The sequence below is a fragment of the Alicyclobacillus hesperidum genome (assembly GCF_900107035.1).
Taxonomy (GTDB): domain Bacteria; phylum Bacillota; class Bacilli; order Alicyclobacillales; family Alicyclobacillaceae; genus Alicyclobacillus; species Alicyclobacillus hesperidum.
Genome location: NZ_FNOJ01000008.1, coordinates 1 through 56923, shown reverse-complemented (window position 1 = coordinate 56923; position 56923 = coordinate 1). Strand labels below are relative to the sequence as shown.

The following is a 56923-nucleotide window of genomic DNA, read 5'->3' as shown; positions in this document are numbered from 1 at the left end:
TTGCGGCGATCTCGCTGTCCATCCTCTACCTCGTCGACCGTTGCGGCATGGCACCGGACGAGCCGGTCGCCGTATGCCCGGTTGATCACTTCGTCGATGACCACTACTTTCAGGAGATTCAGCGCCTTGGTACGATACTCAAGGAAAGCGGTGCAGACATGGCTTTGATGGGCGTACAGCCCACGGAGCCCACGAGCAAGTTTGGCTATATCGTGCCTTTGGCAACGAGTGCTAATGGTCTCTTGCGGGTGCGCCGTTTCGTCGAAAAGCCGGCGCTCGAGGCTGCAGAGCGATTGATTCAGGAGGGTGCCCTTTGGAACTGCGGCGTCTTCTGCTTCTTGCCACAAACCCTGCTTGCACTGCTAAAAGCGCGTGGCCTGCCCACGACTTATGAGCACGCCTGCGAGGATTTTCATGCCTTTCCGAAACGCAGTTTCGATTACGAAGTCGTCGAGCAGTTGCAGTCGATTGTCGTCCATCCGTACCGCGGTATGTGGTCTGATCTCGGCACGTGGTCATCGCTGTCTGAACAAATGGAAAGTGAAGGTGTCGGTCAGGCTATTTTAGCCCAATGCGAAGGGACGCACGTGGTCAATGAACTCGGCATTCCTGTGGTCGCACTCGGTTTGCGAGACATGGTGGTCGTCGCGACACCCGACGGGATACTCGCGGCGGACAAGCAGATGTCCGCGTCGCTTAAAGAGGTCGTGGGGCCGATTCAGAATCGGCCGATGTTTGAAGAACGGTTGTGGGGGACTTACCGCGTGATCGACTATCAGAAGCTGGCCGATCATACGGAAGTCCTGACCAAGTGTATCGATCTTCACGCGGGGCGCAACCTGAGTTATCATCGCCACGCCTGGCGCGAAGAGATTTGGACCGTGATTCAAGGCGAGGGCGAGGTCATCCTCGATGGGCGCTGGCACCGGGTTCGCGCGGGCGATGTCGTTCGCGTCGACCAGGGCACGTGGCATGCGATTCGGACGCGTTCGGGCATGCAGTTCATCGAGGTGCAAAGAGGGAGTCAATTGGTGGAAGAGGATATCGAACGCAAGTACCTGACGTGGCACGAGATGGTGGCAGCCATGCCGGGGATTCCGCTGTCGTAAGCCGTCGGGGAGGCGCGCACGGCATCGGCCTAGGGGCGTGTATCGCTGCCGAGAAAGTGCGCAATCCGTTCTACCAATTCGGCGACGCCGGAGAACGCGTATTGGACGCTCGCCACTTTTCCTTGGGCCAAATAGACAAGGGCGGGAACGCTGGAGATCTGCCAGGCTTGTAGCGTGTCGGGGACGAAGTTGGCGTCGACTTCAAAGATGGGGATGTCGCGTTGCAGGGCGGCGACTACTTCAAGCATGCGCCGCGCGACTTTGCAGGTGCCGCACAGAGGAGTGTGTAGAAACACGAGACTCTGTGGCGGAAGCTTAGACAACTGTGTGTCATCGAGAGAGATGAGTTGTGTGAACACGGTGGATCCTCCTCCAGTTCGGCTGACGGCTGTCCATCTAGACATTTGCCCGCACGATGATGCCTCCTTTCAGCATTGTATGGCAGTGTGCCGCAGCGCACAAACAAGTTTCAGGAGGGAGCACATATGTACGGCGTATTTGGTGGGTACACGCGTTGGGCAGTGGTGTTTCTGATCATCTTCGTCCTGTTCTTCTTGCTTGTCCCTGCATATACGACGACCTGCACGACAACGCCTGTCGTCTGAGTCAGTTCAATAAAGAGAAGTCGCAAAGGGGCAAGTCGAAGCCGCCTCGGCCACGGGGCGGCTTTGTCGTGGATATCAAAGATCCGTTTGACGCTCCAAAAAATAAGCGGCAAGACAGGTGAGCAAGGCGGCTAGGATCCAACTTGCAACCAAGTCGATAACCAGATGTACCATCTGCTCGGTCGTCATGAAGCCATGCCCAAGACCGATGAGTCTCCCCATGTGCCAATGTGGGTGATGGCTGCTCCAAACCACCCAACCCATCACCCAGGCTATCCAGACGACGGGCAAAGCGGGGCGCCAGCGGGATTGCCGGATGGTGCCGAACACGAGCCCTAATGAGGATGTGAGTGGACAGAGACAAAGTACAAACAGGGTCCATCTGAAGCCGTCTACCAGAAACGACAGTGCACTCGGCCAATCGAGGCTGCGTGTGCTTAGGAAACTGGTATAAAAGCCGAGAATGGTAACTGCTACAAACGTCCACGAACTGACACGGGCAGCCTTTCCGACTGCAGCCAAGCATTTGGCCAGGGCCAATTGGATTCTAGGAAGTGGCAAGGTCAGCCACCAACCGACCGTGTTTTGACGCCACTCGTTCAGCACAAGTGACATGGCAAAGCCAAACGAAATGATGGGAATGTAATACGAGATGGCCCATACGGGACCGATAGTGGATAATGTAATGGTGTGCTGTGTACTCTCGTAGGTTGCCAGAACTATCAATGCCAAAACGACCGCAACTCCGTATCCCATTTGCCACCGACGACCTGGTTTACCAGCGTTGGTTAAGCGGCGCATGTCGCGAGCGACGAGTAAAGCAAAACCTGTTTCGGATGACAACGCAATTCCCCCTATGAAATGCGCAATCGTAGTGATTGTGTAACGGCAAACGAAGGGCTTTACGTGTACAAGGACCGCATCATTCGCTCCAGCGAGCCGTGCTGCGCCCGCAAGTCGTCTGCATTGCCACTTAGAAGCAGTTCACCTCGATTTAAAAACACGGCATGATCAAACAACGGTTCAGCCTCATGCAACTCGTGTGTACTGACGAGCATGGTCACCTCGCGCCGGCTCATTTGATGGATCAGACATTCGATAATTCGCTCGCGCGACAGCAGGTCAATGCCGGAAAATGGCTCGTCGAGAATCATGAGTGGTACATCGCGGGCAACGCAGACCATGATCATGAGTCGAGCCTCTTGCCCGCGCGACATACCAGCCACCTTCATACCCAGAGGAATTTCCATGATATCAGCGAGATTGAGGGCGACGTCCCGGGAAAAGCCCGGTAGCAGCCGCTCGGCATAGCGAAATGCATCGCGAACCGTATCTCCGCCGTACCAGCGAGCGCGATCAGGCAGGTATGCGATGTGGCGGTTTGTTTGCCAACTCGGCTTTCTTCCAAGTACCGCGAGGTGTCCACTATCTGGTTGGGTGAGGCCCATCAGTAGGCGAAACAACGTCGATTTACCGGAACCGTTAGGCCCAAGAATCCCGATGGAACACCCTTGTGGCAGGGATAACGAGAGGTTGTGCAGGGCTTGTGACTGTCCGTACCGTTTGCTGACCTGGCGGCATTCCACTGCAAAGGTGGTTTCGTGGTGCAGGGCTGGTGTCAAAGGCTCTCATCCCTTTCTTCGTCTTGTATGAGCCGAAAGATTTCCTGTCCTGAATACCCTAAATCGTTCATTTTCTGAAGGAATTCCCGGACGGCAACAGCGGCGAGTTTGCTGCGCAACTGTTCAATCTGTTCTTGCGACGATGTGATAAACGTACCCTGACCTCTTCTGGTTTCGGTAAGGCCACTGCGTTCCATTTCTTGATACGCGTGCATGACGGTGTTTGGCGTGACATGCAAGGCCTGTGCCAATTCCCGAACTGACGGTATCTTGGCGCCGCGTTCAATTTCGCCTTTGACGACGGAACTCTGAAATTGTTGAACAATCTGCTCGTAAATTGGCTGACTGAAGTCGATGCGAAAACGCAGGGAGCCCACTCGTCGCTCTTCCAAAACGTCATCACTCCCTGGAACGCGAAGTGTATCATGTGATATGGGTGTATCATAACATGTGATACACTTGTGTCAAGTGATGCACTGCGACTGTCCGCATGGGTACAGGCGTGCCGCGCATACACTGGCGTAAGATGTGCATCGATAGGAGGTCGCCTATGCCTTCGTTTATCGCGTTTGGCATGATCAATCAAAACACGCCACAGCAAAATGCCGGAATCTTTGTCGGTGAAGGGAATATCGGTGGCTGGGACGCCAACATGAAGCTGGCACAAGGGCATGGCGGTACCTATGGGGCATTCAATGCGTATCCGATCCAGCTGAATGTACTGTTTGACAACTTTGAAGGGATTGACGGGGCGATTAACGATCCCGATGTAAAGCCGGAACTGTCCGCAAACGCATAGTCGTTAGGAGGCCTAAGGAATGCCATCGGTCATTTTGGTTGGCGTGTTTAACACGAATACGCCTCAGCAGAACGCCGGCAGTTTTTTTGGGGAATATAACGTAGGCGGCTGGGACGCCAACATGAAGCTCTGTCAAGGCCACGGTGGATTATACGGATTTTTTAACTGGCATCCAGCTCAGGTAAACATAAACTTTGATAATTTCGAGCTGATCGATGGTGCCATCAACGACGCGGATCTGAAACCTTCGGCTTCTGCCAATGTGTAATGGCGAAAGAGGAATGGCTGCAGGCAGGACGTTCGTTCCTGGTCTGCAGCCAACTCTCCATTAAAACATGAACGGCCATCTGGTTGCGGGCATAGCTCCCTGAGGGGCTTGCTGCATATAGCCGGGGTTGAGTGCGTAGGGCGACATGTAGCTGGGATAACCGTAACCGGGCGTCATGCGGCCGCCCATAGGCGGATCGACAACACCTGCTCGCCCTGGTTGACCGCCCCAGCCGCCATTGCGCGAAAAACCCCGTGCCGCGCCAAGACCGCCAAAGATGAGAAACAACGGAAGAAAGCAGTGCTCTGCATCAACAGCGTTCCGATGGGCCATCAAGAGTCCTCCTTTTTGTACATCGTATGCCGCACGTGCGAATACGGCTGGACGATTCTCCATGAATGGCCGGCTGTCGAGAGATTCCGAACGTGCTATGATGAGGGTGGCACCACGGTTTGCAGTTGGCTTGAGTGTTTGCAGATGGAAGGAAGTTGAACACGATGCGTACACCGGCGACTTCGCGCAAAGTGATCATTGTGGAAGGCAAGACGGATAGATCAAGGATTCTCAAGGTCCTTCGAGAAGAAGTCGAGGTGGTATGCACGAAGGGCACACTCAGTTACGAGCAGGTTGAAAACGAGATTGTGCCGCTACAGCAAGACGAGGTCTATATTTTGGTAGATGCCGACTCAGCTGGGAACCGCTTGCGCAAACAGCTTAAACGCGAATTGCCAAATGCCGTGGATCTGTACACGCGCAAGTCTTACCGAGAGGTTGCGCGGACGCCTCTTGAGCATTTGGCGAAGATTTTATCCGATGCCCATTTTGCCATAGACGAAAGCCTTTTACAGACAGGCCCTTGGAAAGGGGAACACATCGCAAGGTGATAACCCAGTTTTCACCGCAACGCCGGGACAGCCCTTGCCGAGGCTGTCCCGGCGCGCTTGAAAGAGTCTGTCATTCTGCCTGTTCTGTGATGATTTCGGGACCGTGTTCACTCATGACCAGAGTGTGCTCGTATTGTGCGCTCCATTTGCCATCTTCGGTGCGCGCTGTCCAACCGTCGTCATCCAGTTTGCAGGCATATGTGCCGACGTTGACCATCGGCTCAATGGTAAATGCCATGCCTTTACGAATGCGCGCGCCTCTGTGCGGTGGTCCGAAATGGAGCACTTCTGGGCTCTCATGCATCTGGCGGCCGATGCCATGTCCGATGTAGTCGCGAACGACAGAAAACCCTTGCGCTTCCACATAGGTCTGAATCGCGTGGCCAATGTCCGAAATGTGATTGTCGATCTGCGCCGCTTCGATCCCGACATATAAAGCCCGTTTCGTCACATCGAGCAAACGGCGAGCTTCTTCGCTAATTTCACCCACCGCATAACTCCATGCCGAGTCGGCGTGCAACCCTTTGTGGAGGGCAACCATATCGACGGTGACAATATCGCCCTCTTGAAGTACATAGTCACTCGGGAAGCCGTGGCAAACAACGTCGTTGACCGATGTACAGGCGGCAAACGGATAACCGCGATAGCCCTTTTGAGCAGGCTCCATGTTGTGTTTCCGAATGAATGATTCCACAAAGGCGTCGATTTCCAGCGTCGTGACTCCCGGTTTCACTTTTGCGCGAAGGGCCTCATGGCACGCGGCGACGACTTTCCCGGCCTCTTTCATCAACGCAATTTCATGTCTGCTTTTAAGCACGATCACGCCTTGCATCTCCTATCTCAGTTGTCCATCGACGCTACCTTGCAGGTTTCGCGTAAGCAAAGGACGTTATAAACCCGTTGTCGGGGCGTAAATCCCATCGGTCGAGATGAAGATAACACCAATCACGATACCAAGGACGAAGTAACCAATCATTTTGGGCTTCGTCATCGGCTTTGCACCGGGGCGAATTTTCATCAAGTAGACGAATAAACACCCAATGAACAGGACAAATACCGCTTCGATTGCGTGGTGCACCGAACTTCCGCCCTCTCTGTCGACATATCCCGATTATTGTGCCACAAAACGCGGCCGATTTCACCTGGTATGACGAACAAGCCCAGAGCACGACGCCGGGTGTATAATGGCACAGGGGTGATTTTCCTGTGATTATCGGTCTTGGCACCGATTTAGTTGAAATCCACCGCGTTCGCCAGGCGCTTCGGCGCAACCGCGAACCGTTTCTACAACGCGTGCTATCCGCAGCGGAATTGCAAATCGCCGCTCAGTTCGCCGATGAAGCGCGACTTGCCGAGTTTGTCGCCGGACGCTTTGCGGCGAAGGAGGCCATCGCGAAAGCCACAGGGCTCGGGCTCGGCAGGCTTGGCATGTCGACGGTCAGTATTCGCGTCGGCGAAACCGGCCTTGTCACGGAATGGTCGGACGCGTCCGGACTTGTCGAAGTTGCCGGGTACGTGCAAAAGCCTTCTGCAAAGCTCCACGTTTCGCTCTCCCATGCAGCAGGTGTCGCTTACGCCGTCGCCATTCTGGAGCAATTGGCACAAGCTCCCCGCTTGTCATGATTGTACATATTGTTGGGACAGTGCGAATATCCATATACCAATCCTCGGGGAGGGTACTTTGTGTATCTCGTCACGAGTGAACAAATGCGGAGTTTCGATCACGACACCATCGAAACATACCAGGTTCCGGCCATCGTACTCATGGATCATGCCGGACGGGCCGTCGCCGATGCCGTGTTGTCGCATTTGCCAAAGGCGGCCGTCGTCGTCTGCGGAAAAGGTAACAACGGCGCGGATGGTTGGCTTTGCGCTCGTTGGTTGAAGCGAGCAGGCATTGCGGTTTCCGTCGTGACGCTTGTCGATCCCGCCACATTACAAGCGGATGCGCGGCTCGCACACTCGATTGCCGATGCGGCAGGGGTTCGCTGGCAACTGTACGAGCCGGGCGTTGTCCGCGAAACGGTGGCACTCGCGCAAGCGACCGGGAAAGTGGCAATTGTCGACGCCATTCTTGGCACGGGCGTATCCCGCCCTCTAACTGGTGAGTTTGCGCTGGTGGTCGACGAGATCAACCAGGTGCAGGCGGCCGTGGTGGCCATTGACGTGCCAACCGGCGTCAACGCATCCACTGGAGAGGTCCATGGCAGAGCCGTGCAGGCGACAACGACCGTTGCCATGGCTGCGGAGAAATTGGGGACGGCTGTCACGCCGGGGGCGCTTTATGCAGGGCAGGTTCGCGTCGCAGACATCGGGATCGAAATGCGGCTCGACGATGCGATCGCGATGTATACACACCCCGCTTTGTTTCGCGGCCAGTATGGCGATCGCGATGAGCTCACGCATAAGGGCAGCTTTGGCCGGGTCGGCATCGCAGTAGGGACCATGATCGGGGCGGCGCGCCTCGCCGCATTGGCGGCGGCCAAAGCGGGCGTCGGCATGGTCGTCGTCGGCGGCGAAGGAGCTAAGGGTGGCGAGTGGGCGCCGGACATCGTCGTGCGGTCGCAAACGGACGTACCTGCCGCGTTTGCGGATTGTCAGGCGGTGGTGATTGGTCCCGGCCTTGGCGATCGCGCTCATCGCGCACAGGCATGGCTCCGCCAACTGGCCGATTGCGGCGTGCGACGCGGCGCGATCGACGCGGATGCCTTGGCCTTTGTGGCACAGGATGGGCGGTTCACGCCGGTAGCGGGCGAGTACGTGCTGACGCCGCATCCGAAAGAGGCGGCGCGCATGCTCGGCTGGGATGTGTCCGCGGTGCAGGCCAGGCGGATTGAAGCGGCTCGCGAGATTGCGATGCGCTCAGGGGCAGTTGCCTTGCTTAAAGGCTATCGGACCATCATCGCAACGCCAGACGGGCGACTGCGGGTCAATCCGACAGGTGACGCGTCGCTTGCCGTCGCGGGCACAGGCGATGTGCTTGCAGGCGTTGTCGGCAGCCTGCTTGCACAGGGACTGGATGCCTTTGCCGCCGCGAGCCTTGGCGCATGGCTCCATGGTCGCGCGGGGGAACTGGCGGGGCAGGCACTGACCAGGGTGAGTGCGACCGCCTCCGATGTCGTCCATGAGTTGCCCAATGCGCTTAAAGCGTACCTGCAATCTCTCCGGTAACCTCGGTGGTTGACATGGTGTGTGTCGGAGAAAGGCGAGGTGGCTATGCGAAAGGTTACGGCAGTCCTGTTAGCACTCGGCATCGCCGGCGGCGTTGTCGTCGGCTGTGGCGTTCCGGGCAGCAATAAGTCGGTCACGCATAAAATTCAGGAGCATGCCGAGACGCTCGACAGTAAGAACTACCAGAGCGAAGCCATGATGACGGTACAGATGGACAACAATGTCCAAAAGTACTTCGTCCGCGTCTCGTACGAATCACAGGACACATACAAAATCGAACTAGGCAACGCGGAAAAACAGATTAACCAGATCATCGTGCGCAACCCAAGCGGCATGTTCATTGTCAGTCCGGCGCTTGGCAAGGTCTTTCGATTCAATGGCAACTGGGCGCAGAATCAGGGCCAAATCTATCTGTACAATCAACTGCTGAACCAAATCACGGCACAAAAGTCGGTGAAGGTTCAGAAAAACGGCGGCGTCTATTCGTTTGATGTCCCGGTGACACCGGCAAGCGATGTCATCAGTCGCGAACAAATCGTCTTGTCAAAAGACTTAAATCCACAGACGGTGAAACTGCTCGACAAGAACGGGGCTGCCGCAGTGACGCTGACGTACCAGTCGTTTACGACCGGCGTCACGTTCCCAAAGGATGCGTTCGATCCGCAGGCCTTGGCGCAGTCCGGGCAAGTTGCGAAGCCGACGCTCGCCAGCGATCAGTCGTTTGATTATGTCGAGCCGCCCGCTGAATTTGGCACCAAGTTGACGGATCTCGCACAACCGACGGACACGAGTGTGATCATGCGCTATAGTGGCGACAATCACCATTACGTGCTGACAGAGTCAGAGCCGACGCCAGGTGCGGAAGGTATTCCGAGCGCACAATTGCTCAACATGTTCGGGGTGCCCGCCATGTACAACCATGCAACGGGCACAAACGTCTCGAATATCACGTGGATTAACAACGGGATCGAATTCTCGTTGACCAGTAACGACATGAATCTCGACCAATTGCAAGACATTGCGATCTCGACCTTCGGCCAAGTCGGGAAGTAGACGATATGGCTGTGCGCATACGGCACGGGCCATCCGCAGCGGGCGTTACGCCTGCGGGATGGCCCTTTGTTTTGTGCTACACTGGCACAAGCGAGGTGAACGCCATGTATCGAACGACATTTGCGATAGTGGATTTATCCGCGCTCGCTCACAATATTCGCCTGCTCAAAGGCAGGTTGGCGCCCGGTGTGCGCCTGCTCGTCGCCGTCAAGGCCGATGCTTACGGGCATGGTGTGCGCCCGGTCGTCGAAGTGCTGCGCCGCGAGGGCGTGTATCAAGTGGCAGTGGCCTCGCTCGAAGAGGCTTTGCAAATTCGCGCCTTTGACAAGGAGATTCCCATCCTTATCCTCGGCGCCCTCGGGGTTGACGAGTGTGTCGTCGCAGCCGAAGCGAAGCTCGACGTCCTCTACACCGATTTGTGTCCGATCCCGGACATTCCGCGCTTGCCACGGCCGCTGGCGATGCACATCCCCATCGACACTGGCATGAACCGACTTGGCTTTAAGTCCATCGAGGCCGCGCTCCGCGTGATCGAGACGATGGCGCATCGCGCAGATATCCGGTTTGCCGGGGTGTGTACACACCTGGCCTGTGCGGACGCGGAGGATGTGAGCCATGCCCTCGGCCAAGTGGAGCGGCTCTTACAGGCCGTTCAGACGTTGCGCGATAAAGGCTGCGCGCCGCCGCTCGTGCATGCGGCGAATAGCGCCGGGCTCTTGCGCGGTGAAGCGTGGCAGTTCGACATGGTGCGCGTCGGCATCGCCGCTTATGGTTACTCCCCAGATCCAGAGGTTTTGCCGCAACCAGAGTTGCACCCGGTCATGCACATGTATACGTCGATCACGCGCGTGGCCGATGTCAGCCCGGGGGAGACGATTGGTTATGGCGCCACCTACACCGCACAGTGCCCGATGCGCGTAGCGACGATCGCCATCGGGTACGCCGATGGATTTCCGCGCATTCTCTCGAATCGCGGCATGGTCCGCGTGCGCGGACGCGATGTGCCGATTGTCGGGCGCGTGTGCATGGATCAGGCGATGGTCGATGTGTCACATGTTCCGGAAGCACAGGTCGGAGATTTTGTCACCGTATTTGGAATCGATCCGCCGTCGGCCTGGAGTGCCTCTGCTTGGCGGTCCGTGCCCCCGGAGCATCGCGCAAACTGGTTGCAGGAAACGTTCGCACTTGCGGCGAATGAAGAAGGGCGAAATGTGTTATCATTGTCAACAGTTGCGCCGCTTGCCGAGACAATTCCGTATGAGATCCTCTGTCAAATCAATCGTCGAGTGCCGAAATTGTACGTTGAAGCGTAGCGCGGATCAGCCAAGTTGTTTTGATTCGCACATGGCGGATCGCTATAATACTCGATGGAAAAAGTGTCGCCATTGCAGTGGAGGTGCCGCGCGTGTCCGGTAAAAAACGCATGGTAGTGTATGTTCCGGAGCAGTTGCTGGAGCAGGTGGATGGTTTCGCGCGTACAGACAGCGCCAATCGGAGTCAAATTGTACGAGAGGCGTTGCGTATGTATGTATTGACGCATCGCCGCAACGATATCCGCGAACAGATGCAGCAAGGGTATCAGGAGATGGCGCGTTTGAACCTGCGCATTGCTTCGGAGTCGTTCTTTTTGGAACAGGAAGCAGGGGGCACGGTGGAGCGTTTAGTGAGCGGGGTGTGAACGATTGAATGTCAAACGAGGGGACATCTTCTTCGCCGACCTTTCACCTGTGGTCGGATCGGAGCAAGGAGGATTTCGCCCCGTACTGATCATCCAGAATGACATCGGGAATCGTTTCAGTCCCACAGTCATTGTCGCAGCCATCACAGCTCAGATTCAGAAGGCGAAACTCCCGACGCACGTCGAAATTAAGGCTGAGAAGTACGGCTTGGATCGGGATTCCGTCATTTTGCTCGAGCAGCTGCGGACACTGGATAAGCAGCGTTTGACAGACAAAATTACACACTTGGACGACGAAATGATGAAAATGGTCAACGAAGGGCTGCTTATCAGCCTTGGCCTTGTGGATTTTTAATGGTGTCGCCAGGGATGCCAAGTGAATGATAGAAATTGTGGAGAAAGGGCGGATGACAATCCGTCTTTTTTACGTTCCAAAAGGAGACAAGAATATGACGGCGAGTCAACAGTCTATGGTGCGCGACATAGGTTTACATCCAAGTGGTGAACAAAAGATTGCGTGGGTCAAGGCCCATATGCCGCTATTGAGGCAATTAGAAGAGACGTTTCGAAAGGAGCAGCCGTTTGCCGGAAAGCGCATTTCTATGTGCCTTCATCTCGAGGCCAAAACGGCCTATTTGGCGCTTGTCATACAGGCTGGCGGTGCAGAAGTCGCGATTGCCGGCAGCAATCCGCTATCGACGCAGGACGATGTGGCGGCCGCGCTGGCGGTGCGCGGCGTGCATACGTATGCGTGGCACGGCGCTACGGAAGACGAGTACAACATGCATTTGCGATCCGTACTCGATTTCGATCCGGTTGGACTTATTGACGACGGTGCGGATCTGGCGACGATTCTCCATCGCGATCGCCCTGAGCAAGCCAAGCGTATCGCGGGCGGTTGCGAGGAGACGACAACGGGGATTGTTCGCTTGCGTGCGATGGCCAATGAGGGCATCCTGCAGTATCCAATGCTCGGAGTCAACGATGCGCTTTGTAAACATCTGTTCGACAACCGCTATGGAACGGGGCAGTCTGTGTGGGATGGTTTCATGCGGACGACGAATCTCGTGATCGCAGGGAAAACGGTTGTTGTCGTCGGCTATGGCTGGTGCGGCAAAGGTGTTGCTGCACGGGCTCGTGGACTCGGGGCACAGGTCATCGTCTGCGAAGTGGATCCCATCCGTGCCGTCGAAGCTGCGATGGAGGGCTATGCCGTGATGCCGCTCCTCGAAGCCGCGCCGCGTGGTGACATTTTCATCACGGTGACGGGCAACAAATACGTGATTTACGGTGAAGCGATGAAACGGATGAAGGATGGCGCCATCCTGGGGAATGCCGGCCACTTTGACGTGGAAGTCAGCAAACCGGATTTGGAAGGCCTCGCCGTGTCTGTGCACCAGGCTCGTCCCAACATCGATGAGTATCGTTTGCAGGATGGGCGGCGCCTGTACTTGATCGCCGAGGGACGCTTGGTCAACCTCGCTGCCGGGGACGGGCATCCGGCCGAGGTCATGGACATGACATTTGCGCTACAAGCTCTCGGTCTGCGCGAAGTGCTGACGAACAACTACGCACCTGGACTGCATAGGATCCCAGAACATATTGATCGCGAAGTTGCCCAGATGCGATTGCGCAGTTGGGGAATCGAAATTGACCGACTTACGTTGGAGCAGAGACAGTACGCTGAAAGTTGGCAGTAATGGCTGCGCGGGCAAAGGAGAGATGGTGGATGGGGAGACGACCGCTGATTGGCTTGACTGGATCGCGTCATGTGCGCCAGAGCCAGTTGCCGGGGTTGCCTTTAATGGCTGTGACCGTGTCGGATGACTATGCGCAGGGCGTCGAGGCGGCTGGGGGCGTGCCTGTTGTGATTCCGTATGTCAACGATGGAGCGGTACTTGGCGGGCTCGCCGAACGGCTCGACGGTCTGTTGTTGACGGGCGGCGACGATGTCGATCCGAACCTTTACGGGGAGGAACCGCAAATCGGGCTAGGGGCTTTGGAGCCCGCGCGCGATCGCATCGAGCTGGCGCTCATTAACATGATGCGGGCGCAGAATAAACCGATTTTGGGCATTTGCCGCGGCATGCAAGTGTTGAATGTCGCCCTTGGCGGGACGCTTTATCAGGATCTGCCGCGCCAATGGAAGGGCAAGTTGCAACACAGCCAAAAGGCGGGTCGGGGCGAAGCAACACACAGCGTCAGATTACAAGCGGGATCGCGCCTATCGGCTTGTTACCAAGGCGAAACGGTGGTGCGCGTCAACAGCTTTCATCATCAGGCCGTGAAAAGCGTCGCGCCCGGCCTGCAGGCGGTCGGTTGGGACGCCGACGGACTTGTCGAAGCGATAGAGGGTTCTGATGCGGATTCCTGGTTACTGGCCGTACAGTGGCATCCAGAGAACATGTGGCGCACGGATCTGGGTGCCCTGGGGCTGTTTCAGGCTTTGGTCGAGGCGGCAACCTGACGCGTCATTTGCAGGTTTGCGTCAGCGAACGCGGTTGTTGACTGCTCTCGAGTAGCGACAAATGCGTCGACGAAGACGGGATCCCACTGCGTTCCACGGCCGTCGAGCAAGATGGCAATGGCGCGTTCCGGTGCCATGCCTGCGCGATAAGGTCGATCCGAAGTCATGGCATCGTATGCGTCGGCAACTGCGAGAATTCGACCGAATAAAGGGATGTCCGAACCGGAAAGTCCGTCCGGGTAACCCTTGCCGTCATACCGTTCATGGTGCGAACGAATGCCCGGCAGAAGGGGCTTCATGGCCGTATCCGGCTGGATTTGGCGGACGATGGACTCGCCGATGACGGGGTGTTGCTGGATGACGGCAAACTCTTCATCGGTCAGCTTTCCGTCTTTTAAGAGCACCTCATCGCGAATGCCAATCTTTCCGATGTCATGGAGCAAGGCCGACTGGCGAAGCTGCGTGATGACATCCGCGGCAAGACCGACCTGGCGGCCAATGGCTTCCGCATATGTAGCTACGCGAATCGAGTGTCCTGCGGTGTACGGATCACGCGCGTCGAGCGCGGCGGCGAGTGTTGCGAAATAGCTGTCGATCAGTTGTTGATTGAGCATGTCGCGTTCGGCAAGCCCTTGAACCATGTGATTAAAGCCTTGAATCAAATTCGAAAACTCGTCCATGTAGGTATCTTCCGCACGCACCTTCAAATCGCCCTCACGCACGCGCCTCATTAAATGTTCCAATTGGCTGATGGGGCGGCGCACGTCGGCAGCTAGCAGCCAACCACCTAGTGCAGAAAATGAGGAACCTAGCACCAGAACGCTTGTGGCCCACGACCAATACGGCGCTGAACTGCTTGTGGCATCGAGCAAGCGGATGCCATTTGCCAAACCGAATAACAACATCGGAAGCGTGCCAAAGACAACGGCACTCATGGCGAACTTGGAGCGCAGTGGCACGATGACTTCGCCACTTAGCGCCACGTCTTTTCCATAGAGGCTACGGCAGCGCCGGCGAAGTGCGACGAGTGTAGAACTCGTGCTGCGCGAAGTCAGGAAGAACTCCGTGACCGCGTGCATGCTCGCAACGAGTAAGGTGCCAAGCGCCGCAAGTCCCACATAAGTGATTGGCAGTGCCAGGATGCCCTGATGAATGTCGTACATCGACCAGACAAGTCCTGGCACGGTAAAGCTCAACCAATGCGGACCCATCACGCGTGCGACGGCCAGTACCGGCAAGCGCAGTGTCTGCTTATAGGCACGTTCAAACTGTTCCGGGGAAGGGCAAGGTGTGACCAAAGCCACACGGATAGGCCGCATGTGTCGGCGAAAGACGATGGTGTCCGCGATTACGGTCAAAACCAGTGACCAGATCAAGATTTCTGCGATAGCCTGAATCTCGCTTGTCGTCATGTGCAGCGTGGAGAAGATCAAGGAACCGCCGACGCCAACGACCGCGATGAACGAACCGAGCAGGTAATTGCAGATAAGTTGGCGGACCAATAGCAGGTATCCGTTATCCATATTCATCCTGCGCACAGACATCCTCCGTCCTTGGCGGGGTGAGCTTTATTGCAATGGGCAAATGTTGCCGAATCGTGTCAAACGCGCTTGTTACGTTTGTTATTCCACAACGCCGCGTGGACTCCTGCCGCCGCTTCTGCGCCGATTGTCACTGCCCGAATTATGCTTTTGTTGCTTCCCCGAGCCTCCTTTTTGCCCACCTGCATTCGATTTGTTGACCAGTTTGCGGATGCTCATCATCCCCGCCGCAAGGAGCGGGATACCCATACCTGCGGCAAGAGACAACCAGATGTACGAAGTACTCATGTAATGATAAATTTCCTCGCGCGATGTTGGCAGCATACAAAGTGCTGCGCCGCCGGCGAGCATGGCGGCTGGTACCGCAAAAGTGGTGGCATTTTCACCAACCAGTTCGCCGAGGCTACTCGTCGCCCCGTATAAGTAGGCAGCGATGCGAAAAAAGCTGCCATTGGTCCACAGTAATACCCCGAAAATATCAAATCGCTCAATGATATTTTGAATTTGAATGTACTGGATTTCCGTATAGGTTGGAAACGCCAGGCTTTTGGCGATGGTTTCGCCAAACAGGACGATAGGGCCAATGCATGGCAACAGAAACATTGCCCAGATGATACCAGTCAGCAGAATACCATAGCGAGGCAGTTTCTCTGGGCTTTGCACATGGGGTGTAAAGGTGCGAAATACAATCATTTCCGCAAACATTGCGATGAAGATCAAGCTGCCTGCGAAGACCGGTGGCCAACCATGGTACAAAATCGGAAGAAGATCTGTAAAGTCCTTGTCTTTGATGGACAATAGGCTCGCGCCAACGCCCATTGCAATCAAAAATGGAAGGATGATCTGCATGGTGCGCGTCAATACCTCAATGCCTTTCGTGCAGGCCCAGGCTCCTACGGCAAGGACGCTAAAGACGAACGCAACCGAAGGGGTTGTCGGGTAGATCACCGTCATGAATCCTGCCACAAGTTTGAGCGTCAATGCGACGAGGAACAGGAAATAGACGACGTACAGAGACGTAATCGCTCCGCCCACCCAGCGGCCAAATGCCGCTTGCATGAGGCCAGCCAGTGAGAGTTTGGGGTATTTAGCTACATGCACAAGGCTCAGATATGTGATCATCAGCCCAATCAAGCAGCCTAACGTCAGCGATAGCCACGTATCGCGCCCCGCATACATCATGGCCAAATGAACGTAGACAAAATGTCCAAAGGCGGTAATGGATGCAATGACGACCATAAAATATTGGAGGAGGGAGATGGTCGTCTGTGTCTTTCCCTGTGTCTGTCCTTGACTTTGACCTTCACCGCCAGTGGTATTTGTTCCGCCCGTTTGTGTCTGTGCAGCATGCATTGCCATCACTTATATCCTCCTGTTAGCTGCCTTAGTCAAGGTGCAACACAAAACCAGGTACGTGTAACATGTAAAGTGTGCTGGCTAATGCGCCGATGGCGGTGAGGGATGTATAGATTGCTTTCACCGTTGTGCTCGCCGATTGAATGTGCGGACGGTAGTCCGCCAAGTAGATGATGGCCAGAATGCAGATGGAAAGTATGATACTGGCGAAATTGACCACAGGCTTCACTCTCTTCACGTAACATTAAGCCTATAAGCTACTGCTCATCAGACCTGCATTGCGTATGTTGATATCGATGTTGTAGTGGATGGGCATCGCTGCATACACTTCTCGCCATCGAGGCTCCAACCGGCGCCAGAGACCAGGATTATATTTAAATAGCTCGTTGCTTACACCAAGCGGATCGGCTTGATCGCGTTGAAGCTGTTGCATAGCGCTGGCAATTTGCGATTGAATTTTCGCTTGCAACGCTTTTCGTACCACATCCATCTGGTTTGGTTGCAACAAGTTGAGGCGCGAGGCGTTTTGGTTAATATCGAAAATGGCGTGCAGGTTGATATTGAGTTCCGGTTGTCCGCGAACAATCTTTACGTGATGGGATGTTCGCACGCTACCCAGACGGACGCTCACCTTACCCCTGTTATCCGGCAAAGTGACTGTTTCACTGTCGTCGCGAAGATCCCTGGAAATCCAAAGAAATCCCTTAGCCGCCTCACCTTGCAACCAGTCAACCAATTTATCGCGTTGAAATACGGCGATATTCTCCAGCGTCAAGGCTTCAGGCGATGCCTCCGACATCTCGTTTGTGAACATCGCAATTCCCATGGCATACGGATCGCTATGGCTCGTGAGTTGCTTGGCAAATCTCCTCGCGTCCATCGCAACAACAGACCCTGACTGTTCCAGTTCGACGACAGCATCGGAAGGTAGCCGGTTCAAGTCAGATGGCACTTGCAGCATCTTCTGCGCCTGTTCGTGAAATGCGACAACCACATAGGTTCGCAAGCGGCTCTGCGGATTGCGGACAATTTCGTCCAGCAGTTGGCCGACACCGCGGCGAGCGTAATCTTCGCCGATCACGATCACGCGACGATGTCCCATGAACAACTTGCGCGGCAAACTTGATCGGATTTTCGCCATGACCTCGACTTCGGTGGGGCCTTCCGCGCTTTCCACCAAATACGCTTTGGCACTTCCAGTCGAAGTTGCGGGCGATCCGCCGCCGGTTGTCCCCAGTTCGCTCGCTCTGGCGATTTGCACAGACCCCAGTACGGACTGGCCGTCCTCGGCGACATCGACACCTGTCATGGTGACAATGGATAAGCGGTCGATCTCGGTCGAGTCCCAGCAACCTGTGCACATAAGAGAACTGGCCACGATTGAGACACAGGTCGCAAATCGCCTCCACATAGGCAATCTCCTTTCTACATTCGGCGTTTGCCCCGGGGCATGCGTTGCGCCGGAGCCATTGCATTGCTCTGTCGTTGGCGGTTGGGCTTGCTTGTTTCGATTGGACGCCAACGCATCGCCCAGTGTGGCGGACGCGTAATGACATCGCGCATGTTCTTTTTCGTCAAAGGCGATGCCGGCATCAGATACGGCACGCCGATGGAGCGCAAACTCGCGAGATGTACGATGACGGCAAGTGTGAATGCGATGATGCCAAATAAGCCAATGGTGCCACCAAGGATGATCATGCCGAAGCGCAAAATGCGAATCGCGATCGTAAAGCTGTAGCGCGGAATGACAAAGGAGGCGATGCCCGTGATGGCGACGACGATGACCATCGGCGCCGACACGATGCCGGCCTCGACGGCGGCCTGGCCAATGACGAGCGCCCCGACGATGCTGATGGCGGAACCAACAGCCTTCGGCAAGCGAATACCTGCTTCGCGCAGGGCTTCGAAGGTGATTTCCATCAACAGACATTCGGCGATCGCGGGCAGTGGCGTGACTTCGCGCGCCGCCGCGATCGACAAGAGGAGCTTGGTTGGCAGCATTTCTTGATGAAAAGTCGTGATCGCGACGTACAAAGACGGCAAGTAAAGTGCGATAAACATGAAAAGATAGCGCAACCAGCGAATGAGATTGACGATTGGGAAGCGTTCATAATAGTCTTCCGCAGCTTGCAATGCACCCCAGAAGTTGATCGGAGCGATGAGCGCAAACGGCGATCCATCGGCGAGAATCGCGACGCGCCCTTCGACCAGCATCGAGGCCACCACGTCTGGGCGCTCGGTGTTTTGAATCTGGGGAAACGGAGAAAACGGATTGTCTTCAATCAACTCCTCGATATAGCCGGTGTCGATAATGCTGTCGGTGTCGATGCGCTTGAGACGGGTACGTACTTCGTTGACGATTTCCGAATCAGCGATCCCTTCGATGTAGCATAGAGCCACTTTGGTTTGTGTATATGTACCGAGTTGCATGGTCTCGATGGCGAGATCTGGCGTGCGAATGCGGCGGCGCAGGAGCGTGATGGACGTGCGTAGGCTTTCGTTAAAACCTTCGCGTGGGCCGCGCACCACCGCTTCGGCATCGGGCTCCGAAATGGCGCGATTTTCGCCACCCCCTGCGTTTAAGGCGATGGCTGTTTCGGTCCCCTCGAGGAAGAGTACAACTTGTAATTCGACGATGATCGATTCGACGGCTGCTGAAAACGTGCGCACGGGCTTCACACCGGCGGTCGTCACCTGCTCTGCTGCTGCCTCGACATGGGTAATCGCGAGGGGGTGTGGAGTGTCAGGTGCCGGGGAGTGCGCTTGAATAAGCGACTCGAGCACATGTGCATCAACCAGCTCCATGTCGGAGAGGCCATCGACATACACAATGCAAGCCCGTTTGCCGCCAAGGACGACGAGCGGGCGGAAAACGACATCGGACGCTTTCTGCAACGTATCGCGCAGTGTGGCGATGTTGGCATCTAGATCAGGCGTCAACCAGTCAGCTGGCGGTGCTGGTGACGAATCGGATGGAGTAATCGCCATCGCGTCAGACAGCACAGGTGCATTGAGACGGTCGAGACGCACTCGACGATCATGCGGCGTCCAATCGCCGAGGCGACGGATGACTCTTTTCGATCGCATCACAATCACCTCCAGGTGCCTTTTTAGGATAAAATTCCCTAATCAAGTTTGGATATGCATACGGGGCAGGGTTGTCCCTGTATCGGTGCTGGGAATGCATTTCTTCGAGTGCGTTCGCGAGTAGGCGACACGCAGAGAGGAGGCCATGACGATGGCACAGACCACGGCAGTCGGAACGACGCTTCAGTTGCAGACGCAGTCAGGTACAAAGGCAAACGGACAGGCGCAGGTGAAGGTGCACAAGTTCGCGTATGTCTCGCCGAGCGCGGCAAACGACGACATTTTGGCGGTGGGGCAGGCTTTGGCGGCGTTGATTGACGAGCCGCTTATGCAGATTTCGCGCGTGGATGTTACCGCTTTGTCGGATGCTGGCGGAGCCGGGCAAACCGGTGGTACGACAGGCACTAATACAGGCACGACGGCGTAAGGCGACTACATGGTTGACGTAGAGGGGGATTATCGATGGCGACAAAATTCGCATTGCACTTGGCGTTTATGACGGATCAGAATAAGAAGGTTCGCATTAGCATCCCGAGCCCCAAACAGCCAGTGGAGGCCTCGTTAGTCGACACTGCGGCGCAGATGATTGTCAGTAAGGGGATCTTTGCGATGCCACAGGGGAAGATTGTCAGCGCCTTGCCAGCCGAGCAGACACAGACCGATACATCGAGTGTATCCTGACGTGTTAGGTGCTTGGCAAAAAGGCCGACGGGAGCCGGGGAAACGGCCCGCGTCGGCCTTTTTGCATCTCATCTAAGGTTTGGGTGACGAAGCATTTCACGAAGTGTCCGTGCATCAGCGGCTGTGACAACGTGATCGTCAATTACGACAAATGGTTGCCGCATACAGATTTCACACAGGTCAAGACAGGCGTAGCGGCGGTGGCCGACAGGCTTGTCGACGATGCTTTCCATAGCTTCGCGCGTGCCGAACCGCTCATTTTTCACACACCATTCGATACAAAGTACACGCTCACTCACTTTTTGTTCCTCACATCCAATGCGGCCTGCCATTTGCGCAGTAGCCAGTATGCGATAGCACCTGCCACGAGAATGATGGTAACCCACATCAATGTCGTTTGCACATGCTTCATCATGGCGTCGACATTTTCGCCAAACCAGTACCCTAGGCCTAGCCAGGCACCACACCAAACGATGGAACCGACGATGGAATACAGTGCAAATGAAGCGTATGGCATCGTGCTCAGTGCGGCCGCATAGGTGCTTAGAGAACGGATACCCGGGAGAAAGCGGCCTGGAATAAGGACGAGGGCCGCATAGCGATCCATGAGTCCGCCGGTGTTCTGCAAGCGCGCTTCGTTTAGCAGCCGCATCTGGTATAAGGGCCGCAGCAACACCTTTTCGAATCGGCGCGTGAGTAAGAACACGATGGATACGCCGGTGAAATAACCGAGCGTGCCAAAGCAAAACACGGTGATTCCATGCATGCTGTGTTCGGCCACCGAGTATCCGTAAAATGCGAGGAACACGTCTCCTGGGAAAGGCAGTCCGAGCCCTTCCATCACCATCGCCACAAACACGCCGGGATATCCGAGATATACCAGGCCAGCGGTAACATATTGAAGTATTTGCGGTATCCACTCCATACGCCCACCTCGCTTGCCAATCCTTTTTCATGTCTATGGACAAGTGCACCGACACATGCCGTCACAAGCAATTCGTCCACAAAATTGCTATCATGAAGCCAATGTGAATGGATGCGATCACGCCTCCTGCTTAAGGCGGGGGCGCCGTTGGAGGCATCGAAGATGGACGAATTTGCGCTCATTCGCGCGTTGCTGGAGCGCTTGCCTGCACCACGCCCCGATGTCGTTGTCGCCTCTGGCGACGACGCCGCGGTGGTGACGCCACCACGAGGTCAACTGGTGCTGACGACCGATGCGCTGGTTGAAGGTGTTCACTTTTTGGAGTCGACCATAACCCGACACAATCTGGGCTATAAATCGCTCGCCGTCTCCATCAGTGATATCGCTGCGATGGGCGGCGAACCGCTGTGGGCGACGGTGACGCTGGCGGTGTCGCCGAGCTGGCGGGAAGCGGAGCTGGCGGAGCTTTACGATGGACTGGCAGAGGCTTGTTCCGAGTTTGGTTGTAGCGTCGTCGGCGGTGATGTCGTTTCGACGCCAGGACCTTTCACCGTTTCCATCGCGCTTGTCGGCAAAGCAGAGCGCCCCATCCTGCGCAGCGGCGCGAGACCTGGAGACATCCTGTTTGTCACCGGATGGCTCGGTGGATCAGCGGCTGGATTGGACGTGTTACAAGGCAAGCACAGTGCATCACCGGTGACACAGGCGGCGTTAGCACGCTGTCATCAGCGGCCGACTCCGCGTATCGGTTTGGGCCTTGCAGCGGCGCGGGCAGGCGTTTCCGCCTTAAACGACGTAAGCGATGGTCTGGCGAGCGAGTTGAACGAAATCGCAACGGCGAGTGGCGTTCGCTGTGTGATTGCCGAGAATCAGCTGCCCATTCGACCAGAGGTCAAGGAGCATGCACGCTTTGCAGGCCGGTCGGCCGTCGACTATGCGTTGTACGGTGGCGAGGATTACGAACTCGTCGGCGCCGCCCCCCACGAGGCGTTTGCGCGCTTGCTCGCAGCCGCAAATCTGTACAATGTGCCGGTGACAGCTATCGGGCGCTGTGAAGACGGAGATGGCGTTGTCATGCGGACAGCGGACGGGCTGGAGGTCGTCGAAGCAAAGGGATACAACCACTTTACATCGCGATAGAAATGGAGATTTGGCATGCAGGAACAGTGGGAACAGGTCGCTCACACCCCCAGCGCGACAGATGAATTGGGCGAGCGTCTGGGACAGGTACTCAAGCCAGGGGACGTCGTGCTGTTAAGCGGCCCCGTCGGCGCAGGCAAGACGCGCTTTGCGAAGGCTGTCGCGCGCGGCGTCGGCGTCGGCAGCGAGGTGACGAGCCCAACATTCACCATTGTTGGCGAATACGAAGGCAGGGAGCCGTTCGTTCATATGGACTTATATCGACTGTACGACGACCCGGACGATCCGCTGGCGCAACTGAGCGAGGATATGCTTGTTGGCATTGGCTTTGACGATTACTTCGATGGTTCGCACATCGTGCTGATTGAGTGGCCGCAGGGCGTGCGCAGGTGCTTGGATACATACTTGGACATTGTTATCACGCCATTGGCAGGCGGTGAGCGGGCGTTTCGCGCGCAGGCGGTCGGCGTGAGCGCTTGTGCACGAATGAAGGAGTGGGTTGGCTGATGGGCGTGATCGCAATGGATACCGCGACCGATACGCTGGCTGTCGGCGCAGGTACAAGCGATGGCAGGCTGTTGAGCGGCGTCATCCAGCGCGTACCGCGGGGGCACTCGCGGTTGCTGCAACCCTCCGTGCAGTTTGCCTTGGCGAGCGCGGGCCTCGCGATGACGGACGTGGAGCGCATCGTGACGGGCGTCGGACCTGGCAGTTATACAGGCGTGCGCATGGCGGTGGCGACGGCGAAGGCGATGGGTCACGCCCTTCGGGTGCCAGTGGTTGCCGTGCCCACCCTCGACGCCATGGCACGCGCGGCGGTGCTCGCGGAGGCTGCCAACGGCTTGCCCCACCGCATTGTGGTGATGCTGAATGCGCGTCGCGGCCGCGCGTTTGGCGCTTGTTATACACGCGCTGTCGACGAGCGCTTTGTGCGTGACTGCGACATTCAAGTTCTGCCCATTGCGTCATGGTTGCAGGTGGTGGGCGATGGCGAGGATGCGCTTATCGTCCACGACTTGCCGAGAGATTGGCCCATGCCGACGCATGTGGCGAGATCGCTCACATGGGGAGCGCTCTCAGGGCTGATGCCACAGGCGCTGCTGGAACTTGGCAAGTGCCCCGAATACGCCGTTTACACAGGCGATGGTCTACATGCATTGGCGCCGGTTTATGCTCTTCTTGTGGAAGCTGAAGCGAAGTGGCAAGCCGCGTCCGAGGGAGGTTCGACATGATGGAGCGACAGGATTGGCATCCCGAACGACTGGTGATCCGGCGCATGCTCTTGCGCGATCTCGATCAGGTATTGCGCGTGGAGCATCGCTCGTTCACCGCGCCTTGGTCGCGGCAGGCGTTCATCGGAGAATTGGTGGAGAATCGGCTTGCGCGCTATGTCGTCGCCGAGTACGACCAACGGATCGCCGGTTACGCCGGTTTTTGGATGATTATGGACGAAGGCCATATTACCAACATTGCGGTCGATCCCGATTTTCGCGGCCTGAAGTTGGGCGAGACGTTGTTAAAGACCCTGATGTCCATCTGCATGGCGGCTGGGGGCCGCAAGATGACACTCGAGGTGCGCGTGAGTAACGAGATCGCCAAAAATTTATATCGCAAGTATGGCTTTGAGCGGGTAGGCATACGCAAAGGGTACTACACGGACAACAACGAGGATGCCATCATCATGTGGGCCGATTTGCCACCGCGCGTGACAGGGGACGGGGAGGTGCAGGGATGAACATCTTGGGAATTGAGACGAGTTGCGACGAGACTTCTGCCGCGATCGTACAAGATGGCACACATCTGCTGGCTCAGGTGACTGCCAGCCAGATCGACTTGCATGCGCGCTTTGGCGGTGTCGTGCCTGAGGTAGCATCGCGACAGCATGTTGTGGATATCACCAGGGTCGTGGAACAAGTGTTTCGCGATGCGAACATGACGTGGTCGAATATCGACGCGATTGCGGTGACGTGTGGCCCTGGCCTTCTTGGGTCACTGCTGGTCGGCGTATCGGCGGCAAAGGGGTACGCCTTGGCAACTGGCAAGCCGCTTGTTGGGGTTCATCATATCGCCGGTCACGTGGCGGCAGCTATGCTGACTTTAGATGGGGGCACTGGGGCGACGCCGCCGTTTTTGTGCCTTGTTGTTTCTGGAGGGCATACCGAACTGCTGAGCGTCGATGCCAAATTTCGCTTTACCCGTCTTGGCGGGACGCGCGACGACGCGGCCGGAGAGGCCTATGACAAGGTGGCAAGGCTACTTGGGCTGGCGTACCCAGGCGGTCCTAAGGTGGACGATCTCGCCCATCGCGGGCGTCCGGATGCGTTTGCGTTTCCGCGAGCCCTGCTGGAAGACGATAGCTTTGATTTTTCGTTCAGTGGGCTGAAGTCAGCGGTCAATAACGAGATCGTCAAGCGCAAGAATCGGGGTCAGGCTGTATTGGTCGAAGACGTATGTGCGAGTTTCCAAGCTGCTGTGGTCGAGGTCTTGGTCGAAAAGACGAAGCGGGCCGCTGTGCACACAGGGGCACGTACAATTGTGGTGGCTGGCGGCGTGGCGGCCAATCGAGGCCTGCGCGAAGCGATGTCTCAGTTGGCGAAAGAGCTCTCAATAAGCGCAATGTTTCCGCCGATTGAACTGTGCACCGACAATGCGGCGATGATTGCGGCGGCGGCTTATCCGCGGGCAAAACAAGGGCGTTGGAGCCCATTGTCGCTCAACGCGTACGCCCAACTGCCCCTTGTGGATTGGCAGGATGAAAACTGGCCAGATGTCGTACAGATTGTCCCTAACCTGTGAATAACCCGATGTCTTATTCTTGTGGAACATGTGGAAAAGTGTCGAAAGGGCTCGAAATACAGGCTGTTAGGCCTGTGGATAAGTCGGTGGACAATGTGGATAAACTGAAAATTCCCGTGTTTCACTTTCTGAAGGAGTAGCATAACGGAAAGGCTCATCTTATATGCCATACGTCATAGACGAGTCACCGGAGCTATGGTAATTTGAGTCCAAACGTCGGGGAACCACACCTTGATGTTCATCCATGCAGTCATTCCTGGGATATTTGGTGGTCGCGGGGAGGGGCACCGATGCACGAGGATACGTGGATTAAAATATTTAGCGCGGTTTTGGACGAAAAGCTAGAGCTTCAAACCATCTCGTTCTCGACGATGTTAGAGGCTCGTAACAATGAGCTGTCGGCGCACATCGAAGAATTGTCGACGCGGTTGGACGAGTGCACAGAGGTGCTTGGCACGCACATCGACGAATTGTCCACGCGGTTCGATACGGATGGGCACGAGCTGGCTGTCGAGATTCACAGTCTCGGCATCAGGGTGACACGGCTTGAGCACCGCATTAACGGACATGCAGAATGAGGTCAACAGCATGGAAAAGGATCTTGACGCGATTGGCGAGAATCTACGGTACCTCGTCAAATAGTCCTCGTCTGAACTCGATGAACTTCGCTTTGAAATCCTGAAGGTTCATGCACTTCTTGGAGCCTAAAAAAGAACGAGGGCGACAGCCCTCGTATGCTCGGTAGGATCAATCGGATTCAGATTGCAGCATCTCTAGTTGCAATGAAGCTTGCTCCCATTTCTCCAGGGCTTGATGACACGCTTGTTCGACGTGTTCGCGTTCCTCTTCCAGGGCTCGAATGCGGTCGATGTCCTGCATTGCGGCGGCTTCGCTTTGCTCCATGCCAATGGCGGTCAATCTTGCTTCCAGTTCGGCAGTTGTGCGCTCCCATTTTTCAATTTCGTCCTGTAGCTTGCGCACGTCACTGGAGCGAATGCGGCGCCGCGTAGAAGGTTGACTCGTTGTCGCATCGGCAGTTGCAGGATGACGAGTGTGCTCTTTCGCATTCTGCACACTTTGTTCGATACTTGCAATACGCTCGTTTTCAGCAACCTTTTCACGGTAGTCGGAGTAGTTGCCGAGGTATTTGACCAAGCCATCTGGCTCTAGAACGGCGATGTGGGTTGCAATCGCGTCAATAAAATAACGGTCATGTGAGACGAAAAGCAGCGTGCCGCTATAGTCGGTAAGAGCTTGCTCCAATGCCTCTTTACTCGGAATGTCCAGGTGATTGGTAGGCTCGTCCATCACCAACACGTTCGCTTGCCGTAGCATGAGGCGACATAGATTTAAACGGCTGCGTTCGCCACCGCTCAGTCCCGAGACGGGCTTCACGACATCTTCGCCACGAAACAGAAATTGCGCCAAGGCCTTGCGGATGGACGTTTCGTCCAAATCCAAGCGCTCGTCCCAGACTTGGTCAATCACGCTCTTGGTGTCGTCCAGGTCAGATTGTTCTTGGTCGTAATAGCCAACTTCGACGTGTTGCCCCCATTTGATCTGCCCGGTGTGTGCCGGCAAAAGCCCAACGACCGTCTTGAGTAGCGTCGATTTCCCGGCGCCATTTGGCCCTAGGATCGCCAGGCGCATACCGCGTTCCAGGTGAAATGAGATGTGCTGGGCCACGATGTGATGCGAGTAGCCAATGGTGAGATCGGACACTTGCAGCACGTCACGGCCAGACGGACGGCGCGGCTCGAATTCAACTCGTACGCTTGGACCGTCGCCGCGGGGGCGTTCCACCCGCTCCATGCGCTCCAGCATCTTTCGTCGGCTTTGGGCCCGTTTGGTCGTCGAGGCGCGCGCGATGTTCTTTTGGACAAACGATTCGAGCCTGGCAATTTCCTCTTGCTGTTGTTCGTACAGCTTCGCCTGCTGTTCCCGCTCCTGCTGTGACTGCAGGACATAGGCAGCATAGTTGCCTGGGTAGTGGCGGGTGATGCCATCTTCGAGCGCGATCGTCTGGGTCGTAACTTCATCGAGAAAGTACCGATCATGCGAGACGACGAGCAGACTTCCCTCGTCGTGTTTGAGATAGCCTTCCAACCAGGCGAGCGTGTCCGTGTCGAGATAGTTGGTTGGTTCGTCGAGGACGAGTAAATCTGGTTGCTGCACGAGTAGGCGCGCAAGCGCCAATCGGGTGCGCTGACCGCCGCTTAGCGCCGATATGGGTAAGGGTTGCATCTCGGCAGCAAACTGTAGGCCCGCGAGCACGCGGCGCACATTGGTTTGCCAAGCGTAGCCGCCGGCTTGTTCGAATTGATGGGCCGCCCGCTCGTAGGTTTGCGTGATGTCGGCAAATCGCTGCTCATTCGTGTAAACGTTGGGATCTGCCATCTTTGCCTCGAGTTCTCGCAGTTTGGCCTCCATTAGCTGCAAAGGTTTCTGCGCTTCAGCCACGAACTGGTAAACCGTCGTGTCTGCATCGGGTTGCACGTACTGAGACACGTACCCCATCTGCAGGCCATCGCGCTTCGCGATGGTGCCCCCATCTGGTTGTTCTTCACCGGTGATGAGCTTAAGCAGCGTCGTTTTGCCAGCTCCGTTGCCCCCGACCAATCCCACTTTATCGCCAGCGCGAATGATGACGGACGCGTCGACTAACACTTCAACGCCGTCATAGCTCTTTTTCAAATGGCTTGCCTGTAAAACAATCATATGTGTTCTCCTTTGTCCATACACTCTAGCAACGTCCCTGACATATTGCGCAAGGAGGACTCTTCATGCCTACTCCGACGTTTCCGCTACCAGAGGGATTCGGGTGGCAGTACCACCTGATCCGGTGGATTCAATCCTTTCATACGCCGTGGCTGGACAAACTGGCTGTTGGGCTGTCGTTCCTCGGCACCGAATCGGTATATCTACTCATACTTCCAATCTTATTTCTAGCCGTCAATCGCACATTGGGCATGCGCTTGGCCTATGTGTTTCTTACCAGTATGTATACCAACGCTTGGCTTAAGTCGGTGTTCCACGTTGCTCGGCCGCTCGGTGTACCAGGTATTCGTTCCGGTTATATCAGTTCGGCCACTGGTTTGTCGATGCCGAGCGGACACGCGCAAGGCACGATGACGTTTTTTGCTGGGATCGCCAAGTGGTTTCGCCGTCGGTACATCATGTGGATCGGCATCATTTTGGTTGCGGCCATCGGCATCTCACGCATCTACTTAGGACTTCATTGGCCACTTGACGTCGTCGTCGGTTGGGGTATTGGACTTCTTATCGGGATTTGTGGTTGGCAACTTGGGCGCTGGTGGACGTATCGGCAGGTTCCGTTTCCCATCGCACTAGCTTTTTCCGTCGTATTTCCTGCGTTGCTGTTGGCTGTCGATCACCATGGCGCGGCGGGTGTCTATGCGGCATTTCTAATGGCTATCGGTGCTGGGGCTGCCATTGAACGCCAGTTTTTACACACCGATATACAACCTGCGTTGTGGAAGCGAATTTGTGTTGCAATCATCGCGTTGGCAGGTATTGTTGCGATACAATGGGCAGTACAAGCGCGTTTGGAGCAACCGCTTTGGCAGTACGTGCGCGTCGTGCTGGTCGCCGCCTGGACAACGCTTGGTGCGCCGTGGTTATTTTGGAAGCTCGACTTGTATCGGCAGGAGGACGCTCGCGACATTGTCAGGTGATAAGACAGCCTTACGAAAATCATTTCGCCGTGTGCGCCTCGCCATTGCCGGGGAGGAACGGACGCGCAAAGAGCGCGAGGCAGCGTTGCTCGCCGTGGCCTTGGCCGAGCGCGAAGCAAAGGGACGGGGATGCGTGGTTGCCATGTATGCAGCGACATCCGGTGAGCTTAATCTGGCGGATGCACATACATGGCTCTCGGCGAAAGGCTACTGCTTGGCCTATCCGCGCGTCCGCGATGATGGTGACATGGCATTTTCTGTTGTACGTACGATGGACGATCTCGTGCCTGGCCGCTATGGCATCCTCGCTCCGCGGGACGACGCGCCGACGGTGCCGCGCGAGGAGATTACCCTAGCCTTTGTGCCGGGTCTCGCGTTTGCCAAAGACGGCGTTCGTCTCGGCTACGGCGGTGGCTATTATGATCGGTATTTCGCGGACGCGGAACAGCAGTTTCCTGTGCGCGTCGGCGTTTGTTTTTCCGAACAATTCGTCGATTGTTTGCCTTTTGATCCGCACGATGTCCGCATGCACGCAGTCCTGACGGACGGAGGTGTGTTCGACTGCGGGAGGAGCACGCTGTAATCGTCTTGGCCGGTGGGCAGAGTAGGCGCATGGCTGAATACGGGAACAAGTTGCTGCTCGCCCGTGACAGCTCCGGATTGCCAGTCTTGGCACACGTAATTCGCTCTGCGCTGGCCGTGTCGGACACCGTGATCGTCAGCCATAACGAGACTGACTTGTGCGCAAGCATCGAGCCGTGGTTGCCGAGAAGGGTGGAGTGGCGGCTTGATCCGGTACCTTGGCAGGGACCGCTGCAGGCATTGGGAGCGATTTTTTCCACGTGGCCCCATCCGACGGCTACGTTTCATTTGATCGCGGGCGATTTGCCGGGCATCACCCCGCAGGTCCTGGCAACGCTGCTCGAGCGCTTGCGGCATTCGGATGCCGACGGCGTGGCGGCGATGCGCGAGGGGCGGCTGCAGCCACTGTGTGCAGCTTATCAGCAACATGTTGCGACCGCGTTCATAGAGGCGGCGCGGCGCGGCGAGCGCCGGCTGCTGCCAGGGCTTGTTGGACTATCGATCGCGGGACTCGAATTTTCTCATCAACCCTGGGCCGTACGTCCGGTTCACACGCCGGACGATTACAAAGCCTGGTTGGCGGAAGGGGGATGCACATGAAACGGCGCGAGGTGCCTGTGGAGAATGCAGTTGGCATGCAATTGGCGCACGACATGACGAGAATCGTCCCGGGGGAGTTTAAAGGACGTCAATTTCGGCGTGGGCATATCATTCGGGAAGAGGACATCCCGGTCTTGCTCGACATGGGGAAGCGACACATTTACATTCTGGAACTAGATGATGGGGAGTTGCACGAGGACGACGCAGCTATCCGCATGGCTAGGGCGATCGCAGGAAGGGGCGTGCGCCTTTCCGACGTCGAAGAAGGCAAGGTCGTACTCAAGGCAGACCGGGAGGGGATGTTGTGGGTCGATGCCAGGCGAGTAACGGCGATGAACAGCATTGACGAAATTGCCATCGCAACACGCTTGCCCTTTCAACACGTCACAGTAGGGACAAGCCTGGCCAGTGTGCGGCCCATCCCGCTCGTCATCGCGGAGGAGAAGGTGCGCGCAATCGAAGTGATCGCGCGTGGGGCACACCGGCGCAGCATCGTCGATGTGTTGCCGTATCGCCCGCAGAAGGTGCATCTGGTCACCACCGGGAGCGAGATTTTAAGCGGCCGAATCGAAGACCGATTTGGCCCGGTCCTGCGCGAAAAATTGGCCGCATATGGCATTCGCGACGTCGAGCAGACGCTGGTCGGGGACGATCCGGACGCCATTGCCGGTGAGATTGCGCGTGTGGTCGCAGATGGAGCCACGCTCGTGCTCGTCACGGGGGGCATGTCGGTCGACCCAGATGACCGTTCGCCGGCAGCCATTCGCCGTGCTGCCACGGAGGTGGTGACGCACGGTATACCGATGATTCCGGGCTCCATGATGATGCTAGCATACCGCGGACACGCGGCCATCTTTGGGCTCCCTGGCGCCGTCATTCACGATCCGATAACCGCATTCGATAAGTTGCTTCCTCGCGTTTTGGCCGGTTTGCGGGTGCGTCGACGCGATATTGCCGTACTCGGGATCGGCGGGTGGCTCAATGCCTAAATCGCCGCCATCCGCCGCCTTTAGTCGCGAAAAGCGCCCGAAGATGATTGGCATCGTCGGCTTTCAGGACGCAGGGAAAACGGTGGCTGCCGAGAACTTGATTCGCGAGGCGAAGCGGCGTGGACTCGAGGTTGCCTATATCAAGCACGATGGGCATGCGGATCAACTGGATTGGCCAGACTGGGAGAAGACAGATGCCGATACGGTGCGTGCAGCCCATGCAGGGGCGCGTTGGACACTTGTAGCCAGTGCACGTGGATGGCTCTTGCACGACTGGCAGGCGCAGTGCTCGAGCCTCGAATTGTGGTTTGCACGGTTGCATGCCGTTGCAGGCGAGCAGGCGCCTGACATCGCGATCGTCGAAGGGGTCAAGGGCAGTTGGTTGCCGAAGGTGGCTGTCGTTGCTTCCGAAGCGGAATGGGACAAGCTCATGGCGGCAGGTGCGGCAAACCTGGTTGCTGCCATTGCGCCTAAGGGGTGTCGGTTGCCGGTGCCTGTGTTTGCGGCGGAGGATGCAGCACGTTTGCTAGCTTTTCTGTTGGCTGACGGCCTCTAACAAGGATCTCGAAAATCTTTATGGAGACGGTTGCACTCTTTGAAGCGAGAGATTATTATAGTCCTTGGTGTTAGCACTCACTGAACGAGAGTGCTAACAAAAGAAGACACTCAAATCCAACAGGGAGGTTGTTCACATGCTGAAGCCGCTCGCTGATCGCGTTGTGGTGCGTCCAGTTGAACGTGAAGAGAAAACCGCAAGTGGCATTTTCCTTCCAGACAATGCGAAGGAAAAACCGCAAGAGGGCGAGGTTATCGCTGTCGGCCCGGGCAAGTTCGAAGATGGGAAGCGTCAGGAGCTCGAGGTCAAAGTCGGAGATCGCGTGATTTTCTCGAAGTATGCTGGCACGGAAATCAAAGTGAACAACGAAGAAGTGTTGATTCTGCGCGAAAGCGACATCTTGGCGATCGTCGAGAAGTAAGTCGACTACATAAAACGTCAGGGAGGTATACAGGATGGCAAAGGAAATTCGCTTTGGTGAAGAAGCTCGCCGTGCGATGCTGCGCGGTGTCGATGCGCTCGCTGATGCGGTGAAAGTGACACTCGGTCCCAAGGGCCGTAACGTCGTTCTGGAAAAGAAATTCGGATCGCCCCTGATCACCAACGACGGTGTCACCATTGCAAAAGAGATTGAGCTGGAAGACGCGTATGAGAACATGGGCGCTCAGCTCGTCAAAGAAGTTGCGACGAAGACGAACGACGTTGCTGGTGATGGTACGACGACGGCAACGGTTCTCGCGCAAGCGATGATCCGCGAGGGCCTGAAAAACGTTGCGGCTGGCGCAAATCCGATGGTTTTGCGGCGCGGCATCGAAAAGGCTGTGGCGGCTGCTGTCGACGAGATCAAGAAGATTTCGAAGCCGGTTGAGGGTCGCGAGAACATCGCGCAGGTTGCTGCCATTTCGGCTGGTGCGGAAGAGATTGGGCTGCTCATCGCCGATGCCATGGAAAAAGTGGGCAACGACGGCGTGATCACGGTCGAAGAGTCGAAAGGCTTTACCACTGAACTCGAAGTGGTAGAAGGTATGCAGTTTGACCGCGGCTACATCTCGCCGTACATGGTCACCGACACCGACAAGATGGAAGCTGTCCTGGACGAGCCATTCATCTTGATCACCGATAAGAAGGTCAGCAACATCCAAGAGATTTTGCCAGTGCTTGAGCGCGTCGTCCAATCTGGCCGTCCGTTGTTGTTGATTGCGGAAGACGTCGAAGGCGAAGCACTCGCAACCCTCGTCGTCAACAAGATCCGCGGCACGTTTAACGCTGTTGCCGTGAAGGCGCCAGGCTTTGGCGATCGCCGCAAGGCTATGTTGCAGGACATCGCGGCTTTGACTGGCGGTCAGGTCATCAGCGAGGAACTCGGCCTCGAGTTGAAAAACACGGGCATCGAGCAACTCGGTCGTGCGCGCCAAGTTCGCGTCAGCAAGGAGAACACCATCATCGTCGACGGTGCGGGTGACAAGTCTGATATCCAAGCTCGCATCAACCAAATTAAGAATCAGATCGAAGAGACGACCTCCGATTTCGATCGCGAGAAGTTGCAAGAGCGCTTGGCAAAATTGTCTGGTGGCGTGGCTGTAATCAAGGTCGGCGCTGCGACGGAGACGGAGTTGAAAGAGAAGAAGCTCCGCATCGAAGACGCGCTCAACTCGACGCGTGCAGCCGTCGAAGAAGGTATCGTTCCTGGCGGTGGTACAGCTCTCGTCAACGTCATCAAGGCGCTTGACAGCGTCAAGGCTGAAGGCGATGAGTTGACGGGTGTCAACCTGGTTCGTAAGGCCCTGGAGGCTCCGGTTCGCCAAATCGCTGAGAACGCTGGCGTTGAGGGTTCCATCATCGTCGATCGCCTGAAGAAAGAAGCCGTTGGCTTCGGTTACAACGCAGCTACCGACGAGTGGACGGATATGCTGAAAGCTGGTATTGTCGACCCGGCGAAGGTTACGCGCTCCGCTTTGCAAAACGCAGCGAGCGTCGCGGCTTCGTTCCTCACGACGGAAGCTGCGGTTGCAGACAAGCCGGAGAAGGAAAAGGCTCCTGCACCTGGCATGGGCGGCATGGACGGTATGATGTAATCTCCGGACGAAACGATTCGTTCGGAACGATAAGGCTGCTGGTTGCACCCTGTGGGCAACCAGCAGCCTTGTTTGTCAGGTTCGTAACACTCTTGCCCTTTCCCCTTTTCAGTCCTAACTTCACTTTTGTAAGTTGCAACAAATTGTTCACGAAATATGCTTGCGCGATCGATACGCAAATGATAGCCTATAAGTAATCATTTCGTGCCTGGAAGAATGCATATCCCCGCGTTCGCAGAAGGTACGAATCTCCTCTATATCACTGCCTAAGTTGCTTTTCGTCTTTTGATCACAACGTAAGCTCCAACTGGCGACGTATAGTTCCAAAGCTGCGATTGCAATGGAGCGTCCATTTTAAAGGGGGAAACAACTACATATGCGTTCTGCATCAGAACAGACTGGCGTGCGCGTCGTGCCTGTGTTTGGCGTCATGCTCGCTGGCGCGTTCGTCGCGTTCCTCAACCAGACGTTGATTAACGTCGCTCTGCCACAAATCATGGATCGCATGCATATTTCGGCGACGACCGGTGACTGGTTGACAACGATTTACTTGCTTGTCAACGGCATTGTCATTCCGATTACGGCTTATCTCATTGCCCGCTTCACCACGAGACAGTTGTACATTACAGCGATGTCCCTGTTTTTTATCGGAACCGTTATCTGCGGGCTTAGCCCCAGCTTTGGCATCATGCTCGTTGGCCGCGTCGTGCAGGCCGCAGGGGCGGGGGTACTCATGCCCGTCATGATGAACGCAGTCTTCCGGCTGTTCCCTCCCGAACGGCGGGGAATGGCGATGGGCATCTTCGGTATCGCGCTCAACTTTGCACCTGCCATTGGACCTACGCTATCTGGCTGGATTGTGCAAAACGGGTCTTGGCGTACGTTGTTTTACATTATCATGCCGATCGCGTTTGTCGATTTGATCCTGGCCATCTTTCTCATGCGCAATGTCACGACGACGAGTCGGCCTAAGTTTGACGGCCTAGGCGCAGCTTTATCGACGATTGGCTTTGGTGGTCTGTTATACGGCTTCAGTGAGGCCGGTTCGGTCGGCTGGGGTGGCCTTGACGTCATCGTCAGCCTGGCGGTAGGCGCCGCGAGTCTTGTGGCTCTGGTCTTCTGGCAATTGTCCACTCGCGAGCCGATTCTCGAGTTTCGGATATTCCGCTATCCCATGTATACCTTGACGACCATCATCAACGTGATCGTCTCCGTTGCGCTCTTTGCGGGTGTCATTCTGATGCCGATGTACATGCAGAACGTCCGTGGCTTTTCGCCGCTCTTGTCGGGACTCATGCTTTTGCCAGGGGGCATCTTGATGGGCATTATGTCTCCCATCACCGGCAAACTATTTGATCTTATGGGCGCGCGTTGGCTCGCCGTCATCGGTCTGGCGATTACGGCCGCAACCACGTATTGCTTAACGCGCTTGGGGACAGACACGACGTTCCTCTACTGCACCGTGGTGTACACCTTGCGCATGTTCGGTATGTCGATTTTGATGATGCCACTTATGACTGCAGGGTTAAACGAGCTGCCTTTGCGCCTGAATCCGTTTGGCACGGCCATGCTCAACACGCTGCGCATGGTGGCAGGCGCGGTTGGTACGGCGCTGTTGGTGACGGTGATGACCGATCGCGCCAAGGTGCACGTGCAAAGCATCATGCTTGCTCAACACATCGCGCCGACCGATAAACTGGCAGAGGCGCACGCGCTGGCGCAGGGAACCGTGATGGGGATCAACGATGCGTTCATGGTGGCAGTTGCAGCGTCCGTGGCAGCATTCATCATGGCCTTCTTTGTGCGTAGGACGTCGCCACAACCAGATTTTCTGGAAGAACGGCAGGAGCGGGCAAATCGCCACCCCGTCGACGCTTTGCAAGAATCCGAATTGGTGGTTGGAAAAGATTGAGCGTTTTCGATCGCGCTCGCGCTGCCGTCGCAGCAAGGCGCAAATAAAGACGGCTGCCCAATCGTCACGTCACTGACGATGGGCAGCCGTTTTTTGTTCAGCCGTGTCAGCAGCCACTGATGCGGCAATCGCCTTTTCCTCTTTCAACCGCTCGCGCAAACGGCGCAACTCTTTTCGAAAGTATGGCGTCTGCTCGAAGGTGACACCGTATGACTTCAGCTCTAAAAGGCCTTTGAAGCGACGTTTGGCCGCTTTATACGCTGCACGCTTCTCTTCATATGCGCGATTGGGTTCCTCCTGAATCGCAATCGCATCCATGACGGTTGTGAAACAGAGTCTGGCCTGCGTGACAAATTCAGTTTGGCATACGATGCAAAACTGCAATTCAGACGGCATTTTGCAGCGTTTACAGCGCTTTGCACTCTTCGGAAACGGATTTTTGCCGTAGCGAGGAGTAGGTCCCGAATCAGAAGCATAGAACTGCTTCCATTCCGCTTCCCAGCTCATAGTTTGCAAACCTCCGTCGGTGGATTACGAACCAATCGCATCCGGTGGTCGTTGTAACAACGCAACAAATGCATGCTGGCATCGAAATGGCATGGCATTGGGCGATTTGAACAGACGCCGCAGGTACCACTCTGATCGTAACAAACTCACAACCGATTTGCGAAGTATGATCCTGTAAAACGGTCCAATGTTCGCAAGTGACCAGCGGGACGCTGCCATGTTGCCAAGGAAGAGGTTCAACCAGATTACTCCTTCCGTCCTTGCCGTTTTCGCGAACCAGCCTGCCATGGACTGACGGGGTGAAGGTCCGCCAGAAAGCGCGTTCATCAAAGTATATGGCCCTTGTTCGCCTGCCTATGATTCGATTCGACACGGTGACCAGAGATGGCTGTTTAAGATCGTCAGATCCGCACCTTATGTATTTTCCATGGCCTTACAGAATGAGTTTTGCTAGTATGGGAACAGAGATTTTCGGGAGACAGGAGATAGACCTGTGGAATTTGACGGGGAATGGATGGCAAATCAATGGCAGACAGAGTTTGAAAATATCCGCGAACAAATCGGAACGGTGGTTTTTGGGCCGAGATCCGTCGTGCGCTTGCTGCTGGTTGCCGTGATCGCCGGTGGCCATTGCCTGATTGAAGATGTGCCAGGGGTCGGTAAGACGACGCTCGTGCGCGCCTTGTCTATGGTACTTGGCTGTCAGTTGCAGCGCATACAGTTTACGCCCGATATGCTGCCATCCGACGTTATCGGCTTTTCCGTCTATGACAAGCATAAGGGTCACTTCGAATTTCGCCGCGGCCCTGTGTTTGGCCAGATGATTCTTGCCGACGAGATCAATCGGACGTCCCCCCGTACGCAATCCGCACTGTTGCAAGCCATGGAGGAACGGGTGGTGACCGTTGACGGCCAGACATACCAACTACCTTCACCATTTATGGTGCTGGCGACGGAGAATCCAGTTGAATTTGAAGGGACGTTTCCGCTGCCGGAGGCGCAGCTCGACCGCTTCCTCTTTCGACTCACTTTAGGGTATCCCAGTGTCGACGACGAGGTTTTGATGCTGGCGAGCCACGGCGGGGCAGACCCGCTCTCGCAACTCACCGCATCGGCGAGCCCGGAGCGGATCCATGCGTGGCAACACATGGCGGCACACGTGCATGTCGATCCCGCTGTTCTTCACTACATCGCAGAGCTTTCGGCAGCTACCCGCCGCCATCCCGACCTCAACCTGGGGGCCAGTCCACGCGCGAGTCTGGCCTTGTTGCGGGCCGCTAAAGCGAATGCCCATCTCTGTGGGCGCACGTATGTCGTACCTGACGATGTGCAATGGATTGCACCGCACGTTTTTGGGCATCGTTTGCGGCTTACACCTGAAGCGCGGTTTGGTGGCGTACAAGTAGCGGATGTGATGGAACAAGTGATATCTGAGGTGCCTGTGCCGCGCCTCGATGGTACCCGATGACACAGCGCATCGATTGGCCCTTTAAGCTCGCTCTACTGGCCTGTCTCGCGGTAGGCGTCAGTATCGTTGCATGGCTGCTTGGGCACGGTGCGGCGCTCTTTATCGCTGCGGCACTGTGGGCGCTCTGGTTTTATGAATGTCTGTTGGTCGCATCCGCTCTGCAGCCGCTCAGTGTACAGCGCACGTTGCCGATGCGGACGATGGCCAGTTCCGACATTTGTGTGCGCCTCGATATCCAACGGCAAGGTTGGCTACCCATCATGTGGTTGCGTCCGCACGATGATTGGGAAGGCGCGCTTGCGCTACATTCCCAGCGGACACCCGTTCGTTCGTTGATGCTCTGGCGGCGATCCGCTGTTTGGTCGTACACGCTACTGAACGTGCCACGCGGAGTGCATCGCGTCTCGGAAGTCAGCATCGAAATGGCGGATGCTTTTGGCTTTGTCAGTGTACGGCGGCGCTTGCCTCTCGCAGCCGAAATCATCGTTCATCCCAAAGCGCTCGATCTGCCCGGGTGTCTGCCAATGCCGCGGCACGTGATGGCAGGCAGCCGTGGTTCCGGCTTTCGCTGCGCTGAATGGGGCGCAGTCGGCGGAATTGATCCATATCGCCAGGGCGATCCGCTGGCACGTGTGCACTGGCCCGCTTCTCTGCGACAAGGCACATTGTATACGAAATCGTTCGATCCGCCGGCGGATCGAACCTGGCTCTTTGTGCCCTACTGGACGAGTGGGGGCGCGATGGAGGATGACGCATCATTTGAGTTGGTCATGACGCTGACTGCGACCGCCTTGCGGGAAGCCGGTCGGATTGGAGCGCACGTCAGCTTGGCATTGCCCAATCGGGTGGTTATGACACTTGGCCGCTACGACAGCGGCTTGTCAGGCGCGGATCCCGCAGTCGCGTTGCTCGATGCCCTCGCTCGTTGCACGCGACAGGATGAAGCCGTAGATTTGCAGGCCTTGTTGTCTCACGTGCCAGGTGAGAGTGCCGCCATTCTTTTGCTTGGCACCGCCATCGCTTCAAGGCAAGCCGCATGGCTTGGCTCGTATGCCGGACGGCTCCATCTGGCTATGGCAAGTGCAGCGCAAGGCAACTCCGATGTGCAGGATGCCGTGGCTTGGCTTGCCGAGCGCGGGGCACAGGTGTGTTGGATACATGAGCCACGCGATTTGACGCTACTCGCAAAGGGGGATGTCCATGGTCACAGGGCGTGATCGATTGGCTACACGTGTCGTGTATGCGTGGCTCGCTGCCATCTGGTTGGCCGCGGCCGTTCTACCCATCGCGGGCGCGGGTGCGTTGCACGGCTTTCGATCCGTGCTCTGGCTACTGGCTGTGCTTGCCTTAGGCGCTTCGACGTCCTGGCGGGGTGTGCGAGTCGGCGTGTCGTTGCTCGCGCCATGTGCTTATGTTGCCTGGTATTGGCGGGACACGCACGTGGCGTTTGTGCCAAGTACTGTGCATCTTACAATCGTCATCGCCCGCGAGTTCAGCGAAGTGTTTCACCACGGAACACTGGCCGATCCGCTACAGACATGGCTCTTTGTCTGGCTGCTAACGGGCGCTTATTGGCTTGTTTCGTACGCCAGCCGCCGCACAGTGCTGTGGTTGTTTTATAACGCCATCGCGTGTGCGGGGCTGATTGCTTTATCCAGCATGGCGCCGGTCAAGTCGTTGCAAGCCGCCGTTGCACTGCTTGCGGTTATGTTTTTTGTGATGGCTGTCCACCGTGGCGGATACAAGTGGGAGACGCGAGCCATCGCGCGCGTAGCGGCAACGGTGACGTCTATTCTGGCTGTCGCAGGTGGGCTTGTTGCTGTTTTTCCACACCGAACTTTCGCCGGTGCGCGCGAGGGGCACGGCGGGAAATCCACAGGCACAAGCGGCTTGGTTACGGGGTATACGCTGAACGATGCCCAGCTTGGTGGGGCGCTAAGCCGAAATTCACGACCGGTATTAACGCTCACAGCACCGGAACCGACGTATCTGCGCGGCCAGACGTTGGCAACCTATACCGGTCAGGGGTGGGTTTCCGCGCCGTTGACGGATAGCCAAATGCAATCGGAGCAACTCGATCAGCTGATCGCAGACAACGGATTCATCGGTTTGCCGGCGCGATCGTTCGACGAGACGATCACGCTGTTGTCCCCAGTTGACACTTCGGATTTGCTGGCTGGCTACGAGGTGACGGACGTCATCCGGTTGCCAGGGTTGTACGATGGCCGCTTTGCCTTGGACACGGTACAGGGCAATATTCAAGCGCCGCGCCTACGTCCGGGACAGAGCTATGAGGTGGAAACAACCGTCCCGACAAATCCGTATCCTCTATTGGCCGGCATTCGCGAGCCGTTTGCCGCCATGAAACGCGCCATCCCATTAGACGTGCAGGAATATGACTTGCAACTACCTTCGACGCTGCCTAAATCGGTTGCAGCACTGGCACAGCGGACGGTCCAACGCGCGCATGCCACGACCGAATACGAGATGGTCAAGAGTCTCATGTCGTATTTGCAGACGCACGAAATGTATACCACGACCAATGTGCCGACACCTACCGATGGCCAGGATTATGTCGCACAGTTTTTGTTTCAGTCACATCGTGGATACTGTGACAACTTTTCGAGTGCCTTGGCCGTCATGCTGCGCACGTTGGGTGTACCCACGCGTTGGGTGACAGGGTTTGCCGTTTCGCATGCCAATCAGACAGGACCTGACACCTATGTAGTGACGGATGCGGACGCCCATGCCTGGGTTGAGGTGTACTTTCCGGAGTACGGCTGGATTCCGTTTGATCCGACGCCGACTTTCCACATGCCCTTTGGCGCAGGCTTCACGTTGCAGGGAGGATCGCCCGGGGATGGGAGTGGACAGCCATCGTCGACAGGTGAAGGGCATCCTTTCACACCGACGCATACCCAACAAACTTGGGACACGTTGTCGAAAACCGGAGAAATAACCCGCTTTCGTTGGACTGCATGGGCAGTCCTTGCTTTCGGCGTTATCTTCGGGCTATCGCTCTGTGCAATCGTCGTGGGCTACATCGTTCACGCGAGGCGGCTTGAACGACTATGGCGAACGGCACCGGAGCTAGCTTTGGCAAACACGTGTAGGGAGCTCTTGCAACGTTCCCTGCCGAGTGCCGGCAAGTCTGCCACGCTGCGCCAGCTATGGCCGTTGGCGCGAGCTTCTGGTACGAGCCAAGAGGATTTCTTTGCTTGGTTGAGTGAGGCCGAGGCCGTTTTGTACGGAGGTGTGCCGTTGGAAACAGGTGCGGCGCTGCGCTTGCGCGAGCCACTGGATCGATGGCGGCGGATGATAGGCAAGTCCACAACATTTGTGGATTACGTGACAAAAGCAGTCGTTTTGGGCATTGACCAGGTCAGGACCCAGCGTACAATCAAGGGCGAATGAACGCTGTTGAGTTAGATTGGAGGACAGAGTTATGGAATATGTGAAACTTGGCAATACAGGCTTGGACGTCTCGCGCATTTGTCTCGGCTGTATGAGCTTTGGTAAGCCCGGACTCTGGCAACATCCTTGGGTACTTGATGAAGACGAAGCTCGTCCCATCATCCGAAAGGCACTCGACTATGGCATCAATTTCTTTGACACGGCAAATGTTTATTCTGCTGGAACGAGTGAAGAGATAGTCGGGAAAATCCTGAAGGAGTCTGTGCGGCGTGATGAAGTCGTGATCGCCACCAAGGTGTTTTTCCCCATGCATGAGGGGCCGAATGGGAGAGGGTTGTCGCGCAAAGCGATCATGGCGGAAATCGATAACAGTCTAAAGCGACTGGGTACAGATTATGTGGACTTATATCAGATTCACCGTTGGGATTATACCACCCCCATTGAAGAAACGATGGAGGCTTTGCACGATGTTGTAAAGGCCGGCAAGGCGCGGTATATCGGTGCGTCCGCGATGTATGCGTGGCAGTTTTTGAAGGCGCTTACCGTTGCTGAAAAACACGGATGGACGCGCTTTGTGTCCATGCAAAATCACTACAACTTGATTTACCGCGAAGAAGAGAGAGAAATGTTGCCGTTGTGTGCCGCGGAGAAGATTGCCGTCATTCCGTACAGCCCCTTGGCGTCTGGGCGATTGACGCGCGATAAAACCGAAACAACGGCGAGATCGCAAACGGATCAAGTGCAAAAGGCGAAATACGATCCAATGGCAGATGCGGATCAGGACATCATCGATCGCGTTGCCGAGTTGGCAGACAAGCATGGCGTGCCGCGAGCACAACTGGCTTTGGCATGGCTGTTGCATAAGCAACCAGTCACGGCCCCGATTGTGGGCGCGACGAAGGAACACCATCTTGACGATGCAGTGGCATCTCTGAGCGTCAAATTGTCTGACGAGGAGATTGCGTATCTCGAGCAGCCATATGTACCGCACCCTGTGGTGGGGGCGCTCTGAAGTCGCCGCGGCCAGGCCCTGTGTTTCATAGTCCTTGACCACCCCACAAGGGCTCAGAAATCTGCAAAACGCTCATCCTCTATGACAACTTTCAGCAATTGACGACAAGCTAGTGAATCTATAGAATGATGGCGTGATTCCAGACTCGTATAATGCCAAGAATATGGCTTGGCAGTCTCTACGAGGCAACCGTAAATTGCCTGGCTACGAGGTCGGAGGTAAATTCGGATCACTGCGTCTTTCCGCATGCCGTGCGAATTGTGCACCTGCGCTTGTTTCGTGCACCTTTCGTTTGCGACAATGTGCGGGGGACGTTGGTGTTTCGCCATGTCATACATGGGCCGACCCTCGTACCCACAATGTTGGTGGGACAGGGCGGTCTTTTTTATTACCTCTCCTCAGACGACCTTTTCCCATAAAGGAGTGCCAGACAGATATGCATGAAGTCGTAGCCGTTCTTGATTTCGGAGGACAGTACAATCAGTTGATTGCGCGACGCATTCGCGAACTGGGAGTCTATTCGGAACTGTTGCCATACAACACTCCCGCCGACGAGTTGCGCAAGAAACCACTGAAAGGCGTTGTGTTTTCAGGCGGTCCCAAAAGTGTGTTTGCCGAAGGGGCACCAACGGTCGATCCGGCCATCTTCGAACTCGGTGTACCCGTCCTTGGCATTTGTTATGGCATGCAACTTATTGCAAAACTTTTTCACGCGGACGTGGCGCGGGGAGCCGTACGCGAGTACGGGCGTGCGCATATTGACGTTGCAGCGGATGCATCGCCGGTGTTTGCGAATTTGCCGCAGCGACAACAGGTGTGGATGAGTCATAGCGACGTCGTGACGGGTGTGCCAGCCGGGTTTAGGCTCGATGCGAAGACTGACTCGGGCGCAATTGCGGCGATGAGTGCACCGGAACGTTCACTTTATGCGGTGCAATACCATCCGGAAGTGCAACACAGTGAGTACGGCACGGACATGCTGCGCAATTTCCTGTTTGAGATTTGCGGCTGCCATGGAGATTGGACGATGGACAACCTGATTGAAGAATCGGTGGCCAAAATCCGCGAGCAGGTTGGGAACAAGCGGGTACTCGTTGCCCTGTCCGGCGGAGTCGATTCTTCGGTCGCAGCTGCTCTCGTGCACCGCGCTATCGGCAATCAATTGACAGCGATGTTTGTCGATCACGGCCTCTTGCGCAAGGGGGAGAGCGACAGCGTGATGTCGACGCTCGGTGGGCAACTGGGCATTGACGTCGTGCGTGTCGACGCACGTGATCGCTTCCTTGGCAAGTTGGCAGGGGTTGAGGACCCGGAGCGCAAGCGCAAGATCATCGGCGAGGAGTTTATCCGCGTGTTTGAGGCAGAGTCGGAGCGCTTAGGGCCTTTCGATTTTCTTGTGCAGGGCACACTGTATACCGACATTGTCGAGAGTGGTACGCATACGGCGGCAACCATCAAGTCTCATCACAATGTCGGCGGTCTGCCGGAAGATGTGCGGTTTCAAATCGTCGAGCCGCTCAAAGAGTTATTCAAAGATGAAGTCAGACGTCTCGGCGAACAACTTGGGTTGCCTTCCGAACTGGTGTGGCGCCAACCGTTCCCAGGTCCAGGTTTGGCGATCCGCGTGATTGGCGAAGTGACGGAGGACAAGCTTGCCATTGTGCGTGAATCGGACGCGATTTTGCGTGATGAGGTGGCGAACGCAGGGCTTGCTCGCGAGATCTGGCAGTATTTCACCGTTCTGACGAGCAACCGCACGGTTGGTGTCATGGGGGATGAACGCACGTATGCACACACGCTCGCGATCCGCGCCGTCGTTTCGCAGGAAGGTATGACGGCTGACTTTGCACGCGTACCGTGGGACGTCTTGGCTCGAATTTCGACGCGCATCGTGAATGAAGTGCCCGGCGTTAATCGCGTCGTCTACGATATCACGTCGAAACCGCCAGCGACCATTGAATGGGAATAAAATTGGACGCGAGAATCCGAACGTTTTATTTATTTTTTAATTTAATGTTCGGATTCTGCGGGATTCGTGTTACGATAGAGACAGCAAAGACGAGGAGGAAGATGGCGTGATCGATCGGTACAGCCGCCCTGAAATGGCGGAACTGTGGACGTTGGAAGCGCGCATGAAGTGGTGGCTGGAGGTGGAGATCCTCGCCGTGGAGGCGTGGTCCGAACTCGGTGTCATTCCAGTTGAAGACGCACGCAAAATCCGTGAGAATGCGCGGTTTGATGTCGATCGCGTGCTTGAAATCGAACGCGAGACGCGGCACGACGTCGTGGCTTTTACACGCGCTGTCTCGGAGTCGCTCGGCGAGGAACGCAAATGGGTCCATTATGGATTGACCTCGACTGATGTCGTGGATACCGCACTATCTGCGCAACTGCGCAAGCCGATGGCCATCATTCGCGAGGATCTCGAGGCCCTGCTGAGGACGTTGGAGGCATTGGCTAAACGCCATCGCACGACGGTCATGATGGGTCGCACGCACGGTGTCCATGCGGAACCAACGACATTTGGGCTGAAATGCGCGCTTTGGTATGCCGAGATCGAACGCGATCTGGAGCGTTTTGACGCTGCGTGCGAGCGTCTGCGCTACGGCAAGATCTCGGGGGCCGTCGGCACGTATGCGAATGTCGATCCGCAGGTTGAAGAGAAAGTTTGCGCTCGCCTAGGGCTCAAACCAGCGCCCATCAGCACGCAGACTTTGCAGCGGGATCGGCACGCGGAGTTTCTTTTTACCATTGCACTCATCGGTACAACGTTGGACAAGATTGCGACGGAAATTCGCGGTTTGCAAAAGTCAGAGGTACGCGAGGTCGAAGAGCCGTTTTACAAAGGGCAGAAAGGCTCGTCGGCCATGCCGCACAAACGCAACCCGGTTTCTTGCGAGCAAATCTCCGGTCTCGCCCGCGTGTTGCGCGGCTATGTGATTCCTGCACTGGAAGACGTGCCGCTCTGGCATGAGCGCGACATCAGCCACTCTTCCGTTGAGCGCGTCGTCCTGCCTGACGCGACGATCCTCATTGACTATCTACTGAATCGCATGAACCGCATCCTGAGCGATTTGCACGTCTACCCCGAAAACATGCGCCGCAACATGGAGCGTACGCACGGCCTTGTGTTTTCACAACGCGTCTTGACGACCTTGATTGACAAAGGCATGTCGCGCGAAGCGGCCTACGATACGGTGCAGCCGCTCGCGATGCAGGCTTGGGAGGAAAGCCGGTCGTTTAAAGATTTAGTACTTGCTTCAGAACCGATTCGCGCCGTCCTCTCGCAGGATGAGATCGAAGCTTGTTTCGATCCCGCTTGGCACATCAAACACGTCGATACGATTTTCCATCGCTTTGGCTGGTGATATCACCAGCCAAGCTATTTGAATGCGAAAGGGTGCTCGCAATGGCGGCAGAGATGCTGTATGAGGGCAAAGCAAAAAAAGTATTCGCAACGGATCAACCAGAATTGGTCAGAGTGTACTACAAAGATGATGCCACGGCGTTCAACGGCCAAAAGCGTGGGCAGATAGAGGGCAAGGGAGCCATCAATAATCAGATGAGCAATCTGCTGTTTCAATATCTCGCCGAACATGGCGTACCGACGCATTTCGTCGAGCAGGTGTCGGAGCGGGAGACCATCGTTCGCAAAGTCGACATTCTTCCGCTAGAAGTCGTTGTGCGCAATGTTGCCGCTGGCAGTTTCTCAAAGCGCCTTGGCGTATTGGAAGGAACCGTATTGCCGCGGCCGCTTGTCGAATTCTATTACAAGAACGATGAATTGGGCGATCCCTTGCTCACGGATGACCAGGCTTTGGTTCTTGGGCTGGCTTCGCAAGAAGATTTGGCTGAATTGCGTACGCGCGCACTCGAGGTCAACCGCCTGCTACAGGAGCGTTTTGCGGCGTGCGGGTTGGCGTTGATCGATTTCAAAATCGAGTTTGGGCGCTTACCGTCAGGCGAGATCGTCCTGGCCGACGAAATTTCGCCGGACACTTGCCGCTTATGGGACAAAGATACACATCAAAAATTGGACAAGGACAGATTCCGCCAAGATCTTGGCGGTGTCGAGGATGCGTACCAGGAAGTGTGGCGGCGCATGAAAGGAGGCCTATCAGCGTGAAGACGTTTGACGTGGAAGTTCGAGTATGGCTCAAGCCGTCTGTGTTCGATCCGCAGGGCCACGCGGTTGAGCAGGCTTTGCACACGCTTGGTTTTGACGGCGCGCAAAACGTGCGCATCGGCAAGTATATGCATTTGACGGTAACGGGCGACACCGAAGAAGAGGCACGTAAGTCGGTGGAGCAAATGTGCGAGCGCGTACTATCGAATCCAGTCATGGAGACGTACGCGTATGAGCTGAAGGAGACGGTCGTATGAAGTGGGCGGTCGTGGTCTTTCCCGGATCGAACTGCGATGAGGACGCAGCACAGGCCGTGCGCGAAACAACCGGTGATACGGTTGATCTCGTCTGGCACGATGCAACGGACTTATCGCAATACGACGCCATCATTTTACCTGGAGGTTTCTCCTACGGAGACTACTTGCGCAGCGGGGCCATCGCTCGCTTTTCACCCGCGGTTGAGGCCGTGCGGCGAGAAGTGGCAGAGGGCAAGCTCGTGCTCGGGATTTGTAATGGATTTCAGGTTTTGACCGAATCGCATTTATTGCCAGGAGCACTTTTACGCAACAACCATTTGCAGTTTCGTTGCGAGATGGTGGAACTCATCGTCGACAACAATACAAGTCCTTTCACGCGTGCGTACCAACTCGGGGAACGCATTCAAATTCCCATCGCACACGGAGAAGGCAGATTTCATGCCGATCCGGAAACGGTCGCTGACCTTCGCAACGAAGGCCGGATCGCGTTTCGCTATGCGCACAGTCCGAATGGATCGGTGGCTGATATCGCCGGAATTCTTGGCCAAGGCGGCAACGTACTAGGACTTATGCCGCATCCCGAACGCGCGATCTTCGATTGGATGGGTTCGGTGGACGGGCGGAGGTTGTTTCAATCGATGCACCAATATGTCGAGGAGGGCTTAGCACATGCGCGAGCCAACGCCTGAACAGATCCGCGACGAACGCGTATACCGTTCGCTAGGTCTGACGGATGCGGAATACGATCTGGTCGTGGAAAAACTCGGACGCTTGCCAAATTACGTGGAGGCCGGAATTTTCGGCGTGCTTTGGTCGGAGCATTGCAGCTACAAGAGTTCAAAAGTCCATCTGCGGCGCTTCCCCACAAGCGGATCGCAGGTGCTGCAGGGCCCCGGCGAAAATGCGGGTGTGGTCGATATCGGCGACGGCATGGCGGTTGCGTTCAAAATGGAAAGTCACAATCACCCTTCTGCGGTTGAGCCCTATCAGGGAGCGGCCACTGGTGTTGGGGGAATCCTCCGTGACATCTTCACCATGGGGGCACGCCCTGTGGCATTTCTCGATAGCTTGCGCTTCGGACCGCTCGACGACGCGCGCACGCGCTACTTGTTCAGCGAAGTGGTCGCAGGGATCGGCGGTTATGGCAATTGTGTCGGCATTCCAACGGTTGGCGGAGAGGTTCAGTTTAGTCCGACCTATCGCGGCAATCCACTGGTCAATGCGATGTGTGTCGGCATTTTACCCGCGGACGGCATTGTTCGCGGTACAGCGACAGGGGTTGGCAATCCCGTGTTTGTTGTCGGTGCCCGCACAGGTCGGGACGGCATTCACGGAGCGACATTTGCATCGGCTGAAGATCCAGAGGAGAAGGAGCGCTCCGCGGTTCAAGTGGGAGATCCGTTCCTTGGCAAGTTGCTGATGGAAGCGTGTCTCGAACTCATTGCGTCAGGTGTTGTCGTTGGGATTCAGGATATGGGCGCGGCAGGACTGACGTCGTCTTCGGCGGAAATGGCAAGCCGCGCAGGTGGCGGCCTTGAATTGGTGTTGGATCGCGTGCCTGTGCGCGAAGAGGGCATGACGCCGTACGAAATGATGCTTTCTGAATCGCAGGAGCGCATGCTCGTGGTTCTGGAACGTGGACGCGAACAGGTGGCGTTCGACATCTTTCGGCGCTACGGGCTGGAGGTGGCTGATGTTGGCCGCGTGACAGACGATGGACGGTTGCGGCTGATTTGGCACGGTGAAGTGGTCGGGGATATGCCGGTTGCGGCACTCGTCGACGAAGCTCCTGTCTATGAGCGGCCAATTGGGACGCCACGTGTGCCAGAGAAGGGCGATATTCCCACCACGTTATCTGTTCGCGAGGCGTGGCTGGCGATACTTGCCCACCCGAGCGTCGCGGACAAGCGCTGGGTGTACAGGCAGTATGACACGATGGTGCGTGCGCAGACCGTCATGGGTCCCGGCAGTGACGCTGCTTTGGTCAAAGTGCCCGGTATGGATAAGGCCATCGCGATGGCGACGGACGGCAATTCGCGCTATGTTGCGCTCAATCCGCGGCGCGGCGGCCAAATTGCCGTTGCGGAGGCTGTGCGCAACCTGGCGACGACTGGCGCCAAACCGCTTGCGATTACGAATTGCTTAAACTTCGGAAATCCCGAAAAGCCCGAAGTCATGCGGCAGTTGAGTGACGCGATCGACGGCATGGCCGATGCCTGCAAGGCGCTCGACACGCCTGTGGTCAGTGGCAATGTTTCGCTATACAACGAATCGCGCGGCCTCGACATCCAGCCAACGCCGGTTGTCGGGGCGGTCGGCGTGATCGACGGCATCGCAAAGCGGTTGCCGAGTGCGCCAGCGCGCGAAGTTGCGGCGGCAGGCCTCGAACTGTGGTTGCTCGGCCGCGAAGACGACCGTCTTGACGGCACGCTGTACGGGGAATTGGTATGCGGCCAGCCAGTGGGAGATGCGCCGTATATCGATCTCGCTGAGGAACGCCGGTTGCACGAGTTGTTGCAGGCGATTGCTGGCGCTCAGGTTGCGGTGGCGGCACATGACGTGACCGAAGGTGGTATCGCGGCTGCCGCTGCCGAAATGATGATTCAGTGCGATGTCGGTGGCGAGCTTCATGCGCCGGTTGAGATGGCGCTGTTGGGTTGGCTGTTCTCAGAGGCCCAGGGCCGCGCGCTGGTCGCCGTGGCGCAGGATTGTGCAGCAGAGCTGGCACGGTTGGCCGATACACATGCGGTACCCGCGCGAAAGCTCGGCTGGCTCGGTGCCACAGATGATGTCATCGTCCGGCAGGCCGGTGACACCGCCTTTACGATCTCGCTCGCCGCATTGCGGGACGCCTTCGAGCGAGCCATTCCGATGGCGTTGCAGTCGGGTGCGGCGGAAGCAAGCGCGTAACAGAGAACTGGAAGGGGAGACAAGGCGTGGACGAGTGGCATAACATGCAAGCGGCCTATAGCGATGTGGACGATAGACCGCATGAGGAATGTGGCGTATTTGGCATCTACGGACACGAACAGGCAGTCGCACTGACCTATTACGGTTTGGTGGCCCTGCAGCACCGCGGCCAAGAGGCGGCTGGTATCACATCGACCGACGGATCGCACATGTTCAGCCACAAGGGGCTGGGGCTCTTAACCGACGTATTTAAGTCGGGCGAGTTGGAACAACTCAAGGGACACGCTGCCATCGGACATGTGCGCTATTCCACGGCGGGATCGAACACGATTCAGAACGCGCAGCCTATCGCTTTGTCGACACATGCGCGCAACTTCGCCATTGCGCACAACGGTAATCTGGTCAACGCGCGCTGGTTGCGAATTCAGCTTGAGCAAGAGGGAAGCTTGTTTCAAACGACGGCTGACACTGAGGTCATCGCGCACTTGATCGCGAAGGCGGGCGTCGACGATTTGACGGAGGCGGTCAGATTGGCGGCCAATCGGATAGAAGGGGGCTTTGCGTTTCTCATCTTGAGCGACGACGAGTTGATTGCCCTGCGCGATCCGCTTGGGCTGCGCCCCATGGTGCTTGGTAAACTCGGTGAGGCGTACATCGTCGCTTCGGAATCGTGTGCACTCGAGACGGTGGGCGCGACGTTGCTGCGCGATATTGAGCCGGGGGAACTCGTCCGTATCACGCGGGAAGGTTTCACTTCGATGCGGTTTGCAGAACGTCGTCAACGTCGTATGTGCACCTTTGAACATGTGTATTTTGCGCGCCCTGACAGCGATGTCGACGGATGGAACGTACACAGTGTCCGCAAGCGCCTCGGCAAGCTTTTAGCGGAGCGGCATCCAGCAGACGGCGACATTGTCATCGGCGTGCCGGATTCGAGCGTGTCGGCGGCCGCGGGTTATGCGGAAGCGAGCCGACTGCCGCTTGAAATGGGACTGATTAAAAATAAGTATATCGCAAGAACATTTATTCAGCCGTCCCAAGCCTTGCGCGACACAGGGGTGCGTCTGAAATTGAATGCGGTTCGCTCCATTGTCGAAGGCAAGCGCGTCGTTTTGATTGATGACTCCATTGTACGCGGGACGACATCGCGGCGGATCGTCCGCTTGTTGCGCGGGGCCGGGGCAACTCAGGTGCATGTGCGCATTTCGAGTCCGCCGTACGTCAGCCCGTGCCATTATGGCATCGATACCGCCAAAGAAGACGAACTGATTGCGGCGCAGCACTCCATCGAGGAAATTCGCAATCTTATCGAAGCGGACAGCTTGGAGTTTCTGACGGTCGACGAATTGATGGCTGGATTCAACTTTGCACCGGGCGATCCGGTTCCGTTCTGTAATGCCTGCTTCACGCGTCGGTATCCGACGGAACTGGTGGATCAGGGGTTAAATGAAGAGATCGAGCCGATTCACATAGGGGGTTGAATTGGTGGACGCATACAAACAAGCGGGCGTCGACATCGCGGCAGGCAACGAAGCCGCTCGGCGTTACAAAGGTTTAGCCAAACGCACCACGCGATCCGAGGTTATCGGGCAAATTGGTGGGTTTGCGAGCGGGTTTGCGCTCGATCTCGCGCGCTATCCGGAACCCATCCTCGTCTCCGGTACGGACGGCGTCGGCACAAAATTGAAGGTGGCAATCGCGGCGAATCGGCACGACACGATTGGGATCGACTGCGTCGCGATGTGCGTCAACGACATCCTGACTGTTGGCGCGGAGCCGCTGTATTTTCTGGATTATCTTGCGGTCGGAAAACTTGAGGTCGATGTCGCTGAACGCATTGTCGCAGGCATCGCCGATGGTTGTCAGGCGGCTGGCATGGCTCTTGTAGGCGGAGAGACCGCGGAAATGCCAGGCATGTATGCGGATGGCGACTATGATGTGGCTGGCTTCGCGGTCGGGGTGGTCAACCGCCCGGATATGATCACCGGTGCAAAGGTGCATGTTGGCGACGTCGTGTTGGGGCTTGCGTCCAATGGCATTCATTCAAACAGCTATTCTCTCGTGCGCAAGCTGGTTGAGCGAGCGGGGCTTAAGCTTTCCGACACGTTCCCCGGAATGGCCGAAACCGTCGCAGATATCCTGCTTAAACCGACGCGGATCTACGTGCAAAGTGTCCGCTCGCTGCTCGCCGCAGGCGTGCCTGTGCACGCCATGGCGCATATTACGGGCGGGGGCATCGTCGAAAATGTGCCACGCGTGCTGCCAGATGGCGTAGAGGCGCGGATCGATCGCGCGGCGTGGCCGTTGCCCGCCGAGTTTTCGTGGCTTATGCAGGCAGGCGACGTGCCGTTTCAGGAAGCGGCTCGCATTTGGAACCTTGGTATTGGCTATGTGCTCGTCGTGCCAGCCGATGCGGCGGCTGCGGCAGCAGATTGCCTGACGGCGGCAGGGGAGACAGTATTCCGCATCGGCGTGATCGAGCAGGGCGACGCAGGCGTTTTGTGGGCGTAAACCAGGGAACTCGCGCGGCAAGCGGGTGACATCGTATAGAGAAAAGTGACTACACACGGCTAGGAGATGGAAAACGTGACAAACCTCGCGCTGGTCAGCGTCTACGACAAGGAAGGCATCGTTCCATTCTGTGAAGGGCTTGTCCGACTGGGCTATCAGATCATCTCGACAGGTGGAACGGCCAAGCTGCTTGCCGAACATGGCATTGCCGTCAAGCCGATTGATGAACATACGGGCTTCCCCGAGATGCTCGATGGGCGCGTGAAGACTTTGCATCCCAAAGTGCACGGCGGGCTTCTTGCACGTCGCGACAACCAGGAGCACATGCGGGCGGTACAGGTTCACGGGATTGAGCTCATCGATCTCGTCGTCGTCAATCTTTATCCATTTCAGCAAACCATCGCACGCCCGGATGTGACGGATGAATTGGCAATTGAGATGATCGACATCGGCGGTCCGGCGATGTTGCGCAGTGCGGCGAAGAATCACGAGTTTGTACTACCGGTTATCGATCCTGCCGACTATGATCGGGTCCTGACCGCTTTGCAGCAAAATGCTGTGACGCCCGGACTGCGGCGCGAATTGGCTGCCAAGGTGTTTGCGGTCACCGCTCGTTACGACGCGTTGGTCGCCGATTACCTGGCGGGAAAGACGAAAGCGGCGGCACACGAGGTACCAGCGCAAACCAATGGCGAGCGGGAGTGGCCCGGCATGGTACACATCACCGGCGTCTCCAAGATGGCGTTGCGCTATGGTGAAAATCCGCACCAGGCGGCGCATTTTTATATGGAACCAGGGGCGACGGCGGCGACCATCGCGCGCGCCGAGCAGCTTCAGGGGAAGGAACTGTCGTACAACAACATTCAGGATGCCGACGCGGCACTTAACATTTTGCGGGCGTTCGACGATTTCGAGCAGCCTGTTGCGGTTGCTGTCAAACACATGAATCCATGCGGCATCGGGCGGGGCGAAACCATCGCGGAAGCGTTTGGGCGCGCGTATGAGGCCGATCCGGTTTCGATTTTCGGCGGGATCGTGGCTTTGAACCGGCCCGTCGACGGAGCCCTCGCGGAAAAGCTCGCCAACCTGTTTCTCGAAATTGTGATCGCTCCCGCGTTCTTGGACGAGGCGCGATCCGTTCTTGCAAAGAAAAAAAACCTGCGCCTTCTGATTGTCGACATGCAGCAACCTCTGTGGACACCGGATGCGCTGACGTGGAAGCGAGTTTCGGGCGGTTTTCTCATACAGGCGGTCGATCAAGGGGCACCCGTGCAAACGAATAATTGGCAAGTCGTGACTGCTCGTCAACCAAATGCCGAGGAATATGAAGCCCTGCGCTTTGCTTGGAAGACGGTGCAATTCGTCAAGTCCAACGCCATCGTACTCGCCACGACCAACATGACGCTCGGGGTCGGGGCAGGTCAGATGAATCGCGTTGGGGCGGCGGAGATCGCCATTGCGCAGGCCGGCGTGCGAGCCAATGGCAGCGTGTTGGCGTCTGATGCATTTTTCCCAATGCGCGACACGGTTGACGCGGCGGCAAAGGCCGGCGTTACGGCCATCGTCCAACCCGGCGGATCGATCCGCGATGCAGAGAGCATTGATGCCGCAAACGAATATGGTATCGCCATGGTGTTCACCGGCGAACGGCACTTCTTGCACTGATGACAGGGGGAGAAACGAAGATGTGGTCACAACAGCGGCCGCCGCGGATTGCGGTCGTGGGGCAGGGCGCACGTGAACACGCGATTGTCTGGAAGCTTGCACAAAGCCCAAGGCGTCCTGAGCTTTTTGCGCTACCAGGCAATCCAGGCATGGAGGGCCTGGCGACGTGTGTCGCCACTGCTCTTCGAGACTTGGATGCGATAGTCCAGTTTGCTCGTGACGAACAGATCGATCTCGTCGTTGTAGGGCCAGAGCAGCCACTTGCCGACGGCTTGGTGGACAGACTCGACGCCGCTGGTATTCCGGCGTTCGGGCCGCTAAAGGCGGCCGCACAGTTAGAAGCATCGAAGGCCTTCTCAAAGCGGTTGATGCAGGAGGCAGGCGTGCCGACAGCGCGGTTTGCGACATTTACGGACGTCGAACAAGCACTGAGTTATTTGCGCACGCAACCTATTCCCGTCGTCGTCAAGGCGGATGGGCTTGCGGCTGGCAAAGGCGTCGTCGTCGCGCAGACGTTGGCAGACGCCGAAGCGGCAGTGCGCGACATGCTTGAGGGCAACCGGTTTGGAACGTCTGGGCATCGCGTCGTGATCGAGGAATACATGCAGGGTGAGGAAGTATCGTGCATGTATTTCGTCGATGCGCACACGGTGGTCCCAATGATTCCGGCGCGCGATTTTAAACGGTTGCGCGATGGCGACGAGGGGCCGAACACCGGAGGCATGGGAGCATTCGCACCGGTGCCAGCCGTGACGAGCGACGTGATCGAGCGTGTTACAAAGTCTATCGTTGCACCCGCAGTGCGACAATTGGCTGCGCAAGGCATCACCTATCGCGGTGTCCTCTACGCAGGCCTGATGTTGACAGATGAGGGGCCAAAGGTCGTCGAATTCAATGCCCGTTTTGGCGATCCGGAGACAGAAGTGGTCTTGCCTTTGTTAGCAAGTGATCTTTTTGACATCATGTGGGCAGTTGCGCACGACGAGCTGCGGCCCGAGCTTGTCGCTTGGCGCGATGCGGCATCGGTTTGCGTCGTGCTGGCCGGCGCGGAATATCCCGCAAAGTCTGACGTGGGTACCCCAATTTCGTTGCCGGGAGAGTTGCCGAAAGAAGTGACTGTCTTTCATGCGGGCACGCAGCGCGGGCGGTCTGGCGCCGTTGAGACGGCTGGGGGACGCGTACTGACGGTGAGCGCCGTCGATCGCGACGTACCTGCGGCCATTGATCGCGTTTATAGCGCGATCGCGGGCATTCACTTTGCTGGAGCGCAGTATCGCCGCGACATCGCACATAATTGGCAGCACTAACCACATTGCGCTATCATACGTTCTGGCGAGAAACCGGGGATGCCCCGGTTTTTTCGCAGGGAGGTATGGTTCGCGTGTATGCTGTTTTGATGCTGTTGGCCGCCTCGGCGTATGGCCTCGTATCGCCCATTCTGCGTCTTGCCTACGGTGCGGGACTGAGTGCCGCCGCGACGACCGACGGGCAATATGCCGTCGCAGCGGTTGTGCTGTGGATATTCGCGCTGTTTCGCCACAAAGGGAAGCACATTAACCGCGTTCAGTGGCTACTTATCGTCGCGATCGGGCTCATGAATGCGTTGTTTTCGTACGCCTACTATCGGGCGCTGACCGTTCTTCCAGCCTCGCTTGGCGTCGTTTTTATGTTTCAGTTTGTTTGGATGACGATGTTCATCGACATTCTCGTCAAGCGTCAATTACCTGGGCGTTGGAAGTGGATTGGCCTTGGACTGATCTTAATTGGTACATACTTGGCAGTCGGAGCATCGCCAGGTGCTTGGCGCGCCATGCCACTGTGGGCCGTAGGACTCGGAATGGTTTCTGCTTTGGCCTATGCCATAAGCTTATATATAAGCGGGTATAACGATCCGGGTGTCTCGCCCCAGCTGCGTGCAGCCCTGGTCATTACTGCCGCGTGGATCGCTGTATCTATCCCGTTCCCACCCAACCTGTTATGGCACAGCTTTCGACTACATCCTTTGCCGACGCTGTACTGGGGGTTTTGGATTGCGCTGTTGAGTCAAATCCTACCGACTTTATTGAGCCTTATCGCGATTCCGCACATCGGTGGACGCATGGCTGGCGTCTTAGGTACGATGGAACTGCCAGTTGCTGTTTTTGGGGCCTGGTTAATTAATGGGGATGTCGTCGGTCCGTTACGCTGGTTTGGAGTCGTGCTGATTCTTGGGGGCATCGTGGTCAGTGAGGCGGTTGGACGCAAGGGCGAGTCGTTGTAGGTTTGTTTCGGCAAGCGGACGTTTGCCGAAACCGCGTCGTCATCTACCTTGCGCAATCGGAATACCATCGTCAAAGTGAATGCTTTCGTAAAGAGTATGATAAGGTGAGACCGTAGATAGGCAGCGGTATGCACCCTCGACATTACATAACTGTTTATGAGACGACCTGAGGTCAAGTCCTTCTTCCGTGTTCGAAGACTTTTGTAGCACAAGTTCTCGTGAATCTGCAAAGGCTGATGAAAGTCGGGACAAATCAATGGAAAGCAAGGTGTTTCATACATGTCCTATTCGTTCTCGGGCATTGACCATGTGCAACTGGCTGCACCGAAGGGATCGGAAAAGGAAGCCCGCAAGTTTTTTGGCGACATTTTGGGCATGGCGGAGATTCCTAAACCAGCCAACCTTGCGAAGCGCGGAGGCGTTTGGTTCCAAGCTGGCATTCATCAGTTGCACATCGGTATTCAAGACGACTTTGTCCCGGCAAAAAAGGCGCATCCGGCCTTTCACGTCAAAAACCTTGAGGCCCTCCGCGAACGGCTAGTTGAAAACGGAGTTAAAGTCAAGGAAGATGAGCGGCTCGAGGGCGCAAACCGCTTCTATGTAGATGATCCATTCGGCAATCGCTTGGAGTTTCTTGAGTGGACCGACTAGTAAGGAATAGGTACAAAGGGCTGTCCCATAAGGGATAAAATGATTTTGGGACGGTTTGTTTTCTTTTATGTATCGAATATGGATATTCGTTAAGGCAGAAGACGAGAACAAGTTTTTCTCAATTCTGAGTTCCTCGCTCATGTTATGCATGACGACTTTTTCGCTTGACACAGGCGGCGAAAGGTGTTAGTATACTTTTCGCCGCCGTGATGGCGGCCTTCATCTTGATACACTACGCGTTGTGAGGTTCCTCAAAGACGAGTTGGTTCACCAACATCTTCTAGTGGACAATCTCCTTCCTGCGTAGTATAGTAGTCGATGCCGCTGCGGACGACGCAGTTTGCGACGCCCGGTGGCCAGTCGGTTACGATGCTATGCTCGCGAGTGCGTGAGCGGTGCAAAACTTACCGGTTGACGATGAAGTGTGAGATGTGATATATTGATTGGGCTGCCTTGAACGGTAGCGTCGCTCCTTGAAAACTAAACACACACCACGCCAGTTCATCTGTCTCGCGTATGCGGGGTAGTGAGATTTCATTGAGAGTTTGATC

General features: G+C 56.4%; 60 protein-coding genes and 1 riboswitch (1 of these 61 cut by a window edge). Of the genes, 44 read left to right on the top strand and 16 right to left on the bottom strand.

The genetic code is table 11. The features are described 5' to 3' along the window. Positions 1-1109: the 3' portion of a sugar phosphate nucleotidyltransferase gene (locus BLU70_RS07810; protein ID WP_074693101.1), read on the top strand. It extends 268 nt beyond the left edge of the window; only the last 1109 of its 1377 coding nucleotides appear in the window; its start codon lies off the left edge, out of view; it ends in the stop codon at positions 1107-1109. Positions 1110-1138: 29 nt separating this feature from the next. Here BLU70_RS07810 and BLU70_RS07805 read toward each other — a convergent pair whose 3' ends face one another. The 4 genes from BLU70_RS07805 to BLU70_RS07790 form a co-directional block, all read right to left on the bottom strand. Continuing rightward, a complete protein-coding gene (locus BLU70_RS07805; protein WP_074693098.1) occupies positions 1139-1468 on the bottom strand; it encodes a thioredoxin family protein in 330 nt (109 codons plus the stop codon). 321 nt (positions 1469-1789) lie between these two features. After that, on the bottom strand, positions 1790-2557 hold the full coding sequence (locus BLU70_RS07800) for a hypothetical protein (protein ID WP_074693096.1): 768 nt from the start codon (positions 2555-2557) through the stop codon (positions 1790-1792). 59 nt (positions 2558-2616) lie between these two features. Then, positions 2617-3336: an ABC transporter ATP-binding protein gene (locus BLU70_RS07795; RefSeq protein ID WP_244885144.1), complete on the bottom strand. Its 720-nt coding sequence runs from the start codon at positions 3334-3336 to the stop codon at positions 2617-2619. After that, the gene (locus BLU70_RS07790) at positions 3333-3728 is read right to left on the bottom strand and encodes a GntR family transcriptional regulator (protein WP_074693093.1); all 396 of its coding nucleotides are present in this window, start codon (positions 3726-3728) and stop codon (positions 3333-3335) included. Before BLU70_RS07790 ends, BLU70_RS07795 begins: the two co-directional genes overlap by 4 nt. 158 nt (positions 3729-3886) lie before the next feature. On the opposite strand from BLU70_RS07790, the gene BLU70_RS07785 reads away from it, so the two are divergent. Together BLU70_RS07785 and BLU70_RS07780 are read left to right on the top strand one after the other, a co-directional pair. Further along, on the top strand, positions 3887-4135 hold the full coding sequence (locus tag BLU70_RS07785) for a hypothetical protein (RefSeq protein ID WP_074693090.1): 249 nt from the start codon (positions 3887-3889) through the stop codon (positions 4133-4135). 19 nt (positions 4136-4154) lie between these two features. Continuing rightward, positions 4155-4403, top strand: coding sequence for a hypothetical protein (locus BLU70_RS07780; RefSeq protein ID WP_074693087.1), 249 nt, complete (start codon positions 4155-4157; stop codon positions 4401-4403). Between the two features lie 60 nt (positions 4404-4463). Here BLU70_RS07780 and BLU70_RS07775 read toward each other — a convergent pair whose 3' ends face one another. Beyond that, entirely contained in the window at positions 4464-4736 is a 273-nt protein-coding gene (locus tag BLU70_RS07775) for a hypothetical protein (RefSeq protein WP_074693084.1), read from the bottom strand. 164 nt (positions 4737-4900) lie between these two features. On the opposite strand from BLU70_RS07775, the gene BLU70_RS07770 reads away from it, so the two are divergent. Next, positions 4901-5287 carry a toprim domain-containing protein gene (locus tag BLU70_RS07770; protein WP_040290400.1) on the top strand — a complete coding sequence of 129 codons (387 nt, stop codon included), beginning with the start codon at positions 4901-4903 and terminating at the stop codon, positions 5285-5287. 70 nt (positions 5288-5357) lie between these two features. Here the strand turns inward: BLU70_RS07770 and map are convergent, their stop codons facing one another. Both map and BLU70_RS07760 read right to left on the bottom strand, forming a co-directional pair. Beyond that, positions 5358-6119, bottom strand: coding sequence for a type I methionyl aminopeptidase (gene map / locus BLU70_RS07765; RefSeq protein WP_074693081.1), 762 nt, complete (start codon positions 6117-6119; stop codon positions 5358-5360). Positions 6120-6176: 57 nt separating this feature from the next. Beyond that, the gene (locus BLU70_RS07760) at positions 6177-6365 is read right to left on the bottom strand and encodes a hypothetical protein (RefSeq protein ID WP_040290403.1); all 189 of its coding nucleotides are present in this window, start codon (positions 6363-6365) and stop codon (positions 6177-6179) included. A gap of 128 nt (positions 6366-6493) precedes the next feature. Here BLU70_RS07760 and acpS point away from each other — a divergent pair, with 128 nt between their 5' ends. From acpS to BLU70_RS07720, 8 genes are all read left to right on the top strand, one after another. Beyond that, positions 6494-6910, top strand: a complete 417-nt coding sequence (gene acpS / locus BLU70_RS07755; RefSeq protein WP_074693078.1) for a holo-ACP synthase — start codon at positions 6494-6496, stop codon at positions 6908-6910. Between the two features lie 60 nt (positions 6911-6970). Continuing rightward, complete coding sequence (locus BLU70_RS07750) at positions 6971-8458, top strand: bifunctional ADP-dependent NAD(P)H-hydrate dehydratase/NAD(P)H-hydrate epimerase (RefSeq protein WP_074693076.1); 1488 nt, start codon at positions 6971-6973, stop codon at positions 8456-8458. 45 nt (positions 8459-8503) lie between these two features. Then, positions 8504-9511 carry a LolA family protein gene (locus BLU70_RS07745; protein WP_237716497.1) on the top strand — a complete coding sequence of 336 codons (1008 nt, stop codon included), beginning with the start codon at positions 8504-8506 and terminating at the stop codon, positions 9509-9511. 5 nt (positions 9512-9516) lie between these two features. Next, positions 9517-10824, top strand: coding sequence for an alanine racemase (gene alr, locus BLU70_RS07740; protein ID WP_237716493.1), 1308 nt, complete (start codon positions 9517-9519; stop codon positions 10822-10824). A gap of 92 nt (positions 10825-10916) precedes the next feature. Beyond that, on the top strand, positions 10917-11189 hold the full coding sequence (locus tag BLU70_RS07735; RefSeq protein ID WP_232302189.1) for a CopG family ribbon-helix-helix protein: 273 nt from the start codon (positions 10917-10919) through the stop codon (positions 11187-11189). A 4-nt stretch (positions 11190-11193) separates the two neighbouring features. Continuing rightward, entirely contained in the window at positions 11194-11544 is a 351-nt protein-coding gene (locus tag BLU70_RS07730; protein ID WP_040290409.1) for a type II toxin-antitoxin system PemK/MazF family toxin, read from the top strand. Positions 11545-11638: 94 nt separating this feature from the next. Further along, on the top strand, positions 11639-12889 hold the full coding sequence (locus tag BLU70_RS07725) for an adenosylhomocysteinase (protein WP_074693149.1): 1251 nt from the start codon (positions 11639-11641) through the stop codon (positions 12887-12889). A gap of 29 nt (positions 12890-12918) precedes the next feature. Beyond that, the gene (locus BLU70_RS07720) at positions 12919-13656 is read left to right on the top strand and encodes a gamma-glutamyl-gamma-aminobutyrate hydrolase family protein (RefSeq protein WP_074693073.1); all 738 of its coding nucleotides are present in this window, start codon (positions 12919-12921) and stop codon (positions 13654-13656) included. Here the strand turns inward: BLU70_RS07720 and BLU70_RS07715 are convergent. The 5 genes from BLU70_RS07715 to BLU70_RS07695 all read right to left on the bottom strand — a co-directional run bounded on the left by BLU70_RS07715 (position 13629) and on the right by BLU70_RS07695 (position 19640). Beyond that, complete coding sequence (locus BLU70_RS07715; RefSeq protein WP_074693071.1) at positions 13629-15200, bottom strand: HD-GYP domain-containing protein; 1572 nt, start codon at positions 15198-15200, stop codon at positions 13629-13631. The genes BLU70_RS07720 and BLU70_RS07715 overlap by 28 nt on opposite strands. Before the next feature lie 78 nt (positions 15201-15278). Then, positions 15279-16556: a GerAB/ArcD/ProY family transporter gene (locus tag BLU70_RS07710; protein WP_074693068.1), complete on the bottom strand. Its 1278-nt coding sequence runs from the start codon at positions 16554-16556 to the stop codon at positions 15279-15281. Positions 16557-16581: 25 nt separating this feature from the next. Next, a complete protein-coding gene (locus BLU70_RS07705) occupies positions 16582-16791 on the bottom strand; it encodes a hypothetical protein (RefSeq protein WP_006447842.1) in 210 nt (69 codons plus the stop codon). Between the two features lie 12 nt (positions 16792-16803). Beyond that, positions 16804-17964, bottom strand: a complete 1161-nt coding sequence (locus tag BLU70_RS07700) for a Ger(x)C family spore germination protein (protein WP_006447843.1) — start codon at positions 17962-17964, stop codon at positions 16804-16806. A 14-nt stretch (positions 17965-17978) separates the two neighbouring features. Continuing rightward, the gene (locus BLU70_RS07695) at positions 17979-19640 is read right to left on the bottom strand and encodes a spore germination protein (RefSeq protein WP_244885143.1); all 1662 of its coding nucleotides are present in this window, start codon (positions 19638-19640) and stop codon (positions 17979-17981) included. Positions 19641-19791: 151 nt separating this feature from the next. On the opposite strand from BLU70_RS07695, the gene BLU70_RS07690 reads away from it, so the two are divergent. Next, positions 19792-20067 carry a DUF1659 domain-containing protein gene (locus BLU70_RS07690; protein ID WP_052012387.1) on the top strand — a complete coding sequence of 92 codons (276 nt, stop codon included), beginning with the start codon at positions 19792-19794 and terminating at the stop codon, positions 20065-20067. Between the two features lie 35 nt (positions 20068-20102). Then, complete coding sequence (locus BLU70_RS07685; protein ID WP_006447846.1) at positions 20103-20321, top strand: DUF2922 domain-containing protein; 219 nt, start codon at positions 20103-20105, stop codon at positions 20319-20321. Between the two features lie 68 nt (positions 20322-20389). Here the strand turns inward: BLU70_RS07685 and BLU70_RS07680 are convergent, their stop codons facing one another. Then, positions 20390-20620 (bottom strand): DUF1450 domain-containing protein, encoded by a 231-nt coding sequence (locus BLU70_RS07680; protein WP_074693063.1) that lies wholly within the window; start codon positions 20618-20620, stop codon positions 20390-20392. Further along, positions 20617-21246, bottom strand: a complete 630-nt coding sequence (locus BLU70_RS07675) for a DedA family protein (RefSeq protein WP_006447848.1) — start codon at positions 21244-21246, stop codon at positions 20617-20619. Before BLU70_RS07675 ends, BLU70_RS07680 begins: the two co-directional genes overlap by 4 nt. 162 nt (positions 21247-21408) lie before the next feature. On the opposite strand from BLU70_RS07675, the gene thiL reads away from it, so the two are divergent. The 6 genes from thiL to BLU70_RS07645 all read left to right on the top strand — a co-directional run bounded on the left by thiL (position 21409) and on the right by BLU70_RS07645 (position 25760). Further along, a complete protein-coding gene (thiL, locus tag BLU70_RS07670) occupies positions 21409-22386 on the top strand; it encodes a thiamine-phosphate kinase (RefSeq protein ID WP_074693061.1) in 978 nt (325 codons plus the stop codon). Positions 22387-22401: 15 nt separating this feature from the next. After that, the gene (gene tsaE / locus BLU70_RS07665) at positions 22402-22893 is read left to right on the top strand and encodes a tRNA (adenosine(37)-N6)-threonylcarbamoyltransferase complex ATPase subunit type 1 TsaE (RefSeq protein ID WP_074693059.1); all 492 of its coding nucleotides are present in this window, start codon (positions 22402-22404) and stop codon (positions 22891-22893) included. Beyond that, entirely contained in the window at positions 22893-23618 is a 726-nt protein-coding gene (gene tsaB / locus BLU70_RS07660) for a tRNA (adenosine(37)-N6)-threonylcarbamoyltransferase complex dimerization subunit type 1 TsaB (protein WP_006447851.1), read from the top strand. Before tsaE ends, tsaB begins: the two co-directional genes overlap by 1 nt. Beyond that, complete coding sequence (gene rimI / locus BLU70_RS07655) at positions 23615-24121, top strand: ribosomal protein S18-alanine N-acetyltransferase (protein WP_006447852.1); 507 nt, start codon at positions 23615-23617, stop codon at positions 24119-24121. The genes tsaB and rimI overlap by 4 nt, the downstream gene beginning before the upstream one ends. After that, complete coding sequence (gene tsaD, locus BLU70_RS07650; RefSeq protein ID WP_006447853.1) at positions 24118-25182, top strand: tRNA (adenosine(37)-N6)-threonylcarbamoyltransferase complex transferase subunit TsaD; 1065 nt, start codon at positions 24118-24120, stop codon at positions 25180-25182. Before rimI ends, tsaD begins: the two co-directional genes overlap by 4 nt. 290 nt (positions 25183-25472) lie before the next feature. After that, positions 25473-25760: a hypothetical protein gene (locus BLU70_RS07645; RefSeq protein WP_074693057.1), complete on the top strand. Its 288-nt coding sequence runs from the start codon at positions 25473-25475 to the stop codon at positions 25758-25760. A gap of 169 nt (positions 25761-25929) precedes the next feature. Here the strand turns inward: BLU70_RS07645 and BLU70_RS07640 are convergent, their stop codons facing one another. Beyond that, on the bottom strand, positions 25930-27900 hold the full coding sequence (locus BLU70_RS07640) for an ABC-F family ATP-binding cassette domain-containing protein (RefSeq protein WP_074693054.1): 1971 nt from the start codon (positions 27898-27900) through the stop codon (positions 25930-25932). A gap of 65 nt (positions 27901-27965) precedes the next feature. Here BLU70_RS07640 and BLU70_RS07635 point away from each other — a divergent pair, with 65 nt between their 5' ends. From BLU70_RS07635 to BLU70_RS07600, 8 genes are all read left to right on the top strand, one after another. Further along, positions 27966-28877 (top strand): phosphatase PAP2 family protein, encoded by a 912-nt coding sequence (locus BLU70_RS07635; RefSeq protein ID WP_074693051.1) that lies wholly within the window; start codon positions 27966-27968, stop codon positions 28875-28877. Next, positions 28867-29460, top strand: a complete 594-nt coding sequence (locus BLU70_RS07630; protein WP_006447857.1) for a 5-formyltetrahydrofolate cyclo-ligase — start codon at positions 28867-28869, stop codon at positions 29458-29460. Before BLU70_RS07635 ends, BLU70_RS07630 begins: the two co-directional genes overlap by 11 nt. A gap of 29 nt (positions 29461-29489) precedes the next feature. Beyond that, positions 29490-30059, top strand: a complete 570-nt coding sequence (gene mobA, locus BLU70_RS07625) for a molybdenum cofactor guanylyltransferase (protein ID WP_074693148.1) — start codon at positions 29490-29492, stop codon at positions 30057-30059. Further along, a complete protein-coding gene (locus BLU70_RS07620; RefSeq protein WP_040290426.1) occupies positions 30056-31048 on the top strand; it encodes a molybdopterin-binding protein in 993 nt (330 codons plus the stop codon). Before mobA ends, BLU70_RS07620 begins: the two co-directional genes overlap by 4 nt. Further along, positions 31041-31604: a molybdopterin-guanine dinucleotide biosynthesis protein B gene (gene mobB, locus BLU70_RS07615; protein ID WP_052012390.1), complete on the top strand. Its 564-nt coding sequence runs from the start codon at positions 31041-31043 to the stop codon at positions 31602-31604. The genes BLU70_RS07620 and mobB overlap by 8 nt, the downstream gene beginning before the upstream one ends. Positions 31605-31740: 136 nt before the next feature. After that, on the top strand, positions 31741-32025 hold the full coding sequence (groES, locus tag BLU70_RS07610) for a co-chaperone GroES (RefSeq protein WP_006447861.1): 285 nt from the start codon (positions 31741-31743) through the stop codon (positions 32023-32025). Between the two features lie 34 nt (positions 32026-32059). Then, complete coding sequence (gene groL / locus BLU70_RS07605; protein ID WP_006447862.1) at positions 32060-33679, top strand: chaperonin GroEL; 1620 nt, start codon at positions 32060-32062, stop codon at positions 33677-33679. Positions 33680-34055: 376 nt separating this feature from the next. Then, positions 34056-35591, top strand: a complete 1536-nt coding sequence (locus BLU70_RS07600; protein WP_006447863.1) for a DHA2 family efflux MFS transporter permease subunit — start codon at positions 34056-34058, stop codon at positions 35589-35591. A 69-nt stretch (positions 35592-35660) separates the two neighbouring features. On the opposite strand, the gene BLU70_RS07595 is transcribed toward BLU70_RS07600, so the two are convergent. Further along, entirely contained in the window at positions 35661-36098 is a 438-nt protein-coding gene (locus BLU70_RS07595) for a hypothetical protein (protein WP_052012391.1), read from the bottom strand. Positions 36099-36591: 493 nt separating this feature from the next. On the opposite strand from BLU70_RS07595, the gene BLU70_RS07585 reads away from it, so the two are divergent. The 16 genes from BLU70_RS07585 to BLU70_RS07510 all read left to right on the top strand — a co-directional run bounded on the left by BLU70_RS07585 (position 36592) and on the right by BLU70_RS07510 (position 56372). Then, complete coding sequence (locus BLU70_RS07585) at positions 36592-37566, top strand: AAA family ATPase (RefSeq protein ID WP_006447866.1); 975 nt, start codon at positions 36592-36594, stop codon at positions 37564-37566. Next, on the top strand, positions 37563-38783 hold the full coding sequence (locus BLU70_RS07580; RefSeq protein WP_074693049.1) for a DUF58 domain-containing protein: 1221 nt from the start codon (positions 37563-37565) through the stop codon (positions 38781-38783). The genes BLU70_RS07585 and BLU70_RS07580 overlap by 4 nt, the downstream gene beginning before the upstream one ends. Beyond that, positions 38767-40980 carry a transglutaminase TgpA family protein gene (locus BLU70_RS07575; RefSeq protein ID WP_074693046.1) on the top strand — a complete coding sequence of 738 codons (2214 nt, stop codon included), beginning with the start codon at positions 38767-38769 and terminating at the stop codon, positions 40978-40980. Before BLU70_RS07580 ends, BLU70_RS07575 begins: the two co-directional genes overlap by 17 nt. 31 nt (positions 40981-41011) lie before the next feature. After that, positions 41012-41992 (top strand): aldo/keto reductase, encoded by a 981-nt coding sequence (locus BLU70_RS07570; protein ID WP_006447869.1) that lies wholly within the window; start codon positions 41012-41014, stop codon positions 41990-41992. A gap of 125 nt (positions 41993-42117) precedes the next feature. Further along, positions 42118-42219: riboswitch (purine riboswitch) on the top strand. Positions 42220-42428: 209 nt separating this feature from the next. After that, entirely contained in the window at positions 42429-43961 is a 1533-nt protein-coding gene (gene guaA / locus BLU70_RS07565; protein WP_006447870.1) for a glutamine-hydrolyzing GMP synthase, read from the top strand. 106 nt (positions 43962-44067) lie between these two features. Beyond that, a complete protein-coding gene (gene purB, locus BLU70_RS07560; protein WP_074693043.1) occupies positions 44068-45360 on the top strand; it encodes an adenylosuccinate lyase in 1293 nt (430 codons plus the stop codon). A 41-nt stretch (positions 45361-45401) separates the two neighbouring features. Beyond that, complete coding sequence (gene purC, locus BLU70_RS07555) at positions 45402-46118, top strand: phosphoribosylaminoimidazolesuccinocarboxamide synthase (RefSeq protein ID WP_074693041.1); 717 nt, start codon at positions 45402-45404, stop codon at positions 46116-46118. Further along, a complete protein-coding gene (gene purS, locus BLU70_RS07550; RefSeq protein ID WP_074693038.1) occupies positions 46115-46375 on the top strand; it encodes a phosphoribosylformylglycinamidine synthase subunit PurS in 261 nt (86 codons plus the stop codon). The genes purC and purS overlap by 4 nt, the downstream gene beginning before the upstream one ends. Then, a complete protein-coding gene (purQ, locus tag BLU70_RS07545) occupies positions 46372-47064 on the top strand; it encodes a phosphoribosylformylglycinamidine synthase subunit PurQ (RefSeq protein WP_074693036.1) in 693 nt (230 codons plus the stop codon). The genes purS and purQ overlap by 4 nt, the downstream gene beginning before the upstream one ends. Beyond that, the gene (purL, locus tag BLU70_RS07540; protein WP_006447875.1) at positions 47045-49285 is read left to right on the top strand and encodes a phosphoribosylformylglycinamidine synthase subunit PurL; all 2241 of its coding nucleotides are present in this window, start codon (positions 47045-47047) and stop codon (positions 49283-49285) included. The genes purQ and purL overlap by 20 nt, the downstream gene beginning before the upstream one ends. 44 nt (positions 49286-49329) lie before the next feature. After that, positions 49330-50766 carry an amidophosphoribosyltransferase gene (gene purF / locus BLU70_RS07535; protein ID WP_040290473.1) on the top strand — a complete coding sequence of 479 codons (1437 nt, stop codon included), beginning with the start codon at positions 49330-49332 and terminating at the stop codon, positions 50764-50766. A gap of 1 nt (position 50767) precedes the next feature. Then, positions 50768-51796 carry a phosphoribosylformylglycinamidine cyclo-ligase gene (gene purM / locus BLU70_RS07530; RefSeq protein ID WP_074693033.1) on the top strand — a complete coding sequence of 343 codons (1029 nt, stop codon included), beginning with the start codon at positions 50768-50770 and terminating at the stop codon, positions 51794-51796. A gap of 66 nt (positions 51797-51862) precedes the next feature. After that, positions 51863-53461, top strand: a complete 1599-nt coding sequence (gene purH, locus BLU70_RS07525) for a bifunctional phosphoribosylaminoimidazolecarboxamide formyltransferase/IMP cyclohydrolase (protein WP_006447878.1) — start codon at positions 51863-51865, stop codon at positions 53459-53461. A gap of 20 nt (positions 53462-53481) precedes the next feature. Beyond that, positions 53482-54768: a phosphoribosylamine--glycine ligase gene (gene purD / locus BLU70_RS07520; protein WP_074693031.1), complete on the top strand. Its 1287-nt coding sequence runs from the start codon at positions 53482-53484 to the stop codon at positions 54766-54768. Positions 54769-54833: 65 nt separating this feature from the next. Next, positions 54834-55721 (top strand): EamA family transporter, encoded by an 888-nt coding sequence (locus BLU70_RS07515; RefSeq protein ID WP_244885142.1) that lies wholly within the window; start codon positions 54834-54836, stop codon positions 55719-55721. Between the two features lie 279 nt (positions 55722-56000). After that, positions 56001-56372, top strand: coding sequence for a VOC family protein (locus BLU70_RS07510; protein ID WP_074693025.1), 372 nt, complete (start codon positions 56001-56003; stop codon positions 56370-56372). Positions 56373-56923: the final 551 nt, after the last annotated feature.

Excerpts from the sequence above, each read along its gene's own strand:
- BLU70_RS07570 (WP_006447869.1), top strand. The coding sequence starts at position 41,012 with ATGGAATATGTGAAACTTGGCAATACAGGCTTGGACGTCTCGCGCATT.
- BLU70_RS07685 (WP_006447846.1), top strand. The coding sequence starts at position 20,103 with ATGGCGACAAAATTCGCATTGCACTTGGCGTTTATGACGGATCAGAAT.
- tsaB (WP_006447851.1), top strand. The coding sequence starts at position 22,893 with ATGGGCGTGATCGCAATGGATACCGCGACCGATACGCTGGCTGTCGGC.
- mobB (WP_052012390.1), top strand. The coding sequence starts at position 31,041 with ATGCCTAAATCGCCGCCATCCGCCGCCTTTAGTCGCGAAAAGCGCCCG.
- map (WP_074693081.1), bottom strand. The coding sequence starts at position 6,119 with ATGCAAGGCGTGATCGTGCTTAAAAGCAGACATGAAATTGCGTTGATG.
- BLU70_RS07775 (WP_074693084.1), bottom strand. The coding sequence starts at position 4,736 with ATGGCCCATCGGAACGCTGTTGATGCAGAGCACTGCTTTCTTCCGTTG.
- tsaE (WP_074693059.1), top strand. The coding sequence starts at position 22,402 with ATGCAGGAACAGTGGGAACAGGTCGCTCACACCCCCAGCGCGACAGAT.
- BLU70_RS07600 (WP_006447863.1), top strand. The coding sequence starts at position 34,056 with ATGCGTTCTGCATCAGAACAGACTGGCGTGCGCGTCGTGCCTGTGTTT.
- BLU70_RS07715 (WP_074693071.1), bottom strand. The coding sequence starts at position 15,200 with ATGTCTGTGCGCAGGATGAATATGGATAACGGATACCTGCTATTGGTC.
- purL (WP_006447875.1), top strand. The coding sequence starts at position 47,045 with ATGCGCGAGCCAACGCCTGAACAGATCCGCGACGAACGCGTATACCGT.
- BLU70_RS07725 (WP_074693149.1), top strand. The coding sequence starts at position 11,639 with ATGACGGCGAGTCAACAGTCTATGGTGCGCGACATAGGTTTACATCCA.
- purQ (WP_074693036.1), top strand. The coding sequence starts at position 46,372 with ATGAAGTGGGCGGTCGTGGTCTTTCCCGGATCGAACTGCGATGAGGAC.
- BLU70_RS07580 (WP_074693049.1), top strand. The coding sequence starts at position 37,563 with ATGACACAGCGCATCGATTGGCCCTTTAAGCTCGCTCTACTGGCCTGT.
- guaA (WP_006447870.1), top strand. The coding sequence starts at position 42,429 with ATGCATGAAGTCGTAGCCGTTCTTGATTTCGGAGGACAGTACAATCAG.
- BLU70_RS07700 (WP_006447843.1), bottom strand. The coding sequence starts at position 17,964 with ATGTGGAGGCGATTTGCGACCTGTGTCTCAATCGTGGCCAGTTCTCTT.
- alr (WP_237716493.1), top strand. The coding sequence starts at position 9,517 with ATGGCTGTGCGCATACGGCACGGGCCATCCGCAGCGGGCGTTACGCCT.
- tsaD (WP_006447853.1), top strand. The coding sequence starts at position 24,118 with ATGAACATCTTGGGAATTGAGACGAGTTGCGACGAGACTTCTGCCGCG.
- BLU70_RS07675 (WP_006447848.1), bottom strand. The coding sequence starts at position 21,246 with ATGGAGTGGATACCGCAAATACTTCAATATGTTACCGCTGGCCTGGTA.
- BLU70_RS07575 (WP_074693046.1), top strand. The coding sequence starts at position 38,767 with ATGGTCACAGGGCGTGATCGATTGGCTACACGTGTCGTGTATGCGTGG.
- mobA (WP_074693148.1), top strand. The coding sequence starts at position 29,490 with ATGGCTGAATACGGGAACAAGTTGCTGCTCGCCCGTGACAGCTCCGGA.
- BLU70_RS07745 (WP_237716497.1), top strand. The coding sequence starts at position 8,504 with ATGCGAAAGGTTACGGCAGTCCTGTTAGCACTCGGCATCGCCGGCGGC.
- BLU70_RS07515 (WP_244885142.1), top strand. The coding sequence starts at position 54,834 with ATGGTTCGCGTGTATGCTGTTTTGATGCTGTTGGCCGCCTCGGCGTAT.
- BLU70_RS07595 (WP_052012391.1), bottom strand. The coding sequence starts at position 36,098 with ATGAGCTGGGAAGCGGAATGGAAGCAGTTCTATGCTTCTGATTCGGGA.
- purD (WP_074693031.1), top strand. The coding sequence starts at position 53,482 with ATGTGGTCACAACAGCGGCCGCCGCGGATTGCGGTCGTGGGGCAGGGC.
- BLU70_RS07785 (WP_074693090.1), top strand. The coding sequence starts at position 3,887 with ATGCCTTCGTTTATCGCGTTTGGCATGATCAATCAAAACACGCCACAG.
- purH (WP_006447878.1), top strand. The coding sequence starts at position 51,863 with ATGGAAAACGTGACAAACCTCGCGCTGGTCAGCGTCTACGACAAGGAA.
- BLU70_RS07645 (WP_074693057.1), top strand. The coding sequence starts at position 25,473 with ATGCACGAGGATACGTGGATTAAAATATTTAGCGCGGTTTTGGACGAA.
- thiL (WP_074693061.1), top strand. The coding sequence starts at position 21,409 with ATGGACGAATTTGCGCTCATTCGCGCGTTGCTGGAGCGCTTGCCTGCA.
- BLU70_RS07690 (WP_052012387.1), top strand. The coding sequence starts at position 19,792 with ATGGCACAGACCACGGCAGTCGGAACGACGCTTCAGTTGCAGACGCAG.
- BLU70_RS07780 (WP_074693087.1), top strand. The coding sequence starts at position 4,155 with ATGCCATCGGTCATTTTGGTTGGCGTGTTTAACACGAATACGCCTCAG.
- BLU70_RS07695 (WP_244885143.1), bottom strand. The coding sequence starts at position 19,640 with ATGCGATCGAAAAGAGTCATCCGTCGCCTCGGCGATTGGACGCCGCAT.
- purC (WP_074693041.1), top strand. The coding sequence starts at position 45,402 with ATGGCGGCAGAGATGCTGTATGAGGGCAAAGCAAAAAAAGTATTCGCA.
- BLU70_RS07770 (WP_040290400.1), top strand. The coding sequence starts at position 4,901 with ATGCGTACACCGGCGACTTCGCGCAAAGTGATCATTGTGGAAGGCAAG.
- BLU70_RS07635 (WP_074693051.1), top strand. The coding sequence starts at position 27,966 with ATGCCTACTCCGACGTTTCCGCTACCAGAGGGATTCGGGTGGCAGTAC.
- BLU70_RS07710 (WP_074693068.1), bottom strand. The coding sequence starts at position 16,556 with ATGGCAATGCATGCTGCACAGACACAAACGGGCGGAACAAATACCACT.
- BLU70_RS07620 (WP_040290426.1), top strand. The coding sequence starts at position 30,056 with ATGAAACGGCGCGAGGTGCCTGTGGAGAATGCAGTTGGCATGCAATTG.
- BLU70_RS07510 (WP_074693025.1), top strand. The coding sequence starts at position 56,001 with ATGTCCTATTCGTTCTCGGGCATTGACCATGTGCAACTGGCTGCACCG.
- groL (WP_006447862.1), top strand. The coding sequence starts at position 32,060 with ATGGCAAAGGAAATTCGCTTTGGTGAAGAAGCTCGCCGTGCGATGCTG.
- purF (WP_040290473.1), top strand. The coding sequence starts at position 49,330 with ATGCAAGCGGCCTATAGCGATGTGGACGATAGACCGCATGAGGAATGT.
- groES (WP_006447861.1), top strand. The coding sequence starts at position 31,741 with ATGCTGAAGCCGCTCGCTGATCGCGTTGTGGTGCGTCCAGTTGAACGT.
- rimI (WP_006447852.1), top strand. The coding sequence starts at position 23,615 with ATGATGGAGCGACAGGATTGGCATCCCGAACGACTGGTGATCCGGCGC.
- BLU70_RS07640 (WP_074693054.1), bottom strand. The coding sequence starts at position 27,900 with ATGATTGTTTTACAGGCAAGCCATTTGAAAAAGAGCTATGACGGCGTT.
- BLU70_RS07720 (WP_074693073.1), top strand. The coding sequence starts at position 12,919 with ATGGGGAGACGACCGCTGATTGGCTTGACTGGATCGCGTCATGTGCGC.